This is a genomic window from Pseudomonas purpurea (genome assembly GCF_039908635.1).
GTDB lineage: Bacteria > Pseudomonadota > Gammaproteobacteria > Pseudomonadales > Pseudomonadaceae > Aquipseudomonas > Aquipseudomonas purpurea.
In genome coordinates this window covers 459,116-516,612 of the sequence record NZ_CP150918.1, presented here as the reverse complement: position 1 = coordinate 516,612, position 57,497 = coordinate 459,116, and the positions used below count along the sequence as shown (strand labels likewise).

At 60.2% G+C, this 57,497-nt stretch carries 51 protein-coding genes and 2 pseudogenes (2 of these 53 running past the window's edge); 23 read left to right on the top strand and 30 right to left on the bottom strand.

The annotated features are described in order from the left end of the window. The 9 genes in view from AABM54_RS02345 to AABM54_RS02305 are tightly spaced (each overlapping or abutting the next) and all read left to right on the top strand, a layout consistent with a single transcriptional unit that may run on beyond the window. A protein-coding gene (locus tag AABM54_RS02345; protein ID WP_347903467.1) for an MMPL family transporter crosses the window boundary here: on the top strand, positions 1-2,274 show its 3' portion. Its footprint begins 66 nt before the window's first position; the window shows 2,274 of its 2,340 coding nt (coding positions 67-2,340); the start codon falls outside the window, past its left edge; it ends in the stop codon at positions 2,272-2,274. Next, a complete protein-coding gene (locus AABM54_RS02340) occupies positions 2,271-3,431 on the top strand; it encodes a sodium:proton antiporter (RefSeq protein WP_347903465.1) in 1,161 nt (386 codons plus the stop codon). The genes AABM54_RS02345 and AABM54_RS02340 overlap by 4 nt, the downstream gene beginning before the upstream one ends. Beyond that, positions 3,418-4,665: an NAD(P)/FAD-dependent oxidoreductase gene (locus tag AABM54_RS02335; RefSeq protein WP_347903464.1), complete on the top strand. Its 1,248-nt coding sequence runs from the start codon at positions 3,418-3,420 to the stop codon at positions 4,663-4,665. The genes AABM54_RS02340 and AABM54_RS02335 overlap by 14 nt, the downstream gene beginning before the upstream one ends. Then, entirely contained in the window at positions 4,662-5,402 is a 741-nt protein-coding gene (locus tag AABM54_RS02330) for a class I SAM-dependent methyltransferase (RefSeq protein ID WP_347903463.1), read from the top strand. The genes AABM54_RS02335 and AABM54_RS02330 overlap by 4 nt, the downstream gene beginning before the upstream one ends. Continuing rightward, positions 5,402-5,887 carry a hypothetical protein gene (locus AABM54_RS02325; RefSeq protein WP_347903461.1) on the top strand — a complete coding sequence of 162 codons (486 nt, stop codon included), beginning with the start codon at positions 5,402-5,404 and terminating at the stop codon, positions 5,885-5,887. Before AABM54_RS02330 ends, AABM54_RS02325 begins: the two co-directional genes overlap by 1 nt. Further along, a complete protein-coding gene (locus AABM54_RS02320) occupies positions 5,884-7,080 on the top strand; it encodes a beta-ketoacyl-[acyl-carrier-protein] synthase family protein (RefSeq protein ID WP_347903460.1) in 1,197 nt (398 codons plus the stop codon). Before AABM54_RS02325 ends, AABM54_RS02320 begins: the two co-directional genes overlap by 4 nt. Continuing rightward, a complete protein-coding gene (locus tag AABM54_RS02315) occupies positions 7,077-7,541 on the top strand; it encodes a hotdog family protein (protein ID WP_347903458.1) in 465 nt (154 codons plus the stop codon). The genes AABM54_RS02320 and AABM54_RS02315 overlap by 4 nt, the downstream gene beginning before the upstream one ends. Next, entirely contained in the window at positions 7,534-8,262 is a 729-nt protein-coding gene (gene fabG / locus AABM54_RS02310) for a 3-oxoacyl-ACP reductase FabG (RefSeq protein ID WP_347903456.1), read from the top strand. The genes AABM54_RS02315 and fabG overlap by 8 nt, the downstream gene beginning before the upstream one ends. After that, positions 8,262-9,488: a beta-ketoacyl-ACP synthase gene (locus tag AABM54_RS02305; protein WP_347903455.1), complete on the top strand. Its 1,227-nt coding sequence runs from the start codon at positions 8,262-8,264 to the stop codon at positions 9,486-9,488. The genes fabG and AABM54_RS02305 overlap by 1 nt, the downstream gene beginning before the upstream one ends. 78 nt (positions 9,489-9,566) lie before the next feature. Here the strand turns inward: AABM54_RS02305 and AABM54_RS02300 are convergent, their stop codons facing one another. Continuing rightward, entirely contained in the window at positions 9,567-10,481 is a 915-nt protein-coding gene (locus AABM54_RS02300) for a LysR family transcriptional regulator (RefSeq protein ID WP_347903454.1), read from the bottom strand. A 132-nt stretch (positions 10,482-10,613) separates the two neighbouring features. On the opposite strand from AABM54_RS02300, the gene AABM54_RS02295 reads away from it, so the two are divergent. From AABM54_RS02295 to queC, 8 genes and pseudogenes are all read left to right on the top strand, one after another. Continuing rightward, entirely contained in the window at positions 10,614-11,384 is a 771-nt protein-coding gene (locus AABM54_RS02295) for an iron-containing redox enzyme family protein (RefSeq protein ID WP_347903452.1), read from the top strand. Next, positions 11,384-12,281, top strand: a pseudogene (locus AABM54_RS02290) (DMT family transporter). The gene AABM54_RS02295 and the pseudogene AABM54_RS02290 overlap by 1 nt, the downstream one beginning before the upstream one ends. A gap of 19 nt (positions 12,282-12,300) precedes the next feature. Then, on the top strand, positions 12,301-12,612 hold the full coding sequence (locus tag AABM54_RS02285) for a (2Fe-2S) ferredoxin domain-containing protein (protein WP_347903450.1): 312 nt from the start codon (positions 12,301-12,303) through the stop codon (positions 12,610-12,612). 29 nt (positions 12,613-12,641) lie between these two features. Beyond that, positions 12,642-12,920, top strand: a complete 279-nt coding sequence (locus AABM54_RS02280; protein ID WP_347903449.1) for a hypothetical protein — start codon at positions 12,642-12,644, stop codon at positions 12,918-12,920. Positions 12,921-12,995: 75 nt separating this feature from the next. After that, positions 12,996-13,199: pseudogene (locus AABM54_RS02275) on the top strand (beta-ketoacyl-ACP synthase); the annotation flags it as partial. A 29-nt stretch (positions 13,200-13,228) separates the two neighbouring features. Further along, positions 13,229-13,666, top strand: coding sequence for a hypothetical protein (locus AABM54_RS02270; RefSeq protein WP_347903447.1), 438 nt, complete (start codon positions 13,229-13,231; stop codon positions 13,664-13,666). A 33-nt stretch (positions 13,667-13,699) separates the two neighbouring features. Then, a complete protein-coding gene (locus tag AABM54_RS02265; protein ID WP_347903446.1) occupies positions 13,700-14,146 on the top strand; it encodes an excinuclease in 447 nt (148 codons plus the stop codon). Between the two features lie 481 nt (positions 14,147-14,627). Beyond that, complete coding sequence (gene queC / locus AABM54_RS02260) at positions 14,628-15,323, top strand: 7-cyano-7-deazaguanine synthase QueC (protein ID WP_347903444.1); 696 nt, start codon at positions 14,628-14,630, stop codon at positions 15,321-15,323. Positions 15,324-15,376: 53 nt separating this feature from the next. Here queC and AABM54_RS02255 read toward each other — a convergent pair whose 3' ends face one another. Beyond that, positions 15,377-16,255: a queuosine precursor transporter gene (locus AABM54_RS02255; protein WP_347903442.1), complete on the bottom strand. Its 879-nt coding sequence runs from the start codon at positions 16,253-16,255 to the stop codon at positions 15,377-15,379. Next, the gene (locus AABM54_RS02250; RefSeq protein ID WP_347903441.1) at positions 16,245-16,844 is read right to left on the bottom strand and encodes a helix-turn-helix transcriptional regulator; all 600 of its coding nucleotides are present in this window, start codon (positions 16,842-16,844) and stop codon (positions 16,245-16,247) included. Before AABM54_RS02250 ends, AABM54_RS02255 begins: the two co-directional genes overlap by 11 nt. 461 nt (positions 16,845-17,305) lie before the next feature. Here AABM54_RS02250 and AABM54_RS02245 point away from each other — a divergent pair, with 461 nt between their 5' ends. Both AABM54_RS02245 and AABM54_RS02240 read left to right on the top strand, forming a co-directional pair. Continuing rightward, positions 17,306-17,674 (top strand): DUF6124 family protein, encoded by a 369-nt coding sequence (locus tag AABM54_RS02245; protein ID WP_347903439.1) that lies wholly within the window; start codon positions 17,306-17,308, stop codon positions 17,672-17,674. A 34-nt stretch (positions 17,675-17,708) separates the two neighbouring features. Beyond that, positions 17,709-17,963, top strand: a complete 255-nt coding sequence (locus tag AABM54_RS02240) for a hypothetical protein (protein ID WP_347903437.1) — start codon at positions 17,709-17,711, stop codon at positions 17,961-17,963. A 47-nt stretch (positions 17,964-18,010) separates the two neighbouring features. Here the strand turns inward: AABM54_RS02240 and AABM54_RS02235 are convergent, their stop codons facing one another. Then, positions 18,011-18,913: a LysR family transcriptional regulator gene (locus AABM54_RS02235; protein ID WP_347903435.1), complete on the bottom strand. Its 903-nt coding sequence runs from the start codon at positions 18,911-18,913 to the stop codon at positions 18,011-18,013. A 119-nt stretch (positions 18,914-19,032) separates the two neighbouring features. Here AABM54_RS02235 and AABM54_RS02230 point away from each other — a divergent pair, with 119 nt between their 5' ends. Further along, positions 19,033-20,310: an MFS transporter gene (locus AABM54_RS02230; protein WP_347903433.1), complete on the top strand. Its 1,278-nt coding sequence runs from the start codon at positions 19,033-19,035 to the stop codon at positions 20,308-20,310. Here AABM54_RS02230 and gspM read toward each other — a convergent pair. The 24 genes from gspM to AABM54_RS02110 all read right to left on the bottom strand — a co-directional run bounded on the left by gspM (position 20,298) and on the right by AABM54_RS02110 (position 48,376). Beyond that, on the bottom strand, positions 20,298-20,771 hold the full coding sequence (gene gspM, locus AABM54_RS02225) for a type II secretion system protein GspM (RefSeq protein WP_347903431.1): 474 nt from the start codon (positions 20,769-20,771) through the stop codon (positions 20,298-20,300). The two genes, AABM54_RS02230 and gspM, sit on opposite strands and share 13 nt — an antisense overlap. Continuing rightward, positions 20,768-21,865: a type II secretion system protein GspL gene (gene gspL / locus AABM54_RS02220; RefSeq protein WP_347903429.1), complete on the bottom strand. Its 1,098-nt coding sequence runs from the start codon at positions 21,863-21,865 to the stop codon at positions 20,768-20,770. Before gspL ends, gspM begins: the two co-directional genes overlap by 4 nt. Next, complete coding sequence (locus tag AABM54_RS02215; RefSeq protein WP_347903428.1) at positions 21,865-22,725, bottom strand: type II secretion system protein GspK; 861 nt, start codon at positions 22,723-22,725, stop codon at positions 21,865-21,867. Before AABM54_RS02215 ends, gspL begins: the two co-directional genes overlap by 1 nt. Beyond that, positions 22,722-23,273: a type II secretion system protein GspJ gene (locus AABM54_RS02210; protein WP_347903427.1), complete on the bottom strand. Its 552-nt coding sequence runs from the start codon at positions 23,271-23,273 to the stop codon at positions 22,722-22,724. Before AABM54_RS02210 ends, AABM54_RS02215 begins: the two co-directional genes overlap by 4 nt. Then, complete coding sequence (gspI, locus tag AABM54_RS02205; protein WP_347903426.1) at positions 23,263-23,664, bottom strand: type II secretion system minor pseudopilin GspI; 402 nt, start codon at positions 23,662-23,664, stop codon at positions 23,263-23,265. Before gspI ends, AABM54_RS02210 begins: the two co-directional genes overlap by 11 nt. Beyond that, positions 23,657-24,124, bottom strand: a complete 468-nt coding sequence (gspH, locus tag AABM54_RS02200) for a type II secretion system minor pseudopilin GspH (protein ID WP_347903425.1) — start codon at positions 24,122-24,124, stop codon at positions 23,657-23,659. The genes gspI and gspH overlap by 8 nt, the downstream gene beginning before the upstream one ends. A gap of 3 nt (positions 24,125-24,127) precedes the next feature. Further along, a complete protein-coding gene (gene gspG / locus AABM54_RS02195; protein ID WP_347903424.1) occupies positions 24,128-24,583 on the bottom strand; it encodes a type II secretion system major pseudopilin GspG in 456 nt (151 codons plus the stop codon). 3 nt (positions 24,584-24,586) lie between these two features. Beyond that, complete coding sequence (gene gspF, locus AABM54_RS02190; protein WP_347903422.1) at positions 24,587-25,798, bottom strand: type II secretion system inner membrane protein GspF; 1,212 nt, start codon at positions 25,796-25,798, stop codon at positions 24,587-24,589. Between the two features lie 3 nt (positions 25,799-25,801). Continuing rightward, entirely contained in the window at positions 25,802-27,277 is a 1,476-nt protein-coding gene (gene gspE, locus AABM54_RS02185; RefSeq protein ID WP_347903421.1) for a type II secretion system ATPase GspE, read from the bottom strand. Beyond that, positions 27,274-29,115 (bottom strand): type II secretion system secretin GspD, encoded by a 1,842-nt coding sequence (gspD, locus tag AABM54_RS02180; RefSeq protein ID WP_347906119.1) that lies wholly within the window; start codon positions 29,113-29,115, stop codon positions 27,274-27,276. The genes gspE and gspD overlap by 4 nt, the downstream gene beginning before the upstream one ends. A 57-nt stretch (positions 29,116-29,172) precedes the next feature. Further along, on the bottom strand, positions 29,173-29,721 hold the full coding sequence (locus AABM54_RS02175; protein WP_347903419.1) for a type II secretion system protein N: 549 nt from the start codon (positions 29,719-29,721) through the stop codon (positions 29,173-29,175). A gap of 18 nt (positions 29,722-29,739) precedes the next feature. Then, on the bottom strand, positions 29,740-30,258 hold the full coding sequence (locus tag AABM54_RS02170) for a cytochrome b/b6 domain-containing protein (protein ID WP_347903418.1): 519 nt from the start codon (positions 30,256-30,258) through the stop codon (positions 29,740-29,742). 98 nt (positions 30,259-30,356) lie between these two features. Next, the gene (gene gbpA, locus AABM54_RS02165; protein ID WP_347903417.1) at positions 30,357-31,826 is read right to left on the bottom strand and encodes an N-acetylglucosamine-binding protein GbpA; all 1,470 of its coding nucleotides are present in this window, start codon (positions 31,824-31,826) and stop codon (positions 30,357-30,359) included. 540 nt (positions 31,827-32,366) lie between these two features. Next, positions 32,367-33,434 carry a uroporphyrinogen decarboxylase gene (gene hemE / locus AABM54_RS02160; RefSeq protein ID WP_347903416.1) on the bottom strand — a complete coding sequence of 356 codons (1,068 nt, stop codon included), beginning with the start codon at positions 33,432-33,434 and terminating at the stop codon, positions 32,367-32,369. A 252-nt stretch (positions 33,435-33,686) separates the two neighbouring features. Beyond that, positions 33,687-35,105, bottom strand: a complete 1,419-nt coding sequence (locus AABM54_RS02155; protein ID WP_347903415.1) for an FAD-dependent oxidoreductase — start codon at positions 35,103-35,105, stop codon at positions 33,687-33,689. Positions 35,106-35,137: 32 nt separating this feature from the next. Next, positions 35,138-39,583 (bottom strand): glutamate synthase large subunit, encoded by a 4,446-nt coding sequence (gene gltB, locus AABM54_RS02150; RefSeq protein ID WP_347903414.1) that lies wholly within the window; start codon positions 39,581-39,583, stop codon positions 35,138-35,140. A gap of 524 nt (positions 39,584-40,107) precedes the next feature. Continuing rightward, positions 40,108-41,715: an AAA family ATPase gene (locus AABM54_RS02145; protein WP_347903413.1), complete on the bottom strand. Its 1,608-nt coding sequence runs from the start codon at positions 41,713-41,715 to the stop codon at positions 40,108-40,110. Between the two features lie 10 nt (positions 41,716-41,725). Next, positions 41,726-42,826 carry a 3-dehydroquinate synthase gene (gene aroB / locus AABM54_RS02140; protein WP_347903412.1) on the bottom strand — a complete coding sequence of 367 codons (1,101 nt, stop codon included), beginning with the start codon at positions 42,824-42,826 and terminating at the stop codon, positions 41,726-41,728. Between the two features lie 148 nt (positions 42,827-42,974). Continuing rightward, the gene (gene aroK / locus AABM54_RS02135; protein WP_347903411.1) at positions 42,975-43,493 is read right to left on the bottom strand and encodes a shikimate kinase AroK; all 519 of its coding nucleotides are present in this window, start codon (positions 43,491-43,493) and stop codon (positions 42,975-42,977) included. Between the two features lie 4 nt (positions 43,494-43,497). Continuing rightward, positions 43,498-45,588, bottom strand: a complete 2,091-nt coding sequence (gene pilQ / locus AABM54_RS02130; protein WP_347903410.1) for a type IV pilus secretin PilQ — start codon at positions 45,586-45,588, stop codon at positions 43,498-43,500. A 13-nt stretch (positions 45,589-45,601) separates the two neighbouring features. Then, positions 45,602-46,129 carry a pilus assembly protein PilP gene (locus tag AABM54_RS02125; RefSeq protein WP_347903409.1) on the bottom strand — a complete coding sequence of 176 codons (528 nt, stop codon included), beginning with the start codon at positions 46,127-46,129 and terminating at the stop codon, positions 45,602-45,604. After that, on the bottom strand, positions 46,126-46,749 hold the full coding sequence (pilO, locus tag AABM54_RS02120; protein WP_347903407.1) for a type 4a pilus biogenesis protein PilO: 624 nt from the start codon (positions 46,747-46,749) through the stop codon (positions 46,126-46,128). The genes AABM54_RS02125 and pilO overlap by 4 nt, the downstream gene beginning before the upstream one ends. Continuing rightward, positions 46,746-47,312, bottom strand: coding sequence for a PilN domain-containing protein (locus tag AABM54_RS02115; RefSeq protein WP_347903405.1), 567 nt, complete (start codon positions 47,310-47,312; stop codon positions 46,746-46,748). Before AABM54_RS02115 ends, pilO begins: the two co-directional genes overlap by 4 nt. Beyond that, positions 47,312-48,376 carry a pilus assembly protein PilM gene (locus AABM54_RS02110; RefSeq protein WP_347903403.1) on the bottom strand — a complete coding sequence of 355 codons (1,065 nt, stop codon included), beginning with the start codon at positions 48,374-48,376 and terminating at the stop codon, positions 47,312-47,314. The genes AABM54_RS02115 and AABM54_RS02110 overlap by 1 nt, the downstream gene beginning before the upstream one ends. 214 nt (positions 48,377-48,590) lie before the next feature. On the opposite strand from AABM54_RS02110, the gene AABM54_RS02105 reads away from it, so the two are divergent. Continuing rightward, positions 48,591-51,032: a penicillin-binding protein 1A gene (locus AABM54_RS02105; protein WP_347903401.1), complete on the top strand. Its 2,442-nt coding sequence runs from the start codon at positions 48,591-48,593 to the stop codon at positions 51,030-51,032. Positions 51,033-51,244: 212 nt separating this feature from the next. Here the strand turns inward: AABM54_RS02105 and AABM54_RS02100 are convergent, their stop codons facing one another. Beyond that, a complete protein-coding gene (locus AABM54_RS02100) occupies positions 51,245-52,513 on the bottom strand; it encodes a malic enzyme-like NAD(P)-binding protein (protein ID WP_347903399.1) in 1,269 nt (422 codons plus the stop codon). Positions 52,514-53,271: 758 nt separating this feature from the next. Further along, entirely contained in the window at positions 53,272-53,487 is a 216-nt protein-coding gene (rpmE, locus tag AABM54_RS02095; RefSeq protein ID WP_054595223.1) for a 50S ribosomal protein L31, read from the bottom strand. 281 nt (positions 53,488-53,768) lie between these two features. On the opposite strand from rpmE, the gene AABM54_RS02090 reads away from it, so the two are divergent. Then, complete coding sequence (locus AABM54_RS02090; RefSeq protein WP_347903397.1) at positions 53,769-55,988, top strand: primosomal protein N'; 2,220 nt, start codon at positions 53,769-53,771, stop codon at positions 55,986-55,988. A 271-nt stretch (positions 55,989-56,259) separates the two neighbouring features. Then, on the top strand, positions 56,260-57,497 hold the 5' portion of the coding sequence (argS, locus tag AABM54_RS02085; protein ID WP_347903396.1) for an arginine--tRNA ligase. Its footprint extends 499 nt past the window's final position; 1,238 of the gene's 1,737 nt are visible here — the first part of the coding sequence; it begins with the start codon at positions 56,260-56,262; its stop codon lies off the right edge, out of view.

Below are 57,497 nucleotides of genomic sequence, written 5' to 3'. Positions count from 1 at the left end.
CTCGCTGGCTGGCAATGGCGTGACGGCGCACCGCTGTCGGCCAACCTGATGGAGCTGGTGCCCGGCACCGCGCCCGACCCGCTGGAACTGCGCGCCGAACAACGCATGCAGGAACCGCTGAACCGCGAAATGCTGGTGCTGGTCGGCCATGCCGACCGCCAGCAAGCCATCGCCATGGCCCAGGCACTGGGCGAGCAATGGCAGGCCAGCGGCTTGTTCGAGAAGGTCCAGTGGAACCTGCACGCCGACTTGCCGGCGTTGCGCACACAGTTGCTCAAGGGGCGACTGGCGATGTTGTCGGCAACCGACCGACAGCAACTGATCGAGCATCCCCAGGCGTTCATCCAGCAGCGCGTACAAGCGCTGTTCGACCCCTTCACCGGTTTCAGCCTGGTGCCAAGCCAGGACGACTGGCTTGGTCTGACCGGACGTATCCAGAACAGCCAGCCGCAACGCGGCTCGGTGCAACTGGACATCGGCAGCGGCGCATTGATCGCCGACGCCGACGGCAAGAGCTGGGTGCTGCTGCGAGCGCGCACGCAAGGCAACGCTTTCGACATGCAACTGCCGCTGCAAGTCGCCGAGTTGCTCAAGCACAACCGCGAACAAGCCGCCCACAGCGACGTGCAATTGCTCGCGGCCAGCGGCCTGCTGTACGCGGCCAACGGTCAGCAGCAAGCGACCCGGGAAATCACCTGGGTGGGCGGTGGCGCCACCGTCGGCATTCTGTTGCTGCTGTTGCTGGCGTTCCGCCGTATGCGGGTGCTGCTGGCCTTCGTTCCGGTGCTGGTCGGCATGCTGTTTGGCGCCGTGGCCTGCGTCGCGCTGTTCGGCCACATGCACGTGATGACCCTGGTACTGGGGTCGAGTCTGATTGGGGTGGCGGTCGATTACCCGCTGCATTACCTGTCCAAGAGCTGGAGCCTGAAACCCTGGCACAGCTGGCCGGCGTTGCGCCTGACCTTGCCGGGGCTGACCCTGAGCCTGGCCACCAGTTGCATCGGCTACCTGGCCCTGGCCTGGACACCGTTCCCGGCGCTGACCCAAATCGCGGTGTTCTCCGCTGCCGGACTGCTCGGCGCGTACCTGTCGGCGGTGTGCCTGCTGCCAGCGCTGCTCAAGGGCGCGAACCTGCAACCGGCGCAATGGCCGCTGCGGGTCGCAGAGTTTTTGCTGAACGTGCGCGAGGCACTGCTCAAGCACGTGCGCAGCCCGATCCTGCTGGCGCTGCTCATTGCTTTCTGCGCGGGCGGCCTGTGGCAGCTCACCACCAAAAACGACATTCGCCAGTGGGTCGGCGCACCGCCGCAACTGATGAACGAAGCCCAGACGATTGCGCGGATCACCGGCTATCAGCCCACCAGCCAATTCTTCCTGGTGCGCGCGGCCAACCAGCAACAACTGCTGGAACGTCAGATTGCCCTGAGCGAACGCCTGGACCAACTGGTCAGCCTGGACAAACTCCAGGGTTACCTGGCGCTCAATCAACTGGTCAACCTGCCCACCCAGCAACAACAGGTGCGCGATGCGCTGAGCACGCTGCCGCAGTTCTGGCAGCCGCTGCTGGACCTCGGCGTCCCGCAAGCGGCGCTGGACGCCGAGCTGGCGCACCTGCAAGCGCTGCCGACCGAAGACATCGACGCCGCGCTGGTCGGTCCGTTGGCCGAACCCTGGCGCCCGTTGTGGCTGGGCGCCACCGACGAAGGCGTGGCCGCGATGGTCAGCCTGCAAGGCTTGAACGACGCTGCCCTTCTGCGAATTCAGGCGCTGGACCTGCCGGGTGTGCAATTGGTCGACCGCCTCGGAGACCTGAACGCGGTGTTTGCCGCCACGCAAATCAGCGCCGCCGAACTGAAACTGGCGTCCTGCGTGCTGATCGTCCTGTTGCTGATTCTGCCGTTCGGTTTCGGCGGTGCACTGCGCATCGTCGCCCTGCCGTTGCTGGCCGCGCTGTGCAGCCTGGCCAGCCTCGGCTGGCTGGGTCAGCCATTGACGCTGTTCAGCCTGTTCGGCCTGCTGCTGGTGACGGCCATCAGCGTCGACTACGCCATCCTCATGCGTGAGCAGATCGGGGGCGCGGCGGTGAGCCTGCTCGGTACGTTGCTGGCGGCGCTGACCACCTGGCTGTCGTTCGGTCTGCTGGCGATTTCCAGCACCCCGGCGGTGAGTAACTTCGGCCTGTCGGTGAGCCTGGGGCTGGCCTTCAGCTTCATCCTCGCACCATGGGCCGGGCGTCAGGTGCACGCCGCACCAGTTGCGGAGCCCGCAGCATGATGATCGCGCTGTTTTGGCTGCTGGCCCTGGCGTTGTTCGCCCTGGCGACACGGGTTGGCCGTTACGTTGGCTTGATCCCGATTGTCAGCCAGTTGCTGCTGGCAACCTTCGGCCTGCCGTTGCTGATGTACTTCTGGATCGAGCCGCAGTGGCAGTTGAGCGGGGCCGAGCTGGTTTCGCCCCAGTGGCTGAAAAACCTCTACAGCCTGAGTTTTGCCCTGCTGCTGGGGCATATTCTCAGCGATGTGATCGACCTGGAACTGGACCGCCAGAGCCTGAAAATCGCCGTGCCGAGCTTCTGTATTCCGTTCGCCTGCGGGCTCGCCACGGCGGTGTGGCTGCTGCCGAGCCAGCCGTGGCTGAGTTCGCTGGCAGTGGGATTGTTGTTCGCGATCACCGCGATTCCGGTGCTCTACCTGTACCTGCGGCATATCGACTACCCACCTGCTGCAACCCGGCGACTGGTACAAACCGCGATCCTTATCGACCTGACCTGCTGGAGCCTGTTCGCCATCGCCCAGGGCAGCCTGCACCTGAGCAGCCTGCTGTTGCCGCTGGCCGGTGCCTGTCTACCGATGCTGCTGCGCCTGCTGGGGTTGCGCCAACCGTTGCTGCACAGCCTGGGCTTTTTCGGGCTGCTGGTAGTGGCCGAGCATTACAAACTCAATGCCCTGATTTTCGGTATCGGCTATCTGCTGTGCATGGCCGCCCTCAAGCTGCCGCTGGTGCTGCCGTTACAGGCAGCCTGGATGAACCGTTTGCAGACCGGCGTCGCCATCCCGCTGATCCTGACGTTCGGCATTGTGCAGATCAATGTGCACAGCGCCATGAGCAGCCTCAGTTGGGTGCAACTGGCCTCACTGTTGTTATTGCCGGTGGCCAGCAAACTGCTGGGCAACTGGCTGGGCCTGGGCTGGGCCGGTGCGTCGTTTACCGGCGCCAGCCGCTGGCGCGAAAGCCTGCTGCTGAACATTCGCGGGTTGAGCGAGATCGTCTTTCTCAACCTGCTGCTGCAACAAGGGCTGATCAGCCCCGCGCTGTACTTCGCGCTGATGCTGATGGGCCTGATCGCCACTTTGCTGCCGGCATTGGCCGGCATCCACCGAACCCCCTTACACATCGCCGCCCCGGCAAGGAGCCCCAGTGCCAACAGTTGAAGTGGAACGTCGCCAGGTTATCGTCGTCGGCGCCGGCCCATCGGGGGCCATTGCGGCCGCGTTGCTCAAGCGCAAAGGTCATGACGTGCTCATCCTCGAGCGCCAACATTTCCCACGGTTTTCCATCGGCGAAAGCCTGCTGTCCCATTGCCTGGATTTCGTTGAAGAAGCCGGCATGCTCGACGCGGTGAACGCCGCCGGGTTCCAGTTGAAAACCGGTGCTGCCTTCGCCTGGGGCGAGCGTTACAGCGCCTTCGATTTCGGTGACACGTTCAGCAATGGCAAGCCGACCACTTTCCAGGTGCAGCGCGGCGATTTCGACAAACTGCTGGCCGATCAAGCGGCGCTGCAAGGCGTGGAAATCCGCTACGGCGAAGAAATCATCGGGGCCGATTTCGATCTGCCGAAACCGCAGCTCAGCGCCCGTCGTGAAGACGGCAGCGAGTACCGCGTCGAAGCCGACTTCGTGCTCGACGCCAGCGGTTACGGGCGGGTTCTGCCGCGCCTGCTGGACCTTGAAGCGCCTTCGAATTTCCCGGTGCGCCAAGCCGTATTCACCCACGTCGAAGACCGCATCGACTGCACGCATTTCGAGCGTGAAAAGATCCTCGTCACCACTCACCCGCTGCACCGCGATATCTGGTTCTGGACCATCCCGTTCAGCAACGGGCGCTGCTCGGTGGGCGTGGTCGCGGCGGCGGAACATTTTGAAGGCCGCACCGAGAACCTCGACGAATGCCTGCGCGGCTTCATCGCTGAAACGCCGAGCCTGGCCGGTGTGCTGGAAAACGCCGTGTGGGACACCCCTGCTCGGACCATCGGCGGTTACTCGGCCAACGTCAAAACCCTGCACGGCCCGGGCTTTGCCCTGCTTGGCAATGCCGCCGAATTCCTCGACCCGGTGTTCTCCTCCGGTGTGACCATCGCCATGCGTTCGGCGAGCATGGCCGCTGGCGTTTTGCACCGTCAGTTGAGCGGCGAAAGCGTCGACTGGCAGCGCGAGTTTGCCGAGCCGCTGAAGCGTGGCGTCGACACCTTCCGTTGCTACGTCGAAGGCTGGTACGCCGGAACCTTCCAGGACGTAATCTTCCACCCGGGCAGCTCACCGGAAATCCGTCGGATGATCAGCTCGATCCTCGCCGGTTACGCCTGGGATGAGCGCAACCCGTTTGTCAGCGAACCCAAGCGGCGCCTGCGCATGCTTTCGGAAATCTGCGCGAGCGATGCCCAATGAGTCCCGGCGAGCAGCCCTACCTCAGCGACAGCTACGTCGAGGAAACCCGCTTCGGCTTCTGGTTCCTGCGCAGCCACACCTGGCAACACCACGTGTTGCGCGTGGCGATCAACGACCTGCGCAGCCTGTTCAGCGAAACGCCGCCGAGCCATCCGGTGCTGCTGGACGCCGGGTGCGGCCAGGGCAAGTCGTTCCAGTACCTGCGCCAGGTGTTCGCCCCGCAGCGCCTGATCGGCCTGGACGCCGACCCTCACAGCCTGACCCTCAGCGGTGAAGAGGCTCACCGCCAGGGCATGAGCGTGGAGTTGATCGGCAGCGACTGCGCCACCCTCGCGGTGCCCGATGCCAGCGTCGACCTGCTGTTCTGTCACCAGACATTCCACCACCTGGTGGAACAGGAGCAGGCCCTGGCCGAGTTCTTCCGGGTACTCAAGCCGGGCGGCTATTTGCTGTTCGCCGAGTCCACCGAAGCGTACATCGACACCTGGGTCATCCGCTGGCTGTTTCGCCACCCGATGCACGTGCAAAAAAGTGCCGCCGGTTACTTGCAGATGCTGCGCGAGCAGGGTTTCGAGTTCGGCCCGCAAAACGTGTCCTACCCTTATCTATGGTGGAGCCGTTCGAAGGATTTCGGGCTGCTCGAACGCTTCGGCTTGCGCCGTCCGAAACCGGTCGGTGAACGGGAAGAAACCCTGGTCAACGTCGTGGCCCGCAAACCGCTCGAAGGTCCGCGTTGATGATCCGTACCCTGCTTGTGTGTTGTGCCCTGTTGCTCAGCGCCTGCGCCAGCCGTTTGCCGCTGCCCGCAGCAAATCCGACATTGCCCCTGCCGCTGCAACTGCACATCGAGCGTGAACAGGCCGGGCAACGCCAGGACTGGCTGCTGGTGATGCAGCGCGAAGACGCCGGCATTCGCTGGTCGATGATGGACCCGCTGGGGATTCCGCTGGCCCGTCAGCGCCTGGTCGATGGCCAGTGGCAAGCCGACGGCTTGCTGCCGCCCAACCCCGAGGCTCGCGAGTTGTTCGCTGCATTGCTGTTTGCCCTGACACCCGAAGCCGAATTGCCACGCAACTATCCCCGCGCCCGTTACGCCATCGGCATACGTGGCCTTGCACCACGCTGGGTGGTGAAGTACCAGACACCCTCGGACTTCGTGATGGAGTTGCCCAAACAACTCAACTACCACGTCACGCCGCTCAGCGCCGAGACCGCGCCATGACCGCTTATCTGAACGCCCTCGGGGTGATTTGCGCCCTGGGCCGTAACAAACACGAGGTGGCCCGCAGCCTGTTTGCCGGTGACGTCTCGGGCATGCGCACCGAAGCCGGATGGGTGCCGGAACGTGTGTTGCCGGTGGCCGCCGTGCATGGCGAACTGGCACCGATTCCGGTCGAACTGCGCCAGCAAAGCAGCCGCAACAACCAGTTGCTGCTGGAAGCCGCGTTGCAGATCCAGGACGACATCGAGCAGGCGATTCACACCTACGGGCGCGGCCGCATCGGCATCGTGCTGGGCACCAGCACGTCGGGCATCGATGAAGCCAGCCGCGGTATCGCCCGTTACCTGCGCGACCACCAGTTCCCCAGCGACTACGACTATCAGCAACAAGAGCTCAGCGCCCCGGCGAACTTCCTCGCCGACTGGCTGCAACTGAGCGGCCCGGCCTACGTCATCTCCACGGCCTGCACCTCCAGCGCCCGTGCGCTGATGAGCGCCCAACGGTTGTTGGACATGGGCCTGTGCGACGCGGTGCTGTGTGGCGGCGTCGACAGCCTGTGCAAGCTCACGCTCAATGGTTTTTCGGCTCTCGACGCGGTGTCCGGCGAGCGTTGCAACCCGTTTTCGGCCAACCGTGACGGCATCAACATCGGCGAAGCCGCCGTGCTGTTCCTGATGAGCAACAGCACCCGCAGCCCTCGACCGATTGCCCTGCTGGGCAGCGGCGCGAGTTGCGATGCGCACCATATTTCAGCGCCGGAGCCAACCGGCCGCGGCGCCCGGGAAGCCATGAGCAAAGCCTTGCGCAGCGCCGGCTTGCAGCCTGGGCAGATCGACTACCTGAACCTGCACGGCACCGCGACGCAACACAACGACGCCATGGAAAGCCTGGCCGTGGCCGCCGTGTTCCCGGACGGCGTGCCGTGCTCTTCGACCAAACCCATGAGCGGCCACACCCTCGGCGCCGCCGGCGCACTGGAAGCCGCATTTTGCTGGCTGAGCCTGAGCGCCGAGAACACCGCGCAAGCCTTGCCGCCGCATCTCTGGGACGGTCAACCCGACCCCGACCTGCCGGCGCTGCACTGGGTCACGGCCGCTGATCGCCTCAAACACACTTTTGCGTGCCACCTGATGAGCAATTCCTTTGCCTTCGGCGGCAACAACGTCAGCCTGATTATCGGAGACGCCCCATGATTGACTGGCCGCTCGCCGAATTGCTGCCCCACGCCGGCGACATGATCCTCATCGATCAAGTGCTGGCGTTCGATGAAGAGCAGATCCACACTCGCCTGACCGTCAAGCCCGGTGGCCTGTTCAACCGGCCCGACGGCAGCCTGCCGGCCTGGGTCGGCGTCGAACTGATGGCCCAGAGCGTGGCCGCCTATGCCGGCTGTCGCGCACGGCTGCAAGGCGACCCCGTCGAGCTGGGTTTTCTGCTCGGCACCCGTAAATTCGAATGCAACGTGGAGCACTTCCCCGCGGGCACCGAACTGACGATCCACGCCTTGCGTTCCCTCGAAGACGAGAACGGCATGGGTGTGTTCGAGTGCCATCTCACCGCGCCAGGCATTCACGCCACCGCGCGGCTGAACGTGTTCTGCCCGCCCCAGGCGGCTCACTACCTTCAAGAATCTCAGGAGTCCAGTCATGACTGAATCCGTACTGGTCACCGGCTCCAGCCGTGGTATCGGCCGCGCCATCGCTTTACGTCTGGCCCAGGCCGGGTTTGACCTGGTGCTGCACTGCCGCAGCGGCCGCAGCGACGCCGAAGCCGTGCAGGCCGAGGTTCAGGTGCTGGGCCGCAGTGCTCGCATCCTGCAATTCGACGTGTCGGATCGCGCCAGTTGCAAGGCCATCCTTGAGGCCGACGTTGAAACCAACGGCGCCTATTACGGCGTGGTGCTCAACGCCGGCCTGACCCGCGACGGTGCTTTTCCGGCCCTGAGCGAGGATGATTGGGACGTGGTGATGCGCACTAATCTGGACGGTTTCTACAACGTGCTGCACCCGGTGATGATGCCGATGATTCGGCGTCGCGCCGCCGGGCGGATCGTGTGCATCACCTCGGTGTCCGGGCTGATCGGCAACCGTGGGCAGGTCAACTACAGCGCTTCCAAGGCCGGGCTGATCGGCGCCGCCAAGGCCCTGGCCATCGAACTGGGCAAACGCAAGATCACCGTCAACTGCGTCGCGCCAGGGTTGATCGACACAGCGATGCTCGACGAAAACGTGCCGGTGGAAGAGCTGATGAAAATGATCCCCGCACAACGCATGGGCACCCCTGAAGAGGTGGCCGGCGCCGTGAATTTCCTGATGTCCGCGGAAGCGGCCTATATCACCCGCCAGGTATTGGCCGTTAATGGAGGCCTGTGCTGATGAAGCGCGTCGTCGTCACCGGCATGGCCGGCATCACCTCGCTGGGCAGCGACTGGGAAACCATCTCGGGCAATTTCAAGGCCAATCGCAGCGGCATCCGGCGCATGGACGAGTGGGACCGCTTCACCGAGTTGAACACTCGGCTGGCCGGCCCCATCGATGACTTCAAGGTCCCCAGCCACTGGACCCGCAAGCAATTGCGCAGCATGGGCCGGGTTTCCCGTCTGGCCGTGGCGGCGGCGGAGCAAGCCCTGGCCGACGCCGGCCTGCTGGGCGACGAGTCGATCAAGGATGGCCGGATGGGCGTTGCGTGCGGCTCCTCCACCGGTAGCACCGACGAGATCAAAGCCTTCGGCAACATGCTGCTCAACTCGGTGGCCGAGGGCCTGAACGCCAACTCCTATGTGCGGATGATGCCCCACACCACCGCGGCCAACATCAGCATTTTCTTTGGCCTTACCGGGCGGCTGATCCCGACGTCCAGCGCCTGCACCAGCGGCAGTCAGGGCATCGGTTACGCCTATGAAGCGATCAAGTTCGGGCGCCTACCGTTGATGCTCGCAGGCGGCGCCGAAGAGCTGTGCCCGACCGAAGCCATGGTGTTCGACGCGCTCTACGCCACCAGCCTGAAAAACGACGCCCCGCAAACCAGCCCGCGCCCTTACGACAGTGGCCGCGATGGCCTGGTGATCGGTGAAGGCGGCGGCATGCTGGTGCTCGAAGAACTCGAACACGCCCTGGCACGCGGTGCGCACATCCACGCCGAAATCGTCGGTTTCGGCAGCAACGCCGACGGCCAGCACACCACCCGTCCGGAGCAGGTCACCATGCGCCGGGCCATGGAGCTGGCGCTCGAAGACGCCGGTATTGAAGCCTCGGCCATCGGCTACGTGAACGGTCACGGCACCGCCACCGAGCAGGGCGATATCGCTGAAACCCTGGCCACCAGCAGCCTGTTCGGCAGCCGCATGCCCATCAGTTCGCAGAAGAGTTTCCTGGGCCATACCCTCGGCGCCTGTGGTGCGCTGGAGTCCTGGTTCAGCATCGAAATGCTGAACAGCGACCTGTACGTGCACACCTTCAACCTCGACGAAGTCGACCCGCGTTGCGGTGAACTGGACTACCTGCGCGGCGAGTTCCGCCAGATGAGCAACCAGTACGTGATGAACAACAACTTTGCCTTTGGCGGCGTCAACACCTCGCTGATTTTCCGCCGCTGGCCGTAACTTAAAACTTCAAGGTCAAGGATATTGGACGATTATGGCCACGTTGCGTTGAAGGGAATCTGGTGAAAAGTGCAGTAATCAGTCTGGTTCTACCTGAGGCGCACGAGCGCCTCCTTCCAACGCCGCTGAGCCCTCGAACTCTGTCTGCAGTAGCGCCAAAAACGCTTCCCGAGCTGGGTGTCGACCTGAGTTTTCATGCCAGTAAAACAGGTTGTCGATACTCGTCAGCTCCGGGAATTCATACCCCTGCCAACCCGCACTGTGGCGGTATTGCTCATAGATACCACGGGGCACCAGCGAAACGCCGGCACCGGCACTGACACAACCAACTATGGTGCCGTAACTTGCGATGCTGACGATCGGCAGCACTTGGTCATGGCGCAATAGCCACTGCTCCAGCGCGAAGCGGTACGGACAGCCCGATGGCCACATGAAAATATCCTTACCTTGCAGATCCGCTGCCTTGCGTAAAGGCCCATGGGACGAGGACGCGATGAGAATTAAATCTTCCCGGTACACCACTGCGCTCTTGAGACCGGGGCGTTCAATGTTCACCGCCACGATCACTCCATCAAGTCGGTGACCCTGAGTATCGTCCAGCAACTGAGCCCAAGTGCCAGTGCTCAACTCCAGAGACACCTGCGGGTACAGCGCATGGTACTTGGCCAATAGCCGAGGCAGTCGCCCCGTAGCACTAGACTCGATAGCGCCAATGCGCAGAGGGCCGCCAGGCGTATCGCTGGGCGCTACCGCACGCTTGGCTTCATCAGCCAAACCCAGGATTCTCGCTGCGTAATCAAGAAATACCTCCCCAGCAGGAGTGATCCGCAACCCTCGACCGTCACGGAAAAACAGCGGTGTGCCGAGCTCCCGCTCCAGGGACTTGAGGCGTGCTGTGATATTGGACGGCACGCAGTGCAACAACTCAGCGGCGCGCGCGATGCTGCCGAAGTCGTAAACCGTCTTGAACATGCGCAGTTGAGACAATTCCATTGTTCACCCAGAGTGAATTCTCGGATCAGTTTAAGTCACTTGTAGTGAACCTGCATGTTTTTGATACTTCAACCCGCGCACATTGCAGTGACGCCGTCGCCCTTTCATATCCCTCGATGAGTAGGAGTTTTTATGGAGTTAGTTGAGCGAAAAATACATTACCTCGCCGAAAGTGTGTTCCCCCATAAAGCCTTGAATAACGAGTTCTACCGACGGTGGATGGCTGACCCACTCCCCCTAGCCGACGTTGAGGTGTTTGCTCGAAATTACCTAGCCCGTACCACGCAAACCTCTCGTATGGTTGCCCTGTCATTTGTGGGCACTGAAGACCTATACGCTCAAGTCGAAATCGTCAAAAACCTGTACTCCGAAATGGGCTACGGCAACCCGGAAAAGGCCCACCTCGCCCTTCTGGAAAGTTATCTGATCGACCTTCTCAGCCGGCTCGCTGATCGGCCATACAGCATGGACGAACTCATGGCTTTGCCTGTGTTGGAAAGTACCCACACGTTTAGTCGCGAACAATTGAGTCTTTACACCGACGGTGGCCACAACAACAATCCGCGCCATGTGCTCGGTACGTTGTTGGCTCAGGAGTGGCTGGCCTATTCGATGCTCACCCGCTTGTACGAAGGGGCCCGCAACTATAAGCACTTGTATGCCAATAACGACGACTTTCATGAACACTGCGAGTATTTCTACATCCACATCGGCGATGCGGAAAAAGAACACAAGATCCAGGCAGTGAAAGCTGCCACCCAGGAATGCACAACTGACCAGCACATAGAGGAAGTCAGCACTTCGTTCAACCGCTTCCTGGCCATCACCGAGCAGTACTGGAACGGCATAGCCCATGCCATGCCCAGCGTACAAAATCGTGCTACGTCCAGGACGACGATTTGATGAATACAAGGCCCAGCGTAAAAATCGCTTTGGCGGCGATTTTTGTAATTCTCTGCTGGGCCTATTCCCCCATTGGAATCCACATCGGGCTAAAGGCTTATGAGCCTGGTCATCTTGCGCTGATGCGATTTCTCATCGCCTCAACGTTCATGGCCGGGATTGCATTGGTGATGCGAATTTCCTTGCCTCGCCTGGAAGACCTGCCGCTGCTGGTGGTGCTGGGACTCTTTGCCGTCAGCCTGCATCACATAGCCCTCAACTACGGTCAACGAGGTGTTAGCGCTGGGGCCGCCAGCGTACTGGCACAATCCACGCCGCTGTTCAGCACGTTATTGGCACATTTCGCGTTCAAGGATCGGGTCAACGGCTGGCAATGGATCTGTGTGCTATGCGGCCCTACTCGGCGCCGCTGTGGTAGTCACCGGGGACCGTGGGTTGGGTGAGCTGGACGCGCACGGGCTGCTGATCCTGCTGGCTGCATTTTCATGGAGTCTGTATTTCGCCTTGCAAAAACACCATGCCCATCGTTACGACGGGCTGACGATGGTGTGTTACACCATTTGGTCGGGCACGTTACTGCTGCTTGTATATGCCCCGGGCCTTTGGAGCGAAGTGCAAAATGCCTCAACTTCGGTCAACCTTGCGGTGCTCATTCTGGGCATTTTTCCCAGCGCCCTTGCGTATCTCGCTTGGGCATACGTGCTGGCGCAGAGCAACGTGAGTCGCGCGTCCATTTCGCTTTACCTGATCCCCCCCACAGCAATGTTGATGGCCTCGTTGGTTCTGAGTGAACGCCCTTCTGCCATGGTCATCGTAGGAACAGGCATCGTGCTGACAAGCGTACTCGCGCTCAATCTGGAACCATCGAAAGCCGCAGTTCCTGCCGACAAAGTTTGAACAGAGGTCGTGACCACCTATGAATGACGTAGAAAATCCGACCCTGGCCTACGAACTCCATGTGCTGATTTGCACAAACCTGCGCCCCGATGGTCGCCGTAGTTGCTCGGGCTCAGGCGCTCACGAACTGCTCAGCGCCGCAAAACGCAAGATCGCCAAATTGGGGGAACCGGGAACATCGCGCGCCAACGCATCGGACTGCCTAGGTCGCTGCGACCACGGCCCGGTCATGGTGATTTACCCAGCTAACCTGTGGTTCTCGTGCGAGACGCCACAACAGGTTGAACACATTATCGATCAACACCTCTTCCACCCCGACCAGCAATTGTGAACCAAGGGGCTTCAGCAGGAATCCACGCCATGACTTGGACAGATGAAGACATGTGCATCGCCCAATGGATGGTGGCCGAATACCGCAAACAAGACTATTTGCCGCAAGCTCTCGCCGCACGGGAGATCCGTCTGATGTTCGGCGAAGCTCATGTGTACCAAAATCGCCATGGAAACTGGGCCGTAAAGAAGCCAATACTCGAAGCCTTTAAAGCACTGACTGCTGAGTCAGTGGTATGGAGCCGAAGCTTTCAACTATGGAGGCCAAGAACCGCACAAGATCCGGCGGGCATGCGCGTGAGCCGCTAAAAAGATATCCTGACGGATGCCACGCTGCGGGATTCATTACCTCGTAAAATCTGAGTGCAGCTCTCGGCACCAGAAGCGCTGGAGTCCTGGTTCAGCATCGAAATGCTGAACAGCGACCTGTACGTGCACACCTTCAACCTCGACGAAGTCGACCCGCGTTGCGGTGAACTGGACTACCTGCGCGGCGAGTTCCGCCAGATGAGCAACCAGTACGTGATGAACAACAACTTTGCCTTTGGCGGCGTCAACACCTCGCTGATTTTCCGCCGCTGGCCGTAAGCGCTTTCAACCCCTCTGGAGAAAAAGGAATGTCTTCCCTGCTTCGCGCAACACTGATTGTCCTGGCTCTGCTGACCACCGTTTCATGCACCAGCAAACGCATGTACTCCCCGACCCGCATCGTTCCGGCGACCGTGCAGGTCGATCAGGAGCACATGAAACAGGCAATCCTCAAGACCCTGGTCGCACGCAAGTGGACCGTGCAGCGGGTCAGCCCGGACGTGATCCAGGCCGAGATTACCGTGCGCAACAAGTACCACGCCGAGATCGACATCGAGTACGCCCCGACGCACTACAAGATCGTCTACCGCGACAGCCGTGAGCTTGATTACAAGGACGGCAAGATCCACAAGAACTACATCCGCTGGGTGCGCCTGCTGGACCGCGGGATCCTGAGCCGGTTGAAAAACACTCAAATTGAGCAGACTGCCCAACAGTTATCCACAGCCCCAGCGGCGGCCCAATAATTTTCGCTGTTTATCGTCGTCAAGGAGACCCGCATGCCCTTCAAGAAACTCGCTGCTGCCGCCACCCTGTTGCTTTGCACCCTGCCAAGCGTCAGCCAGGCCCGTGATACCCAACTGTTTCTGCCGTTCGACAAAGTCGTGGCTGAAGCCATCAGCACCGGCAAAATCGACGGTAGCGTGAAGTTCTACCTGGCCGGCACCAAACCGGCCGGCAACATGACCGTGATCAGCCCGAACGCGGTGACCAACAAGAAAACCAACGCCTTCAACAAATCCGATGAAGTGGCCTGCGAATGGGCCTTGCAGTCGGCCCTGATCACCCTGCATCAAGCCGCGAAAAAAGTCGGTGCCAACGCGGTGACCGACATCGCCAGCTTCTACAAAAGCAACGAGCGCAAGGATGCCAAGACCTATGAATGCCACGCAGGTGCGGTGATGGCCGGTGTTGCGTTGCGCGGGAACCTGTCGAAGGTTCAGTAACGGCGGCATCGTCTGACCTGACGGGCATCAAGGCCCGCACGCGAAGACGTCTGTGACGCGACCACACTCCCGTGGAAGAAAAACGACGCTCCCCATATCGCTTTTCGTAAGAGCCCGGCTTGCCGGCGATGGCGTTCTTAACAACGCTATCGCCAGCAAGCCGGGCTTCTGCGCGTTCAAGCTTTCCTTAACGGACTGACATTCCTCCCACTCGCCATCTTTACGAACCGGTGCGCCTTGCTGTGAGCTTCGTCGGGAGCCGGAAAGCGTCCGCAGGCTGCACTCCCCAAGTAAAGACAGGGAGCATAGGGAAAACGGACCATGGCATTTCGGAAACGTCCCACAGCCAGAGTTTTAGCGACCCGGTAGGGTCAATGCAGCCCTGCTTCATGCGGGATTCCCCAAGAGGTGGAAGCGATGGCCGGGTCTCGGTCTTTTGCTTCAAGCGCTGTGTTGACTCTATTAATGCCGGAGCAGAAAAATGCATAACAAAGCCGTGATCGTTTTCAGTGGCGGACAAGACTCGACCACCTGTTTGATCCATGCATTACCGCTCTACGATGAAATCCACTGCATTACGTTTGACTATGGTCAGCGCCATCGCGCGGAAATTGAAGTGGCACAACAGCTTTCCAAACAACTGGGCGTGAACGTGCACAAGGTACTGGACACTTCATTGCTAAACGAGTTGGCCATCAGCAGCTTGACCCGCGACAACATTCCAGTCCCCAGCACGAATAGTTCCGGTGAAGGTGTGCCAAACACTTTCGTCCCCGGCAGAAACATTCTGTTTTTGACCTTGGCTTCTATTTATGCCTATCAAGTGCGCGCTAAAACTATCATCACCGGCATTTCTGAAACAGAGTGCTCTGGCTATCCTGATTGCGGCGATGAGTTCACTAAAGTACTGAATAACGCTGTCGAATTGGGCATGGACTATAAGTTGCGCATTGAAACGCCGCTTATGCGGCTGGATAAGGCAGAGACCTGGGCCTTGGCCGACTACCACAAACAACTGGACTTGATTCGCTACCAAACACTGACTTGCTACAACGGCATAAAGGGCAGTGGGTGCGCTGAGTGCGATGCTTGTCATCTTCGTGCAAAAGGATTGGCTGAGTTCTTGGAGAACAAAATAGAGGTTATGAACAGGCTACAATTCAAACTCGAATTATAAAATACACTCTACCAGCGGGGGAATTGGCGATTAACAGCAAGCCACCCCTAGCCCTATGCAGCTTGTGCTCCAACTATATATTTTTTAAATAATGACCTTGCTCCGTAGGCAGGAAAAATATTAAAAACTGCGAAACACATTTTTATAGCTATCTGAAGATAAACCATATTAAGGATATCGCTGCTTTGCATAATGCCATAAAAAGCAATATAGCAAAAAAGAAAGCTATCTATGATCACCGCAAAACAAGTGCTGAAAAATACCCGCAAAAACAGAAATCTAGAACTTGTAAGCTCCCTTATCTTGCACAACAAATAAGAATTAACATATTCAGAAAAAAGAAAAGAGACAGATGAGGCTACCAATACAGACGATACATGACCAATAATCTCATTATAGGGCGCATCAAGTTTCCAGCCAGGCAACCCTGGAAGATAGGTCGAGATGCCGAGCAAAACAGTAATGAGAACATTACCCAAAAAAACAAATAATATGGCTCTCCTTGCAAGCCTGAGACCATAAAACTCATTCAACAAATCAACAATTAAAAACGTCAACGAATAAAGAAAAACACCAGAAGTAACAACAACATCAAAATATTCTATATAAATAGGTTTTGTCGCAGCAACATTTGCAAAAATGTACAGCACAAACAACAGCAAATTGAGTACAACATAAATCATCCATGGCCGCTCATGACGATCATTTATTTCGTACGCGGTCACCGCAGTTCCACGAGAATAAAACTTCCTGTACACATCCTTTATTTCTGCCTTATTTAAATCATCTAATATCTCGCTTCTCAACAGCTCACTTAGCTTTACTTTAATAATTTTTCCTGTGGAAATGACCATGATTACGGCAAGGCTTTTACTATTCTCAAACCCCAATAGCTTGTACTTACTATTTTCAACCTCGCCACTATTGACCATTAAATCTTTCCTCTATTATTTCCCCCACAACACAAACAACATCAGAATCAAATAAAGACTCATTGGTTACAAATAGTTTTTTTGTTGTTTTGTCGTACGCCAGCTTTTCTTTATCGCTAAGCGACAAACCTTTTTTCACTATCAATAGGTCTCCTGGCTCATTCACCCCACTCATTTCATTTTCTAGCAGCACCGCTATTAAATTGCAGGCCAGGCCAAAATAATAGGTCAGAGGATAGATCGTGGATAACTCGCCAATTCTTTTATCCAGGCTCTGAATCAGCAAACTCTCTTTAATAATAGGGACCGCAGCTGGATTCATATTCCCCTGCAGGGAAACACTACTCTCTATTATTTCTTTCTCTTCAAAATCAACCGTCTCTATTTCTTTATAGGACACACCAAAAAAATCGGATATTTTGCGGATGGTGGATTGTTGTACATTGATGACCCTTCCTTCCAGGATGTTGTAGATAGTCGTTCTGGTCAAACCACTAGAGTTACACAAGGACAGTTGCGTCTCTCCACGACTTTTTATTAAATACTTAATGTTATTTTTCAGATTTTCTGCTTTCTCTTTTTTATGCATTACACATTTACCATTTGCTGACAGCTTCAACAAACTGCACACCAGAGCTGAATACCTATGATGGCGCGTCCTTGCGAGGTAAGCATCCTACACCTGTAGATTTTGCACAAAAATAATACTGCAGCCATCCCGAGCAACCGTTAGATGATGTTTCACAGCCCTGAAAATTGTTTATTTAATGAAACTTCCTACAGAAACAAGGAAGCCCGGATGGTTTATGGACGTGCAGTCTGCTGATGACCAGCACCGCATGTTTTTATATGCTATGGATCGATCCAGGCAGCCCACAGACATTCATATATTAATCAATTAATTATGCAATTGTTCACTTACCTGATTAAACAAGACAAATTTTTATTAATCACTTTACCACTCCAGCAACCCGCGTACAGTGGTCGACCAAGTTCCCAACTGAGCGCAGGGAACTTGCACTTTAATTAAACCGCGCAAGGAGTTCCATCATGAAAAAGATCACTCCCAATTCCTCGAATTCACCCGTCGACACCGTCGATTTATCCAAACTCTCCGCCGCCGAACGCACCGTCAGCGCTCGCCTGCGCAATCCGGGCCGCCCCGACCCGGTCAGCCACGTTTTCACGATCATCCCGAATGTCGACACCGAATCCCTGCTCTGTCACGCCTGTGAAACACTGGCCTCGCTCAATGTCATGACCACCGACTTCGCCTGCGAACTTGAAGGCTCGCGCCGCAATGTAGCGCTGGCCATTCAACAGTTGGCCATGCTGGCCGAGTTGTTGGTAAACCGGGCGCTGGACAACCTGGACCCGCCCGACGGGTTGCCTGAGGTTCAGCCCAACTGCAATCACTGAGGGTCGCGCTCTTTTACCGAATGGAGGTTTTGTCATGGAACGGTACATGCCTATCACCGGTATCGACTGCACCATCGCATCATTGTTGATCGACACCGAGGCGCCCTTGGACGTGTTGCACGAAACGGCGGCCTACCGCATCCGCACCGCGACCCAATTGCTGGAGAATTTCGCGTCGAGCGAGGGCATTTACAGTGAGCTGGCGCGGGTGCTAGTGACTTCATTGCGCGACGGCTGCGATTTGATGGATGTCGTCGGGCGACGATTGCAGGCACAGATTTCGGCGTAGAAAAAACCGGCGACCTCTGTGAGGTCGCCCGCGTTCAGGCAACGTAGTTACGCCTTTACCGGTTCAACCTTGCGCGTCAGCAACTCGACAAACGCCTTGGCCATCGGCGAGGCCTGGTCTTTTCGCTGTACCAGCCACACGGCGGACACGGCTTCAGGGTCCAGCAACGGGCGGTAGACCACGCCGTCGATGCGCATGCGCTGGTAGGAGGCCGGCAGCACCGAAACCCCCAGCCCGGCCGCCACCAGGCCGATGATGGTCATGGCCTCCCCGGCTTCCTGGCTGAAGTGCGGACTGAACCCGGCGTCACGCGCCAGGCTCAACAGTTGCGCGTACAGACCACTGCCGTAGCTGCGCGGAAAAAACACGAACGGCTCAAGGGCCAGCGCCGATAGAAACAGCCCCTCCTCGCTGCCCACCACCAGCGGGTCCTTGGAGCTGAGCACCGCCACCAGCGGCTCACGGGTCAGCTCGACCACGGCCAGCGAATCCGGCAGCGGCAACGGCCGCATGATCCCGACCTGAATCGACTCATCCACCAGCGCCTCGGCGACCTGGGTGCTGCTCATCTCCCGCAGGTTCAAATGCACCGCCGGGAAACGCTGGCGAAAGGCAAAAATGGCTTGCGGGATGGTCGAGTTGAACGGCGCCGACGAAGTGAAGCCGATCTTCAATTCACCCAGCTCGCCCAATTGCGCACGGCGGGCGACATCGGCGGCTTTGTCGACCTGCGCCAGCACCAGCCGCGCTTCCTCCAGAAACAGTCGACCGGCCTCGCTGAGCTCGACCCGACGATTGGTGCGCTCGAACAACCGTGCGCCGACTTCCTGCTCCAGCGCCTGAATCTGCTGGCTCAGCGGCGGTTGAGAGATGCCCAGCACCTGTGCGGCGCGACCAAAGTGCAGTTCTTCGGCCACCGCAATGAAGTAGCGCAGATGACGCAATTCCATGAAAACCCCATTAGGTCGTTAAACCTATCAAACAGGTCGAACAATATATTGGATAGAAACATTAGCCAGCTATATGATTTTTTCATTGCCTGCCTGGCCGTGCTCTCCCGAGGTCCGAAGTGAAAACCGCCGTCGCCCCACTCGCCCATGAAATACCGCCCGCTGCGCTGGACGAGGTGGTCGCTCAACTGAACGACATCTACATCGAAAAAGGCACGCCGATGTTCATGCGCACCGTACTGGCACTGTTCAGCGGCGGCTTCGCGACGTTCGCCCTGCTCTACTGCGTGCAGCCGATGATGCCGCTGCTGTCCCGCGAGTTTTCGATCAACGCGGCGCAGAGCAGCCTGATTCTCTCGGTGGCCACCGGGATGCTCGCCATTGGCTTGTTGATCACCGGGCCGATCTCCGACCGCATCGGTCGCAAACCGGTGATGGTTGCCGCGCTGTTCGCCGCGGCCATGTGCACCCTGGCCAGCGCAATGATGCCAACCTGGCAAGGCGTGCTGGTGATGCGTGCGCTGGTGGGGTTGTCGCTGAGCGGGCTGGCGGCGGTGGCCATGACGTATTTGAGTGAAGAGATTCACCCGCAGCACATCGGCCTGGCGATGGGTCTGTACATCGGCGGCAACGCCATTGGCGGGATGTGCGGGCGCTTGATTACCGGCGTGCTGATCGACTTCGTGAGCTGGCACACGGCGATGCTGGTGATCGGTGGCCTGGCGCTGATCGCCGCTGCGGTGTTCTGGAGAATCCTCCCCGAATCACGCAACTTCCGCGCCCGCTCGCTGCACCCGCGCAGCCTGCTCGACGGCTTCACCCTGCACTTTCGCGATGCGGGCCTGCCGTTGCTGTTTCTGGAAGCGTTCCTGGTCATGGGCGCCTTCGTCACCCTGTTCAACTACATCGGCTATCGCTTGCTCGCCGCGCCGTACCACATGGATCAAGCGCTCGTCGGCATGCTTTCGGTGGTGTACCTGTCAGGCATCTACAGCTCGGCGAAAATCGGCTCGCTGGCCGACAAACTGGGGCGCCGCAAAATGCTCTGGGCCACCATTGTGTTGATGCTCGCCGGCATCGGCATGACCTTGTTCACGCCGTTGCCGGTGGTGATTATCGGCATGCTGGTGTTCACCTTCGGCTTCTTCGGCGCGCACTCGGTGGCCAGCAGTTGGATCGGCCGCCGCGCCACCAAGGCCAAGGGCCAGGCTTCTTCGTTGTACCTGTTCAGCTATTACGCCGGCTCCAGCATCGCCGGCACGGCGGGCGGGGTGTTCTGGCACTACGGCGGCTGGAACGGCATCGGCGCATTCATCATCGGCTTGCTGCTGATTGCGTTGCTGGTGGCGTTGAAGCTCGCCCGGTTGCCGTTATTGCCGGGTAATCAGCCGGTGTGACCCTGGACCACCAGTTGTGCCTCCAACCGCTCCCCCCGTTTGTTCAGGGTCAGCGATTGCAGCACGGCGCCGTCCAGTTCGGTCTGGTGCAACCAGACCAGCAGTGCCCGCGCATCGCCACTCAGGGTCAGGCGCAAGACCTCGCCTTGCACCTCCAGTTGTTGCAGGTCGAGGCCGTCGGCCAATGCGCGCTCACTGAGCCGGGTCGACAGCGGTTGTGCATCGACGGCCCCGGCACTCGGTGCCTGGGCGCGGCTGACCTCGGCGGCCAGAACCTGACGCTGCTGATACACACGCTCAGCCACTGCAAGACGCTGTTGGGCCGGTTGCCATAACCCGACAAAAGCCAGCACCGCAACCAGTAAGCCTCCCAGAACACTCAGCGCCTGTCGGTCGCGCAGCGTCAGTCGATTCCAGGTCTGTGTCACGATGGCTGGCGGCTTCGGTGAGCGCAGTGTCATGGTTGGTTCTCCAGTGTCAGCAGTGCCTGAACACGGTCCTGCACTTTGCTCGCGCTGCCCAGCCGGATCGGCAAGCCGCTGCTCTGACCGCGTTCGCGCAGTTGTTCCAGTTCCGCAAAACTGCCAGCGGTGAGTTGCAGCTTCCACCCGTCGCCAACACGATACTCGATGCGCTGCACTTCGACGCTGCTCGCGCCGATCACCTGTTCGGTCAGTTTCAGCAACCGTGCGACCTGCGTGTCCTGTGCACTGACGCGAGTCTGTTTTTGCAACGCCTTGAGTTGTGCCGACAGATCGACGATGCGGGTCTGCTGTGGATACAAAGCCCTGAACTGCTGTTCGCTCTGTGCATACAAACGTTGCGCCTGACCCTCGAAAAAATCGCTGCGTGCGTGCATGAATCCCCACCCCAGGGTGAACAGCAACGTGGCCGAGACCAGCGCCGTCGACCACGGGAAACGTCGGCGGCCCCGACGAAACTCACCCTGCAGCACGTTGATCGGCGGCCTCGCAGCGGCGTGACCATGGAGCGTTGCATACCCGTCTTCCCGCCAGCAGAGGGTCTCAGGCAGGCCAGGCTTGAGGGCGGCCAATCCATCCGCCGACACGGCAAGGCGCGCCTCCAGTGTGCCGCCCAGCAGCCAGCGCCCCAACCACCACACGCCATAGGCCTGATCGCCCGGCAAGCGGTCAGCATCCACCTGCACGGTGCCAGGCGTGATCCCCAACCCGGTGGCCAACGCCAGCAGCGCTGCAAAACGCTGCCGGTTGATCACCCACAGCGGATAGCGCCCCTGCGGGTCTCGCGGGCCGACAGTCAGGTGCAATGCGTCCAGGTCTTCGCTCAATTGGTCTTCGATGGCAAAGGCTATGGCCTGCACGGTGGGCCGACGTCGCGAGGGCCATTTTTCGGTCTGGAGCCAGCCGCACATCTCCATCGGCAACACCAGGTGAACGGCCTGCCCTTGCAACCGTCGGCCTGCATCGGCGAGCGTGAGGACGGTCCGTTCGCCCGCTGCTGACACCAGGCAACAGGACCACTGCGCCGAGGGTTCGGCGAGCCCCTCGGCGCTGAGGTAAAGCCAATGGTTCATCACAAGGCCTCGCTTGTCGGTGAGCTCAGGAACCGTCGTTGCAAGACGCTCACCTGCCGGGTTTTGGCGTCGAGCGCCACGTCGCTGACCAGTTGCACACGGCTTTGCCCGAAGGCCACGTCCACCGTGATCCGAAACCAGCGGCTGCTCAGCCCCAGGCCATGACTGCCCAGTTCAAGCCCGGCGAGTAAAGGGTCCTCGACGAACGCCTGAACCGAGCGATAACCGGTGTGCGGGCGCTGTTGCACCAGCGCCCGGGCCATCGCGTCGGTCATGCCGTCGAGTGTCATCAGTTGCGGCAACGATGCGGTGTTGATGTTCAGGCTCGCGTCCTTGGGCAACAGCGCCACCATCGGCCGCAACCGTCGCAACACCTCGGCGTCGACACCCGGCACTGCGCGCAATTGGCTAAGATCGGTCAACCCGCCCGGATGGGAAGCAGAGAGGTTCTCAAGGTCGGCACTGTGGATTGGCAACAGGGCCAGCAATCGCACCCAACGCTGTTGTGTCAGTGCGTCGACTTGGCCGCCGGTCAACAGCGCAGAAAGGTTGAAGCGCGCAGCCAGGTCTTCCACACGAATGTCCAGCGTCCCGCCGTCGACCTCGAATGGCGGCGTTGCCCGCGCCCACGCTTGTGCCAGGTTGACGCTTCTGGACGCTTGCATCTCGGGGCTGCGCAACAGGTGCAAGGCCCAGCGCTCGCCGGCAAAACCCAACTGCCGCAGTTGCACTTGATGCAACTGTTGCGCGGTGCTTTTGACCACCAGCCGATGGTTGCGCAACATCGCGCCCGTGAGCAGCAACGCCAGGCTCATGACCAACAGCACGCTGATCAGCGCCACACCCTGTTGCCGACTCATGAGCCGCTCCCCGGTAACAGCAAGACCCGACGAATCGGTTCGAAGCGCTGTGTCGAAAACGTGATTTCCAGGGCCTTCGGCCCATACACCGGATGGCCACGGCTCACTGGCCATTCGCTGCGCCAGCCTTGCTTGTCGTCGTACAACCGCCACTGCAACTCGCGGACGTCGCTCAACAGTTTTTGCCGCTGCCGCCCAAGCAGCTCCGCGCTCAGGCTCTCACGCCAGAGCGTGCCCTTGTCCAGACGATAGGTGACGTTCAGCACCTCGCTGCGCGCCTCATCCAGCGGGTTGCGCCAGTTACCGCGCTGCAACTGCAAGACACCTTCGCTGAGCACCATCGGCTGTGTCGTCACCTGCAAGACATCGCGCTCGATCACCGCGATGGCTCGCTGCAAGGTGCGCATGTCGCGCTCATGGGATGAGCTAATACGCTCGGCCCTGATCACCCCATCGAACAGCCGCCAGCAGGCCAGGCCCAGCACCGCGAAAATCGCCATGGCGATCACCAGTTCAAGCAAGGTGAAACCGTGCTGTCTATTGCTCACGGGCATCAATCCAACCGGTGGTGTGATGCACAACCCGGTCACTGCCCGAACGGCTGACACTGAGTTCGACCTTGAGCAGGCGCGGGTCGGCTGCCGGGCTGATCGTCTGGCTCAGGCTCCAGTCACGCCGATCGAAATGTCGGTTCAGGTGTTCCACCCCCTGAGCCGGAGCGGCCCCCAACTGCAATTCGCTCAAGTGATTGTCGGCAATCCAGGCACCGCACATTTGCTCTTCCAGGCGTGCGTTCTGCTTGAGGGCGTATTGCCCCGCCGCCATCACGGCGGCCGCCAGCGCGGCAAACACCACCAGTGCAATCATGATTTCCAGCAAGGTAAAACCCCGATGCCGACGGCGTGACGGACGCGACTTCCCGGGCTTGCGCTTACTCATCGAGGGCCGCCTCACTCAGGCCATCGCTGGAGAGGCTGATCAGCACGTGTTGATCGGTTTGCAGGTGCAAGGTGAACGCGGTGTTTTCGTCGCTGCTGAGTATCAACAGGTGTGGCTGACCGGGGCGCTCCCCGAGCGCCGAAGCCTGACCGGTTTGCGCCAGACGCAGTTGAAGGCCCTGCGGCAATCGATAAGCGCTGCCGGCCGGCCGCCACGCCTGACCCTCGAGCCTCAGCACCTGATAACCCTCGGGCTCCAGCCGCAGACCGTACTCGCGACCTTCAAGCACGGCGTGCTCGCGCAGCGTCTGCAACAGCTGGATCAACCCGTTGGCCTCCTGGCGAGCCAGGCTGGCGGAATGGTTGCCGGTGGCCAGCCCCACCATGCCCAGCAGCACGCCGATCAGCACCATGACGACCATCAGCTCCAGCAAGGTAAAACCCCGGCATGCCTGGCGCACCCTTCAATCTCCCCAGTTGCCGATGTCGGCAGCATGACCTTCGCCGCCGGACACGCCGTCGGCGCCGAGGGAATACAGGTCATAACTGCCATCGGCCGAATTCACCCCGGGATTGAGGTACTGATACGGCGTTCCCCAAGGGTCCACCGGCAAGCCTTTGAGATACCCCTGAGGGCTCCAGTTGCGTGGCACCGGTGTGCCCGACGGGCGTTTGACCAAGGCTTCCAACCCTTGCTGGGTGGAGGGGTAGTTGAAGTTGTCGAGGCGGTACATTTCCAGGCTCGTGGAGATCGCCAGAATGTCGGTGCGCGCCGCCGTGACCTTGGCCTGGTCGGGGCGGCTCATGAACTGCGGCACGACGATCGCACCGAGCACGCCAATGATGACCACCACCACCATGATTTCGATCAGGGTAAAGCCACGTTGGCCGCGCAGGGTTGTGTTACGGGCAGGATTCATCGTTCAACTCACCAGTTGGTTCAGGCTAAGAATGGGTAGAAGAATGGCCATGACGATCAGCAGCACGACGCCGCCCATCAGCACCAGCATGACCGGTTCAAACAGGCTCACGACAAGCGCGATCCGCGCCGCGAGGGTCTTTTCCTGCTGCTCGGCGGCCCGCGCCAGCAGGCGGTCGAGCTCGCCCGCCCGTTCGCCGCTGGCAATCATGTGCAGCATCATGGGCGGGATATCCCCCCCCTGTTCCAGGCCTTGCGTCAGGGTGCCGCCCTCGCGCACCGACCGTGCAACGTCGTGCATGCGGTGGCGAATCGTCAGGTTGCCGATCACCGCCGCCGCGATTTCCAGCGCATCGACCAAAGGCACCGCACTCTTGCCAAGAATCGCCAGGGTGCTGGCAAACCGCGCCGCCTCCATGGCGCGCAGCACCCCGCCCAACAGCGGCAACCGCAACACCAGCGCATGCCAGCGCAGGCGCAATCGAGGCTGAACCAGAGCCCAACGCCCCAGCAGCACCAGGACCGACAACACCCCCAGCATAATCACGCCATGGCTACGCACGCCGTCACTGATCAGGATCATGCCGCGGGTCAGCGGCGGTAACGGCTGACCGCTGTCGACGAAAATCTTCACCACATCCGGCACCACATAGCCGAGCAGGAAACCGACGATAGCCAGCGACGCACACATCAGGATCATCGGATACACCAGCGCCAGTTGAATCCGTTGGCGCGATGCCTGGCGGGCCTCGGTATAGACCGCCAGTTGCTCAAGCACATGCCCCAGATGCCCAGAGCGCTCACCTGCCGCGATGGTGGCGCGAAACAACTCGGGAAACGCCCGAGGAAATCCGCCTAACGCCGTGGCCAAGGCATGACCTTCCATCACCCGCGCCCGCACTGCCGCCAGCAACGCGCTGACCCGGTTCTTTTCGCTCTGCGCCGCGACGGCCCGCAAGGACTCCTCCAAGGGCAGACCGGCCTGAATCAGCGTCGACAACTGCAAGGTCAACAGCGCCAGTTCGCCGGGCGCCAGCTTCGTCCCGAGGGCAAACACCGCCCCTTTGACACGCAGGTGTTTTGCCGCCCCCACGTGGCTCGGCAACAAGCCCTTCTCGCGCAGCAATTGCCGGGCGTGCCGTGGGCTGTCGGCTTCCTGCACGCCTTTGCACGGGCGACCTTTACGGTCCTGGGCGCGGTACTCGAATCCCGGCATGGGCTAGTCCTCCTGACTGACGCGCAGCAGTTCATCGAGACTGGTGAGGCCCTCGAGCACCAGCCGCTGGCCATCCTGGAACAAGCTGCGCGAATGCGCGCGCGCGGCCTCTGCCAAGGCTTGCTCACTGGCACCCTGATGAATCAACGTCGAAAAGGCCGGCGTGATGCTCACCAGCTCATAGATACCCATCCGCCCGCGATAGCCTTGCTGGCACTGCGCGCATCCTCGGGCCTTGAACAGCCTTGCCGCGCCCTCGACGCCCAGTCGCCGACACGCCACCGGGTCCGCCTCGCAGGCTTCCTTGCAATGCGGGCAAAGGGTGCGCAACAAGCGTTGCGCGAGCACGCCGACCAGCGACGACGCCAGCAAGTACGCGTCGACGCCCATGTCCAGCAACCGGGTGACCGCGCCGACCGCGCTGTTGGTGTGCAAGGTCGACAACACCAGATGCCCGGTCAACGACGCCTGCACGGCGATTTCGGCGGTTTCCCGATCACGGATCTCACCGACCATCACCACGTCCGGGTCCTGTCGCAGAATGGCCCGCAAGCCACGGGCAAACGTCATCTCGACCTTAGGGTTGACCGGCGTCTGGCCAATCCCCGGCAAGTGGTATTCGATCGGGTCTTCCACCGTGAGGATGTTGCGGGTCTGGTCATTCAGGCTGGCCAGCGCCGCGTACAGGCTGGTGGTCTTGCCGGAGCCGGTGGGGCCCGTCACCAGGAAAATCCCGTGGGGCCTGCCGAGAATCCGCTCAAAGCACGCCAGGGTGTCGGGCGGCATGCCCAGGCGCTGCAAGTCGAGGCGCCCGGCCTGTTTGTCGAGCAGGCGCAACACCACGCGCTCGCCATGGGCCGACGGCAGGGTCGAAACCCGCACATCCACTTCGTGCCCGGCCAGGCGCAACGCAATGCGGCCGTCCTGCGGCACGCGCTTTTCAGCTATATCGAGGCGGGCCATGACCTTGATCCGCGACACCAACAGGTTGGCCAACTCACGCCGGGGCCGGAGCACTTCGCGCAGTTGCCCATCCACCCGCATGCGCACCGACAGGTACTGCTCGAAGGTTTCCAGGTGAACATCCGAGGCTTTTTCGCGCACCGCTTCACTGAGCAACGCGTTGATCAGGCGGATGATCGGCGCGTCGCCTTCCTGTTCCAGCAGGTCGGCGGTCTGCGGGAGCTGGTCGGCCAGGCTCAACAGGTCGAGCTCTTCATCCAGCCCTTGAGCGACCTGTTCGGCGGCGCTCTGACCTTCGCGGTAAGCGCTCGCCAGGCGTGTTGCAAACAACGCAGGCTCAAGGACCTGAACCGGCAGCTCACGCCCCGTCACCCGTCGGACTTCCGCCAATGCCGTCAGCGGCGTATCGCTGCGGATCGACAAACTCAACGCCTCGCCCGAGCCTTCAAGCAACACGCCCAGGCGTCGGGCGAAACCAAACGGCAGTTGCTCGCAGCCCCACGCCTGATTCGTCATGGGGCGCGACGCTCGCGGTTGTCATCGAACAGTTCATGGGGGTCCACTGGCAGCCGCAACGAATTGCTCTGTCGCCCGGTGGGTTGACTCAGCTCACGCAGGGCCTTGTAGCGGTCCTCGCTGATATCGGCAACGTCCTGACGGGAGCGCACAATGGTCGGGCGCAGAAACACCATCAGGTTGCTTTTGGTCTGGGTGTCCTTGGTCCAGCGAAACAGCGCGCCGAGGTACGGAATGCTGCGTAACAACGGCACGCCGCTTTCCTGAGTCCGGACGCTGTCCTTGATCAGGCCGCCGATCACGATGATTTCGCCATCGTTGGCGAGGATCGTGCTTTTGAGGGCACGCTTGTTGGTAATCAGGTCGGAGGAATCCACGCCCGACACCGACGGTGCGATGTCGGAGATTTCCTGCTCGACCTCCAGGCGCAGAATCGAGCCTTCGTTGATGTGCGGGCGGATCTTCAGGCTGATCCCGACATCCTTGCGCTCCACGGTAGTGAACGGATTGTCCGCACCGCTGCTGTTGGTGGCGTAGGAGCCGGTCTTGAAGGGCACGTTCTGGCCAACGATGATTTCCGCTTCCTGGTTGTCCAGGGTCAGCAGGCTGGGAGTCGACAACAGGTTGCTGCGACTGTTGCTCGCCAGTGCTGAAATCAGGGCACCAAAATTGCCGCCACCCAGGCGCAACAACGAACCCTCCGGGGCCGGATTCTTGTCATCGAAATTCAATCCGCCAAGGACCGGCACGCCGGTACCGGGGAAGTTGATGAGCCCTTTCGCGTTGCCACTGTCCAGCCCCCACTGCACACCCAGTGCTTCGACGATGTCGCCGGAGATCTCCACGATGGCGGCGTGAATCAATACCTGGGCGCGCGGTTGATCGAGCTCGCGGACGATGTTTTCCAGGGTCCGCAGTTGCGCCGGATCGGCAAACACCACCAACGCATTCTGCCGCTCGTCAGCCTTGACCATCACCGGTGTCGCCGGCATCGCGTCTTTTGAGCCGCTGCCGCCCGACTGCACGTTGAAGCCCTGCCCCAGCGCATCCAGCACCTCGGCCAATTGCTTGGCATCACTGTGGTGCAAACGGATGACCCGCGCGTTATCGAGTTTGCTCGTCGCCGGAACATCCAGGGAACCGGCCAGTTGAACCAGACGTTGGCGCGCTGCCGCGGGGCCGACCACCACCAGGCGGTTAGCCCGCGGGTCGGCAATCACCAGGCTTCCGGCTTCGGCACCCGACTTGCCCAAAGAGGCCTCCAGCACCTTGGCGATGTCCGCCGCCAGGCCATGGCGCAACGTAACGAGGGTGTGGGCATTTTTCGTCCCGGAATCGAGTTGACGCACCACCTGCCCGATCCGCCGAACGTTGCTCGCGGTATCGGTGACTACCAGCGCATTGGCCGAGACGGACGGGCCGACATAACCGTTGGTCGACACCAGCGGCCGCACCAACCCCGCCAGATCGGAGGCGCTGCTGGCGCCGAGCGCGATGACTTCGGTCACGAACTGCCCATCCCGGGACGTGCGCGGATCGCCCTGGCTGGCACGGGTCTTGGCTTCCGCCACGGGGGTGATGAGGATCCGGTCACCTTGATCGATCACCGTGAAGTTGTGGGCATCGAGCACCGAATAGAACAGCCGTCGCACACCCTCGCGATCCAGCGCCTGCCTGGACATCACGGTGATGCGCCCTTGAACCCTGGGATCGAGGATCACGGTCGTGCCCAGGATCGATGACATCTCATCAATGATGTCCCGCAGCTCGGCGTTGTTCATCGCCAGTTGCCAGCGCTGCTGCTCGGCAGTCGCCCACCCCGGGATCAACAGGACCATGAAGAACAGTGAACGCAGCAATGCGCCAGAGGTGCCGAAGCGATGTGAGCGGTTCATTCAAAGACTCGGTGGCAGATCAGCGGTTGGCCGAAGGTGAAGAAGAACAGGCGCGGGAGCAGGCCCACGGTCTGTTGGCGGGATCGTCAGCACGCTGCGTTCGGCCTGGGGTTGAAGCGCCAGCAACTCCTCGCGGCCTTTGCGCCACAGCACTATCCGGGACACTTCCACCCGCCGTAGCACGCTGCCGCCCGGCAGGCTGTCGCCGACCTGATACAGGCGCTCACCGTCAGCCCCCGCGAGCAGCGCCCGCGAAAGCCCGGTGTTTGAGACAAAACTGGCACGTAGCGTCAGCGGCTCGGCACTGCTCACCGCTGCCGTTTGCGCAACCAGCCCCATCACCGTCGCGATGGCGTCGGGATTGAATTCAGGTAACGGTTGAGCCACGGGGGCGGGTAGCGTCGGTCGTTCGTCTCGCATCACCCGTCCCTCGCGCAGCTGCCCTTCGTTGGCGAACAGATAAGCGCCATAGCCCAGCGGTAACACCCAGAGGACGACCCCGAGCAGCGTTGGCCAGCGCGCGATGACCGTCGTTAATGAAGAAGTCATTGATCAATCGCCTGCCCGTTAGCGGTGAAACCCCATGCTTGCAAGCACACGACGTCCCGACACCTCATGTTTGATGACCGCACTCACATGCAAGGCAATCAACGCTGCCAGTACGAGACACGTCCACACATGAATCGTCAGAAACAGTTGAATCCAGTAAGGGTCATGCAGGGGCTGTGGAATAAAAAAAACATCAAAGACATTGATCGCTCGGTCCATCATCAAAATGCCCGTCACCAATACCCCACTGACAACCAGATAGATAAGCCCGTGGGCGAATGACGCCAGACGTTCGGTCTTTGAGCGATCTGTCTTTTCAGCACTACGACCTCGACGTAGCGCGATATAAAGCCTCACCACAAAGAAGGGGATAAATACTGTCGTCAGCGACACATTGATAAATGCCACCCACTCCTTGACCGGTAACGCCACATCAAACAACGACACATAAAACCCACTGGCGAGTGCCCAGACAATAATAATGGCCGAAAGCCAATGCAGAAAAACTTGTACTCCTGTATACGAGGAAGTCTTCATTTAGTTATAACTACTCATTACCAACGCCAGCCAACAAGAACACTGATCACTCCGGGCAATCAAACAACCCTGATTGCCCGGAGGTTTTTCAGATCAACTTATTTCTGGTCCCAAGCCATTGCCCAGTCACTGCCGACACCCGGTTCGAAACCTGTTGCCGTCTGGCTGTATTGCTTGCAATAACCCGAGAAAGGGAATGGCTTGCACTCATAAACCAGGCCGTCCTTGGGTTGCAGCACCTTGGTGCCTGCGGTGTATTCGCCGAGATTGTTCGGGAACTCGAAATCGTACTCTTGCGCACCGCCTTCACCGGTCAGTTCGGTTTGCTCGAAGGCCTGACGAGTAGTCCGACCGTCTTCAGTGGTACCGACCAGTTTCACGCCGTGTGTGCCCGGAGCAGAACGAACATCGACATTCAGCACGGTGTTGCTTTGCGCCGCGACCGCTTGCCGGTTGGACCCGACGGGTTTGTTGTTCGCATCGAAGATCGTCGCTTCAACCGTCATTGCACGATTGCTGAACACGGGAACTGCAACCTTGCCGACGCCTTTCACCAACTCATGCTCTGGCGCCAGGCCACCGAACTCCATGCGGGCGTCAGTGTCCTCTTGCATCTGCAGCGCCACTTCATAACGCGTGACACCACTTTCCTTCTGGGCGTAGAGCTTGTTCACGCCTTTGACCGGTTCGATGTTGTCGTGCTCGTCGCGAATACCAGCGCGGACCAACGTCTGGGTCTTGTTGATCTGCTCCGCCAAGGCGAACGACCAGCTCTCAGGCTTGCCTTCTTCTGCGTTTTTGATCGAGATTTCGACGCTATATTGCGCACTTTCACCGCTGGCGGTGAAGGCACGCGCCTTGACCTTGTCGCCGGGCAGCAACGTTGCCGCCGGGGTGATCGCACCCACGGAGTTCCAGCCGCCAGGCAATGCCGCCTCGGCCAGAATGTTGACGTCGACGACATTGTGGAAGGCCGCATCAGTGTCACCGACGGTCCACAGACCCAGAATCACATGATGACCGGTCTTGTCTTCAGGAATCACGCACGCGTGTTTGTCCCCCGAGACCGGCAAGACGTTACCGCCGTCCACAAAGCAAAATGGCGTGGTATCGAACGAGGCGCGCTTGAGCGGCTCATTCGGATTCCAGCCATTCTTGGTAATGAAGTATTCATGCTTGGTCGCGGGGTGAGCGGCGGTGTACTTCCAATCGAAATCGAGGGAGCGGTCCTTGATTTCAGTCAGATGCCAGCGAGTGGCGGACTGAGCATCAACCGCGGAAAACATAGCAATGCCGCCACTGGCAATCTTGCCGTCTACGGGACCTTGTAGCGGCGCGCCACCCACACCGTTCGGGAAGCCCTTGAAGGTTTCACCCACGCTTTGCGGTTCGTACTGCGCACCACCACAGTCTTTGTTCAAACCTTTCTGGCACTGGAAGGCTCGGGATGGCGGCTCATTCAAGTAACCGTGCGCCACGGCATTCTGTGAAGCCAGCAGGGTTGCCAGCAGCGTTAACGAGAACGTACATCCTGTAAATGCACCTCCTGTGGAAATAGTGTTTTTCATATTATTAGTTCCAGACTGATTATTAAGAATTATTCGCAAGCCGACTTCTATCTGGCAGAGACTTGCACCCCCTTACTACACGCTCAACACATCCAACACTTACCTGATATTTAAGAAAGCATCTTTTAATCACAACATTACTGAACGCCAGCAACCAGCACTTACACAACAACAATGCCGTGATTATTATTTATGACATGCTCGCCACACACAGGGTGTTGGCAGAATTGAGGAGGGCACTTTACCGCCAGAGATTTTAATTCTATGTAGGATAAATCTTGTACTCAGGCAGGGAATGTCAGCAATCCAACTAATCAGACAAGAAAGGTAATATCGCCTTACATAGTGTTGAGATATTTCTTAAAGATTCAGCGCGTAAAGGCTGCACAAAAGTAAACAACTCGCACGTTCGCCGCCAAAGAAAAACATCACGATGACAGGCAAGCGAACGCCAATGGCCAGGACGGCCTGAGGAAATGAGCGTGGGTTATCGAAGGTGTGAAACCTGCCTGGCACCGAGGCCAGGCAGGCTGCTACGAATTACTGATGGTATTGCGCAGAAAGCTCGTGCACGGCGCGCAGGAAGGCACCGGCGTGTTCCGGGTCGACTTCCGGGGTGATGCCGTGGCCGAGGTTGAATACGTGACCGCTGCCTTTGCCGTAGCTGGCGAGAATGCGCCCGACTTCGGTGCGGATGGCTTCTGGTTTGGCGTAGAGCACGGTCGGGTCCATGTTGCCTTGCAGGGCGACTTTGCTGCCGACGCGGTCACGGGCACTGCCGATGTCGCAGGTCCAGTCCAGGCCCAAGGCATCCGCGCCAGCGTCGGCGATGCTTTCCAGCCAGAGGCCGCCGTTTTTGGTGAAGAGGATGACCGGCACTTTGCGGCCTTCGTGTTCGCGGATCAGGCCGCTGACGATTTTGCGCATGTAGGCCAGGGAGAATTCCTGGTACGCCGCCGCCGAGAGGCTGCCGCCCCAGCTGTCGAAGATCTGCACCGCTTGCGCGCCGGCCATGATCTGGCCGTTGAGGTAGCTGGTGACCGTCTGCGCGAGCTTGTCCAGCAGCAGGTGCAAGGCTTGCGGGTTATCGTAGAGCATGGTTTTGGTCTTGCGGTAGTCTTTCGACGAGCCGCCTTCGACCATGTAGGTGGCCAGTGTCCATGGGCTGCCAGCAAAGCCGATCAGCGGCACGCGGCCGTTCAGCTCGCGGCGAATGGTGCTGACCGCGTCCATCACATAGCCGAGGTCCTTTTGTGGATCAGGAATCGGCAGGGCTTCGATATCGGCCATCGTGCTGACGACTTTCTTGAAGCGCGGGCCTTCACCGGTTTCGAAGTACAGGCCTTGGCCCATGGCATCGGGAATGGTCAGGATGTCGGAGAATAGGATCGCCGCATCCAGTTGTGGATAACGGTCGAGCGGCTGCATCGTGACTTCGCAAGCGAACTCCGGGTTCATGCACAGGCTCATGAAATCACCGGCCTTGGCACGGCTGGCGCGGTATTCAGGCAAGTAGCGACCGGCCTGACGCATCATCCACACAGGCGTGACGTCTACGGGTTGCTTGAGCAGGGCGCGAAGGAAACGGTCGTTCTTCAGGGCAGTCATGTCGGCATCCGGAAAAAAAGTGCGGGCATTTTCTCAGAGCGCGACGTAAAAGGCACGGTTGCAGGTCAGCCTTTTGTCTATCGGGTCAATTTGTCGCGGTGGAATGCGCCTTCTACAACACCGCGAAACAACTGTGGGAGCGAGCTTGCTCGCGATGGCGGCGTCACATTCAACATTTCTGTCGACTGATCCACCGCTATCGCGAGCAAGCTCGCTCCCACATTTGGACCGCATTCCATTTCTGGAAAGTGGTTACACGCCCAGGTAATCCAGGATCCCTTCCGCCGCATTACGGCCTTCGAAGATCGCCGTCACCACCAGGTCGGAACCGCGCACCATGTCGCCACCGGCGAAGATTTTCGGGTTGCTGGTCTGGTGCTTGAACTGACCAAGTTCTGGGGCCACAACGCGGCCCTGGCTGTCGGTCTGGATGCTGAATTGCTCGAACCAGGTTGCCGGGCTCGGGCGGAAACCGAACGCGATGACCACGGCATCGGCCGGGATGATCTCTTCGGAGCCCGGGATCGGCTCGGGACTGCGACGGCCACGGGCGTCCGGTTCGCCGAGACGGGTCTCGACCACCTTCACGCCTTCGACGCGGTCTTCACCAACAATGGCAATCGGCTGGCGGTTGTAGAGGAATTTCACGCCTTCTTCCTTGGCGTTTTTCACCTCTTTGCGCGAGCCCGGCATGTTCGCTTCGTCACGACGATACGCACAGGTCACCGACTTGGCGCCCTGGCGGATCGACGTCCGGTTGCAGTCCATCGCCGTGTCGCCGCCGCCCAGCACCACCACCTTCTTGCCTTTCATGTCGACGAAATCTTCCGGCGACTTTTCAAAGCCCAGGTTGCGGTTGACGTTGGCGATCAGGAAGTCCAAGGCGTCGTGCACGCCCGGCAGGTCCTCACCGGCAAAGCCGCCCTTCATGTAGGTGTAGGTGCCCATGCCCATGAACACCGCATCGTATTCTTCGAGCAATTGCTCGATGGTCACGTCCTTGCCTACCTCGGTGTTCAGGCGGAACTCGATGCCCATGCCGGTGAAGACTTCGCGACGATTGCTCAACACGGTCTTTTCCAGCTTGAACTCGGGGATGCCGAAGGTCAGCAGACCGCCGATTTCCGGGTTCTTGTCGAACACCACCGGCGTCACGCCGCCGCGTACCAGTACGTCGGCACACCCCAGGCCCGCAGGCCCGGCGCCGATCACCGCGACACGCTTGCCGGTCGGTTTGACCTTGGACATGTCTGGACGCCAGCCCATGGCGAACGCGGTGTCGGTGATGTATTTTTCGACCGAACCGATGGTCACCGCGCCGAAGCCGTCGTTCAGGGTGCAAGCACCCTCGCACAGACGGTCCTGCGGGCACACGCGGCCGCAGACTTCCGGCAGGGTGTTGGTCTGGTGCGACAGCTCGGCGGCGGCGAGGATGTTGCCCTCGGCCACCAGTTTCAGCCAGTTGGGAATGAAGTTGTGCACCGGGCACTTCCATTCGCAATACGGGTTACCGCAACCCAGGCAGCGGTGGGCCTGGTCGGCCGAGTGCTGGGGTTTGAACGGTTCGTAGATTTCCACGAACTCTTTCTTACGTTGACGCAACAGTTTCTTCTTCGGATCCTTGCGCCCGACATCGATGAACTGGAAGTCGTTATTCAGACGTTCAGCCATGTTAAAACCTCATCAAACTCTTCAGGCGCATATCACTGCGGGTTGGCACGGGTGCTGGAAAGCAACGATTTCAGGTTGGCAGCCTTGGGCTTGACCAGCCAGAAACGACGCAAGTAATCATCGAGGTTTTCAGCGAGGTTACGACCCCATTCGCTGTCGGTTTCCTCGACGTATTCGTTCAGCACGCGTTGCAGGTGGCTGCGATAGGCTTCCATCGCCTCACCGCTGATCCGCTGGATTTCCACCAGTTCGTGGTTGACCCGGTCAACGAAGGTGTTGTCCTGGTCGAGCACGTAGGCGAAACCGCCGGTCATGCCTGAACCGAAGTTGTAACCGGTCTTGCCCAGTACGCAGACGAAACCACCGGTCATGTACTCGCAGCAGTGATCGCCGGTGCCTTCCACCACGGTGTGAGCACCGGAGTTACGCACCGCAAAACGCTCGCCCGCGGTACCCGCGGCGAACAGCTTGCCGCCCGTGGCGCCGTAGAGGCAGGTGTTGCCGATAATCGCGCTGTCTTGAGTCTTGTAGAGGCTGCCTTTTGGCGGAACGATGACCAGTTTGCCGCCAGTCATGCCTTTGCCCACGTAGTCGTTGGCGTCGCCTTCGAGGTACATGTTCAGGCCGCCGGCGTTCCACACACCAAAGCTCTGACCGGCAGTGCCCTTGAAGCGGAAGGTGATCGGCGCCTTGGCCATGCCCTGATTGCCGTGCTTGCGCGCGATTTCACCGGAGATCCGTGCGCCGATGGAGCGGTCGCAGTTGCAGATATCCAGGGCGAAATCAGCACCGCACAGGTCGTTGATCGCCGAAGTGGCCATGTCGACCATTTTCTCGGCCAGCAGGCCTTTGTCGAACGGCGGGTTGCGGTCTACCTGGCAGAACTGTGGCTTGTCCGCCGGGATATGATCGCTGCCCAGCAACGGGGTCAGGTCCAGGTGGTTCTGCTTGGCGGTCTGCCCTTCGAGAATTTCCAGCAGGTCGGTACGACCGATCAGCTCTTCGAGGGAACGCACGCCCAGTTTCGCCAGCCATTCACGGGTTTCTTCGGCGACGTAGGTGAAGAAGTTCACCACCATGTCGACCGTACCGATGTAGTGATCCTTGCGCAGTTTTTCGTTCTGCGTCGCCACGCCAGTGGCGCAGTTGTTCAGGTGACAGATACGCAGGTATTTGCAGCCCAGGGCGATCATCGGCGCGGTGCCGAAGCCGAAGCTTTCAGCGCCAAGAATCGCCGCCTTGATCACGTCGAGGCCGGTTTTCAGGCCGCCGTCGGTCTGCACCCGCACCTTGCCGCGCAGGTCGTTACCGCGCAGGGTCTGGTGGGTTTCGGCCAGGCCGAGTTCCCACGGTGCGCCCGCGTACTTGATGGAGGTCAGCGGCGACGCGCCGGTGCCGCCGTCGTAGCCGGAGATGGTGATCAGGTCGGCGTAAGCCTTGGCCACGCCAGCGGCGATGGTGCCAACGCCCGCTTCTGCCACCAGTTTCACCGAGACCAACGCTTTCGGGTTGACTTGCTTCAGGTCGAAAATCAGCTGCGACAAGTCTTCAATCGAGTAGATGTCGTGGTGCGGCGGTGGCGAAATCAGGGTCACGCCCGGCACTGCATAACGCAGTTTGGCAATCAGACCGTTGACCTTGCCCCCTGGTAACTGACCGCCTTCGCCGGGCTTGGCGCCCTGCGCGACCTTGATCTGCAGCACTTCAGCGTTGACCAGGTATTCCGGGGTCACCCCGAAACGGCCCGTCGCGACTTGCTTGATTTTCGAGCTCTTGATGGTGCCGTAACGCGCCGGGTCTTCGCCGCCTTCGCCGGAGTTGGAACGCGCACCGAGGCGGTTCATGGCTTCGGCCAGGGCTTCGTGAGCTTCCGGCGACAACGCGCCGAGGGAGATGCCGGCGGAGTCGAAGCGCTTGAGCACCGATTCCAGCGGTTCGATCTCGCTGATGTCCAGCGCCTGCTCAAGGGTTTTGACCTTGAACAGATCGCGGATCATCGACACCGGACGGTTGTCCACCAGCGCCGTGTACTCCTTGAACTTGCTGTAGTCGCCCTGCTGCACTGCGGCTTGCAGGGTGCTGACCACGTCCGGGTTGTACGCGTGATATTCGCCACCGTGGACGAACTTCAGCAAACCACCCTGCTGGATCGGCTTGCGCGGGCTCCAGGCTTCGGCGGCCAACGCTTTCTGTTCGGCTTCGATGTCGACAAAACGCGCACCCTTGATGCGGCTCGGCACGCCACGGAAGCTCAGTTCGCAGACTTCTTCGGACAGGCCGATGGCTTCGAACAACTGCGCACCGCGGTACGAAGTAACGGTCGAGATACCCATCTTCGAGAGGATCTTGAGCAGGCCCTTGGTGATGCCTTTGCGGTAGTTCTTGAACACCTCGTAGAGGTCGCCCAGCACTTCACCGGTACGAATCAGGTCACCCAGCACTTCGTAGGCCAGGAACGGATAAACGGCAGAAGCGCCGAAGCCGATCAGCACGGCGAAGTGGTGCGGATCACGCGCAGTGGCGGTCTCGACCAGGATGTTGGAGTCGCAACGCAGGCCCTTTTCGGTCAGGCGGTGGTGCACCGCACCGGTGGCCAGGGAAGCGTGGACCGGCAGCTTGCCCGGTGCGATGTGACGGTCGCTCAGTACGATCTGGGTACGACCGGAACGCACGGCTTCTTCAGCCTGATCGGCGATGTTGCGCACCGCGGCTTCCAGGCCCAGCGCCTCGTCGTAGTTGAGGTCGATGACCTGACGCTCGAAACCCGGGCGGTCGAGGTTCATCAGCGAGCGCCACTTGGCCGGGGAAATGACCGGTGAGCTGAGGATCACGCGCGAGGCGTGTTCCGGCGACTCCTGAAAGATATTGCGCTCGGCGCCGAGGCAGACTTCCAGCGACATGACGATGGCTTCGCGCAGCGGGTCGATCGGCGGGTTGGTGACCTGCGCGAACTGCTGGCGGAAATAGTCGTACGGCGTGCGTACACGCTGGGACAGCACGGCCATCGGCGTGTCATCGCCCATGGAGCCGACCGCTTCATAGCCCTGCTCGCCCAACGGGCGCAGCACCTGGTCACGCTCCTCAAACGTGACCTGATACATCTTCATGTATTGCTTGAGCTGATCGACATCGTAAAACGCCGAACCGTGGTCGTTGTCTTCCATGGTCGCCTGGATGCGCAGGGCATTCTTGCGCAGCCATTGCTTGTACGGATGACGGGACTTCAAACGGTTGTCGATGGCGTCGGTGTCGAGGATCTGACCGGTTTCGGTGTCCACGGCGAAGATCTGACCCGGCCCGACGCGGCCCTTGGCAATCACGTCTTCAGGCTGGTAGTTCCAGACACCGATTTCCGAGGCCAGGGTGATGAAGCCGTTCTTGGTGGTGACCCAACGCGCCGGGCGCAGGCCGTTACGGTCGAGCAGGCACACCGCGTAACGACCGTCGGTCATGACTACGCCAGCCGGGCCGTCCCACGGTTCCATGTGCATCGAGTTGTATTCGTAGAACGCCCGCAGGTCCGGGTCCATGGTCTCGACGTTCTGCCACGCAGGCGGAATGATCATCCGCACGCCACGGAACAGGTCGATGCCGCCGGTGACCATCAGCTCCAGCATGTTGTCCATGCTCGAAGAGTCGGAGCCCACGCGGTTGACCAATGGGCCGAGTTCTTCCAGGTCCATCAAGTCGTTGGTGAACTTGGTGCGACGGGCCTGGGCCCAGTTGCGGTTGCCGGTGATGGTGTTGATCTCGCCGTTGTGCGCCAGGAAGCGGAACGGTTGAGCCAGCGGCCATTTCGGCAGGGTGTTGGTGGAAAAGCGCTGGTGGAACACGCAGATCGCGGTTTGCAGGCGCTGGTCACTCAGGTCCGGATAGAAGGCGGTGAGGTCCGCCGGCATCATCAGGCCTTTGTAAATAATGGTTTTGTGGGAAAAGCTGCAGATGTAGTGGTCGGTGTCGGCGGCGTTGGCCACGGACGAGCGACGACGCGACGTGAACAGCTTGATGGCCATGTCCTGATCGCTCAGGCCATCGCCTGCGATGAACACTTGCTCGATCTGCGGCAGGCGTTCAAGGGCCAGTTGGCCGAGAACGCTGGTGTCGATGGGCACTTTGCGCCAGCCGACCAACTGCAAGCCAGCGGCCAGGATCTCGCGGTTCATGTTCTCGCGAGCCGCCTCGGCTTTTACCGGGTCCTGATTGAAGAACACCATGCCCACGGCATATTGCCTGGGCAATTCAATACCGAACGTTTCCTGGGCGATGGCGCGAAGGAACACGTCGGGCTTTTGCATCAGCAGACCGCAACCGTCACCGGTTTTGCCGTCTGCGTTGATCCCACCGCGGTGGGTCATGCAGGTCAGGGCCTCAATGGCCGTTTGCAACAGGGTATGACTGGGTTCGCCCTGCATATGGGCTATCAGGCCGAAACCACAGTTATCCTTGAACTCATCGGGTTGGTACAGACCTGCTTTCATAGACACTTTCTCACCAGGCTGCCTCTTTTTAGAGGCAAATTTCTTTTCAATTCAACCTCTTACCTTCCGCGCCGAACGTACGCCGGCTTAGCGGGGGCAAATGGGAGGTCATTGTACACAGCGACACAGAGGCTCACAAATTCGACGACGAAATGTCGCAAATCTATGTCGCATTTGTGAAAGGTTTAAAGCGATATGCTGTGCTAGTCAAAACTTTTTTAATTCTGACCGCAACGACTCAAAGACTACTGGAATGCAGACACCACAAGGCACGCGGCCCAGGGTCTGTTGATGCTTGCTGACGAGCCGCGTTGCGATGCCAGCGTGTGCGAGGCAAGGCGCGGGATGCCGCCAATGGTTGTTCCCTTGGCAAATCCCGCAACGCAGCCTCGCACACGTTGGCGCGCAACCCAAATGGGTCTGCGTCGCGTTCGTCAGCAAGCGTCAACAGCCCCTGAGGCAGCATGCACTTGCAGAAATTTTGAGGCGCCGGGAGAGGCGGCCTGGGTAAGGCCGCCGAATCTTCAGCGGGTTGTAGCCAGTTCCTGTTGGACGCTGGCGACAGAGCGAGGCCAAGGTTTACCAGCCTGAACCTTCGCTGGCAAGGCCTTGATGGCGGAAGCGGCAGCATCGCGATTGGCGAAGTTACCGTAGGTGATGACATAAAGCGGCTTGCCGTTGAGGACTTTCTTGAAATAGCGGTACTCGCCGCCCTGCTCTTTGACGAAGTTCTGCGCCGTCGCTTCAGAGCTGGTGCCGAGGATTTGCAGCACGTAGTTACCCGGCGCCTGACCGGCGTACCAGCTACCGCCAGTAGCGGCCTTGGCCAGGGTGACCGGTTTTTCGGCAGCCTTGGCGACCGGTGCCGGCTTGGCCGCTGGAGCCGGGGCAGGTTTGGCAACCGGCGCTACCGGAACTGGCGCAGGCTTGGCTGCAGCGACCTGAGTCGGCGCAGGGACGGGTTTGGCCGCTGGCGTTGGTGTTGGCGCAGGACCGGCCGGAATGCCCGCAGGCGGCGCCGTGGTGGTGACGGTCGGCGGTGTGGCGCTGGAGCCTTCGACTGGCACGCCGTCGTCGCCCTCGGTAATGCCACCCGCCGCTTCGGCCAGCGGTCCGCGCATCACCGGTTGCGACTGTCCGACCAATGGCAATGGCATCGGCTGGGTATTACCGGCGAATTCCACTGCCGGAGAACCGCTGCCGTTCGGCGTCGGCGAACCTTGACCCAACGGCAGTTGCGCTTGCTCACTGGCGGGCGCGCCGGTGGTCGGTGCCTTGCTGCGACCCGGCATCAACCAGGCGGCGGCTACCGCGACCACGACTACGGCGGATATCGCCAATACGTGTTTCTTCGGCATATTGAACCCCATACTTGGACGCTTGACCGCTGAGCGGCTAGCTATCATGGCTTCGATCATCGCATCGCGGGCAGCCTGGTTGATGTTGCCAGGCCAGCCTTCGGAGCTTTCGTGAATCTCAGAGATCTGATCTGCGGAGAAAAGTTCGATTCCCTGGCCCGCGCCTTCAAGTCGCAGGGCCAGGTATTCACGGGTTTCTTCTTCGGCGTAAGGCGCCAGTTCGATGACGTGGAAGCGTTCTTCCTCGGCATGCAATTGCTCCAGCGAAGCAATCAGCAATGGCTCACCGAACAGGAACACGTGAGGCCGGCCTTCCGGCGCCCCGGCAGCCAGTTCGAGCAGGACCTCAAGCGCGGACTCGTCGAGCTGCTCGGCGTCGTCCACCAGCAAATAGACTTCCTGGCCGGTCAATGCAAGTTGCACCACCTGCTTGAGAATCGCGTCGACTTCAGCCTGGGCGACATTCAGTGCCTGCGCCACCTGGCGCAGCACGCCAGTCGCATCACCGGCGCCACGGGCGGAAACCACCACGCTTTGCACCGATTGCTTGTTGGTACTGGCCACCAGCGCCTGACGCAGCAGGGTCTTGCCGCTGCCTTGTGGCCCAGTGACCACAAGCAGCAACTGGCTGTAACGGGCCAGGTGGTGCAACTGCCCCAGGACCGGCTTGCGCTGGGCGGGGAAAAACTTGAAGCCAGGTACCCGTGGTGCGAAAGGGTCATGACTCAACTGGTAATGGCCGAGGAAAGCCTCGTCGGCATGCAAACTAGTCATCGGGATCTTATTAACCTTTAAGCTGAGCCAGGGCGCGGTAATCCGCTCCCAGCGTGGCCTGTAAAACCTCTTTCGGATAATCGTCGGTCACGACTGCTTCGCCCATTCGGCGCAACAGCACCAGACGCAAACGACCGTCGATCACTTTCTTGTCTATTGCCATGTGTTCGAGAAAATCGGCTTCGGTCATCTCTTCAGGCGGGATGACCGGCAAACCGGCGCGCTGGAACAGGCGAATACCGCGATCGCGCTCCTGGGCGCTGATCCAGCCCAGTTGCGCGGACATCTCCAGAGCCATTACGGTGCCAGCAGCCACCGCTTCACCATGTAACCAGACACCATAGCCCATGTGGGTCTCGATGGCGTGGCCGAAGGTGTGCCCCAGGTTAAGCGTGGCCCGGACACCCGACTCGCGCTCGTCGGCACCGACCACGGCAGCCTTGGCCGCGCAGGAGCGCTGAATCGCGTAGGTCAGGGCCGTCTGGTCCAGCGCCCGCAGGCGATCGACGTTTTCTTCGAGCCAGGTGAGGAACGGCTCGTCGCAGATCAAACCGTACTTGATGACTTCCGCCAGGCCCGCAGACAACTCACGGGCCGGCAAGGTGTTGAGTGTCGCGGTGTCGATCAGCACAACGTTCGGCTGATAGAACGCGCCGACCATGTTCTTGCCCAGCGGATGGTTGATTCCGGTCTTGCCGCCTACCGAGGAGTCGACTTGCGACAGCAAGGTGGTCGGGACCTGGATGAAATCCACGCCGCGCTGGTAGCAGGCAGCCGCAAAACCGGCCATGTCGCCAATCACGCCGCCGCCGAGAGCGATCACCGTGGTACGCCGATCATGCCGTGCCGTCAGCAGGCCATCGAAGATGGTTTGCAGGGTTTCCCAGTTCTTGAAGGCTTCGCCATCGGGCAAAACCACGGAGATAACCGAGAACTGCGCAAGACTGCGGGTCAGACGCTCGAGATACAGCGGCGCGACAGTCTCGTTGGAGATGATTGCCACTTGCCGCCCGGCGATATGCGGCGCCAGCAGTTCGGGCTGGTCCAACAAACCTTCGCCAATATGGATCGGGTAGCTGCGCTCGCCTAAATCGACCTTAAGTGTCTGCATGTGTCCCCACAGTGAAGATGAAATCAGGCGTCCTGCCTTACATTAACGACTGGCAACATCTGCGTGTATGACGTTGCCCACCAGCCATACGCCACACCCTCAAGCGGTCGTGACGCGACGCCGAGGATAGCGCATTTCGCTGCGTGGATTAACGGGGAGGCAGTTGCTGCAAGCGTTCCAGGATGTCCAGAACCACCATTCGTGGCGGCCGCTCATCGGTTTCCACCACCAGGTCGGCAATTTCCCGATAAAGCGGGTCACGCAGCGTCAACAAGTCCCGCAGGGTTTTGGCAGGATCAGCGGTGCGCAACAACGGACGATTGCGGTCGCGCGAGGTGCGGCCGACCTGCTGTTCGACCGAAGCGTGCAGATAGACCACTCGCCCGCCCGCATGCAAGGCCCGCCGATTGGCTTCGCGCATGACCGCGCCGCCGCCGGTCGCCAGCACCACGCCATCGAGCCTGCACAACTCGGCGATCATCGCCTGTTCGCGGTCACGAAAGCCCGGTTCGCCTTCCTTATCGAAGATCCACGGAATATTGGCGCCCGTGCGCAATTCAATTTCCTTATCGGAATCTTTGAACGGCAGGCGCAGCTCTTTGGCCAGCAAGCGACCGATGGTGCTTTTTCCAGCACCCATCGGCCCAACAAGAATCAAATTTCGCACAGAATCAACGACTCACAGCAATCGCCTGGTTGTTCATGATACGCGGAGTGAGAAACACCAACAGCTCGGATTTTTTCTCCGAAACCACGTCACGCCGGAAAAGGCGGCCAAGATACGGCACATCGCCGAGAAATGGCACCTTATCTACAACCTTGCTCTGAGTATTTGAGAAAACCCCGCCGATGACGATCGTCTCGCCATCATTGACCAACACCTTGGCGTTGACCTCGTTCTTCTTGATTGGCGGTACGTCCTGCACCTTGTTCAGGTAGTCCGGCTCATCCTTGGTGACCTTCACCTCCATGATGATGCGGTTGTCGGGGGTGATCTGCGGGGTCACTTCCAACGACAGCGAAGCCTCCTTGAAGGACACCGAAGTGGCGCCGCTGGAGCTGGCTTCCTGGTAGGGAATCTCTGTGCCCTTGAGGATCTTGGCGGTTTCCTTGTCCGAGGTGACCACCTTGGGCTGGGAGACCACTTCGCCGTTGCCGGTTTTCTCCATCGCCGTCAGTTCGAGGTCCAGCAACACGTTGTCCGTGATAAAGGCGATGCCGATGCCCGAGGTATTGCCCGCCGCGCCCATGTCGACGAACGGCGAGTTGGTACTCGTGCTGCCCGGCGTACCGATGGTCGAGGAAGTGTTCGCCCCGTTATTGCTGACGCCGGAGGTGTTCCAGTTGCCCTTGTTGCGCACCGAACCACCCCAACGGACCCCCAGGCTCTTGTCGTAATCGACGTTGGCTTCGACGATCCGTGCCTCGATCATCACCTGGCGCACCGGAATATCCAGTTGCGCCACAATTCGGCGCAGCTCATCGAGGCGATCCTGGGTCTGGTAGGCAATGATGTTGTTGGTCCGGTCATCGACGGTGATCGAACCGCGTTCGTCGATTTTTGCTTCGGCGCTGGTGACCGACTGGAACAGCTTGGCGATGTCCGCAGCCTTGGCGTAGTTGACCTGCAACAGCTCCCGGCGTAGCGGAGCGAGTTCGGCGATCTGCTTCTGCGACTCCAGTTCCTGACGCTCACGGGCGGCAATTTCATCCGCCGGCGCCACCAGCAACACGTTGCCGATCTTGCGCTTGTCCAGGCCCTTGGTTTTCAGCACCAGGTCCAGCGCCTGATCCCAGGGTACGTTTTGCAGACGCAAGGTAATGCCGCCCTGCACCGTATCGCTGGCCACCAGATTGAGATTGGTGAAGTCGGCAATCAGCTGCAGCACCGAGCGCACGTCGATGTCCTGGAAATTCAACGACAGCTTCTCGCCGGTGTAGGCATGACGATCGGCATTGCGCTTTTGCAGATCGTCGACGGTCATTGGGCGGACGCTGACCGTCAGCTTGTTATCGGTCTGGAAGGTCGAGTAATCGAACGTACCGCTGGGTTCGATGCTGATGCTGGCCTTGCCCGGGGAGGCACTGGCGTTGACATATTGCACCGGCGTGGCGAAATCCTTCACGTCCAGGCGCACCCGCAACGGCTCCGGCAATTGGGTGTTGGCAAAGCTGAGGATGATTTTGCCGTCACGCTCCTGGATATCCGGGCTGATGCCGGGGTCCGACAGGTCGATCACAACGTTACCTTCGCCTTGCTCGCCACGCTGGAAGTCCACGCCACGAATGGCCTTGCTCACCGGGACATAAGCCTTGGCTGGAGCGGGTGTGGCACTGGCCACTCGCGGCGCGGCCGCGACGCGAGGTTTCGGCGCAGCAGCAACCCCCTGCCCGACCACCACGAACAGATTGTTGCCTTCGACCCGCGTGTTGTACGGCGCCGATTGCGCCAGGTTAATGATCAACCGGGTACGGTCCTTGGCTTCGACCACTGTCGCACTGCGGGCGTTGCCGCTGCCCAATTCGCGATTCTTGCTGGCCAATTGATTGGTCACGCCCGGCAGATCGAGGGCAATCCGCGCGGGTTGCTCGGTGGTGTAGCCGTGAGCCGCAGGCGGCGGTCCGTCGAACGTGAGCTTCAACTCGACGCGATCGCCCGGCAGCGCCGCGACGTCCAGCGCTTTGAGACTGGTCGCGTGGACCATCGGTGACAACAGCGCTATCCATAGCGAAAAACCGAGGGATGAAAGGGTCCTGTTCATTGTTCGAATTCCACTATGAATGCTCTTTCAAAGGAATGGTCCGTGGTCGCTCCAGCCAGGCGCCCTCGCCATCGGGAACGATTTCGACCACTTCGACCTGCGAATCACTGATCGCAACGATCCGGCCATCGTTGCGGCCCAGGTAATCACCGACTTTCAACCGATGCACCCCGCCCGCCCCGCGCAATAAGGCAAATGCGCCCGAAGCGTTGGAGAGCGTGCCGACCATCTCGAACTGCTCGATGTTGAAACCCTCGAGAAACTGTTTCACCCGACTCGGGTCCGGCTTGACGTTGCGCGAGCCGCGCTGATGCCCCGCCAAGTCGACCCTGATTTGTGGTGAAAAGGGGCTGCGCAAGGTCGACGCGTGATAGGTAAACGTCTCGTAGGACCTGAATGTCGGCGTGGGCTCGATCTTGCCGGGCGGGCGCAGGCGGACCTCATTCATGTAGGCATCCAGATCGCTGAAGTCATTGCTGGCGCCGCAACCGGCCAGCCCCGTCAGCAGCACAAGCGTTAACCAGGTACGGGCCGCGCTCATTTATCCAGCCCCTTGTCGTTGTAGCGGTAAGTCTTGGCGAGAATGCTCATGCGCAGCTTCGACCCGCTGCCGGGTGTCACGGGGACAACCTCGAAGTCATGCAGCGTGACGATCCGTGGCAGCCCTGCCACGCCGCTGACGAAAGTCGCCAGGTCGTGATAGGCACCCGTGACGGTGATCTGGATCGGCAGTTCGATGTAGAACGGCTGAGTGACTTCCGGCAGCAGTTTGATTTCTTCAAACTCCAGGCCGCTGCCCAGCCCTGTGCGGGTGATGTCCTCCAGCAGTCCGGGCACCTCGGTGACGCTGGGCAGTTGCCGCAGGAGCGCGCCAAAGGAGTTCTCCATCTCCTTCATTTGCGCGCTGTAGAGTTCCAGGTTAGCGGCCATGTGCGCCTTGTCGGCGAACTGCTCCTTGAGGGTGATTTCCTTCCCCCGCGCCTGCTCAAGCTGCGCTTCAAGGTCCTGAAGGTAGAAGTTGTAGCCCAACACCAGAACCAGGACCGCGAGCAGACTCCCGGCCAGGCCTTTGACCGCCGTGGGCCAGGAGCCAATGTTGTTCAGGTCCAGGTCGCTGAAATCGATCCTGCGCAGGCTGTCGAACCATTCAGGCGTCTTCATTTCGCGCCCTCCGGGTCTGCCGGCTGGGTCTGGCGCACAGTCAGTTGAAAGACGTTGGCCTGGTCCACGGCGCCGGCGGTCGTCGCCTTGACCTCGGTCAGGCTTGGTGCATCGAACCAGTCCGAAGCATCAAGGTTACGCATCAGGTCCGAGACGCGATTGTTCGACTCCGCCGCGCCACTGATGGACAGGGTCTTGTCGAACATCTTCACATCGGTGAAATACACCCCGTCCGGCAGTGTGCGGGCCAACTGATCGAAAATCCGCCCGCTGATCGGCCGATTGCCTTGCAGGTCCTGGATGATTCGCATCCGCTCCACCAACTCCTGACGCCGGGCCTTCAAATCGCTGATTTGCTTGATTCGCTCATCAAGTACGGCAATTTGTTTGCTGACGTAGTCATTACGCGCCGTCTGTCGGTCAATCGCGCCGCTGATGTACTGGTCGGCGAACAGGACCACGCCGACGGTCACCACCAGTACAGCGACCATCGCGGTCAGGAAGCGCTTGCGCCGTTCCTCACGAAGTTCTTCGCGCCAGGGGAGAAGATTGATCCGTGCCATCAGTCAAAACTCCTGAGGGCCAGGCCGCAGGCAATCATCAGCGCTGGTGCATCACTGGCCAGGGCGCCGGCATTGACCTTGGCGCTCAGGGCCATGTCCGAGAAAGGGTTGGCTACCTGGGTCGGCGTGCCGAGGCGCTGCTCGATCAGCCGGTCCAGCCCGGCAATCGAGGCCGTCCCCCCCGCCAACAGGATGTGGTCGACCGTGTTGTACTGGCCGGAAGCGAAAAAGAACTGAAGGGATCGGGACACCTGCTGCACCAGCGCTTCCCTGAAAGGTTGCAGGACTTCGCTGACGTAATCGTCGGGCAGGCCGCCCTGTTTTTTTGCCAGCCCGGCCTGTTCGACGGTCAGGCCATAACGACGCTGGATCTCTTCGGTGAGCTGGCGACCGCCAAAGAGCTGCTCGCGGGTGTAGATGATCTTGCCGTTGAGCAGCACGCTCAGGGTGGTCATGGTGGCACCGATGTCGACCACCGCTACCGTCAGGCGCTCCTGGGAACTGGCCAGTTGAGTCGCCAGCAACCCGAAAGAGCGCTCCAGTGCGTAGGCCTCGACATCGACCACCCGTGCGGTCAGCCCGGCCAGCGCCAGCGCCGCTTCACGCACCTCGACGTTTTCCTTGCGACATGCGGCCAGCAGCACGTCGATGCGTTCGGGGTTACGCAGGGACGGGCCCTGGACTTCGAAATCGATGGCGACTTCTTCCAGTGGATAGGGAATGTACTGATCGGCTTCGATCTTCAGCTGGTTTTCGAGTTCGTCGGCAGAGAGCCCTGCATCCATCTCAAGGGTCTTGGTGATCACCGCAGACCCGGCCACCGCGACGGCAACCGTGCGCACGCTGCTCCTGGCCTTGAGCAGGACACGCGTGAGCGCCTGGCCTACCCCTTCGAGTTCAGCGATGTTTTTTTCCACGACCGCGTTGGCCGGCAACGGCTCTACGGCGTAGGCCTCGACCCGGTAACGGGTGCCTGAGCGGCTCAGCTCCAGGAGCTTCACCGACGTCGAGCTGATGTCGATCCCCAGAAGTGTCCGGTTTTTTTTATTGAAGAGTCCCAGCACTAGCAATTCCCTATGACTATCCGTGAGTTACGGACTCTTTATTGTTCATTGCGTTCACTGACCGAGCCTTGACAGCAGCGCCAATGACGCTTGCCCCGGAAAAATGCTTATAATGCCCAGCGTTTTTTTTCCGCTTTCCCCAAGCGCGGGTGATCGCCGTTTACCGTGAAGCCCTGACGCCAAACTCATTCTTTGCTGTGGATATCCAAAAGCCTTGATTCGTCTGCTGAAATTTTTCGGGTGGTCCATCGTCGCCGTTTTCTGCGGACTGCTTCTGGGTCTGAGTGGCGCTTTTCTTTACCTTAGTCCGGGTTTGCCATCCGTGGAGGCCCTGAGAAGTATTCAGTTGCAGATTCCTTTGCGGGTCTACAGCAGCGACGGAAAACTGATCGCAGAATTTGGCGAAATGCGCCGTACTCCGATCCGTTTCGCCGACATTCCACCCAATTTCATCAATGCGCTACTCAGTGCTGAAGACGATAATTTCGCCAATCACTACGGCGTCGACCCCAGCAGCCTGATGCGTGCCGCGACACAATTGGTCAAAAGCGGACACATTCAGTCCGGCGGCAGCACCATCACCATGCAGGTGGCGAAGAACTTCTTCCTGAGCAGCGAACGCAGCTTTTCGCGCAAGACCACCGAGATTCTCCTGGCCTTGCAGATCGAACGTCAGCTGACCAAGGACGAGATCCTTGAGCTGTACGTCAACAAGATCTACCTGGGCAACCGCGCCTACGGCATCGAAGCCGCCGCGCAGGTTTACTACGGCAAGTCGATTCGCGATGTCAGCCTGGCGCAGATGGCGATGATTGCCGGCCTGCCCAAGGCACCGTCGCGCTTCAACCCGCTGGCCAACCCGGCGCGCAGCAAAGAGCGCCGCGACTGGATCCTGGGGCGGATGTACAAGCTTGGGAAAATCGACGAAGCGTCTTACCAGACTGCGATCAACGAGCCGCTGAACGCCAGCTACCATGTGCCGACGCCGGAAGTGAACGCGCCGTACATCGCTGAGATGGCCCGTGCCGAAATGGTCGGCCGCTATGGCAGCGATGCTTACACCGAAGGTTTCCGCGTCACCACCACAGTGCCGAGCAACCTGCAGGAAATCGCCAACACCGCCGTGCATGAAGGCCTGATGACCTACGATCAGCGCCACGGCTATCGCGGCCCCGAGTCCCGTCTGCCAGGCAAGACCCGCGAAGCCTGGGCGGCGGAGCTGACCAAGCAACGCACGATCAGCGGCCTTGAACCGGCCATCGTCACCCAGGTCGAGAAGAATGGCGTGCAGGTCCTGACCCGCAACGGCGAAGAACATGTCGGCTGGGACAGCATGAAGTGGGCCCGCCCGTTCCTGAACACCAACAGCATGGGGGCTAACCCCAAGCAGCCGTCCGACGTGGCACAGGTCGGTGACCTGATCCGCGTTCAGCGCCAGGCTGACAACTCGCTGAAGTTCAACCAGATCCCGGTCGCCCAGGGCGCACTGGTGTCGCTGGACCCGGACAACGGCGCCATCCGGGCGCTGGTCGGCGGTTTTGCCTTCGAGCAGAGCAACTACAACCGCGCGATGCAGGCCAAGCGTCAACCGGGCTCAAGCTTCAAGCCATTCGTCTACAGCGCTGCGCTGGACAATGGCTATACCCCGGCGAGCCTGGTCAACGATGCGCCGATCGTGTTCGTCGACGAGTACCTGGACAAGGTCTGGCGTCCGAAGAACGACACCAACACCTTCCTCGGCCCGATCCGCATGCGTGAAGCGCTCTACAAGTCGCGCAACCTGGTGTCGATCCGCCTGCTGCAAGCGATGGGCGTCGATCACACCATCGACTACATCAGCAAGTTCGGCTTCAACAAGCAGGACCTGCCGCGCAACCTGTCGCTGGCCCTGGGCACCGCCACGCTGACGCCGATGGAAATTGCCACCGGCTGGAGCACCTTCGCCAACGGCGGTTACAAGATCACCCCGTACATCATCGACAAGATCGAAAGCCGCAACGGTGACACGCTGTTTACCGCCAACCCGGCCAGCGTGCCCAAGGGCGACGCTGCCAGCAGCGGAATCGCCGCGCCTGCCGCCGACACCTTCACGGTCAACGCGACGCCAGGCGAAGCGCCAGGCACGCAGGCGGCGGTACAAACTCCGGCCGTGGCCGAGCGGATCATCGATGGTCGTACCTCATACATCCTGACCAGCATGTTGCAGGACGTGATCAAACTGGGCACCGGGCGCCGCGCCCTGGCACTGGGTCGCACTGACCTGGCGGGCAAGACCGGCACCACCAACGAATCGAAGGACGCCTGGTTCTCCGGCTACAACGCCGATTACGTGACCACGGTCTGGACCGGTTTCGACCAGCCTGAAAGCCTCGGTCGCCGCGAGTACGGTGGCACGGTCGCGCTGCCGATCTGGATGAGCTACATGGGCGCCGCCCTCAAGGACAAACCGGCTCACACCCAGTCCGAGCCTGAAGGCATTCTCAGCCTGCGGGTCGACCCGATCAGCGGCCGTGCCGCGACGCCGGGCACGCCGAACGCATACTTCGAGCTGTTCAAAAGCGAAGACACGCCGCCATCGGTCAACGAACTGGGCAACGGCAACGCACCGGGCAGCCCGCTGCCAGCGGATGAAGCGGCGCCGATCGATTTGTTCTGATCGCATGGCCAATTCAAAAAGCCCCGCCTTCGAGAGAAGTGCGGGGCTTTTTTGTGCCTTCACCCCCTACACAAGCTGAAAAAACATTCGCCAGTGATGGCCTCATCGCGAGCTTGCTCGCGATGAGGCCATCACCGTCACCCACAAACCAGCAGACATAAAAAAGCCCCGACTCAACGAGCCGGGGCTTTCGGTTGAAGCGCTACAACGGCTTAGCCGTTGAACACGTCATCCACGCTTTTGAGCGGGTAGTTCTTCGGATACGGCAGGGTCGCCACGCCGGTCTCGATTGCAGCTTTAGCCACAGCATCGGAGATCACGGTGATCAGGCGCGCATCCATTGGTTTCGGGATGATGTACTCACGACCGAATTCCAGCTTGATGCCGCCGTAGGCATCGCACACTTCCTGTGGCACTGGCAGCTTGGCCAGTTCACGCAGGGCGTTGGCAGCAGCCACTTTCATTTCTTCGTTGATGCGCTTGGCGCGAACGTCCAGGGCACCACGGAAGATGAACGGGAAGCCCAGTACGTTGTTGACCTGGTTCGGGTAGTCCGAACGACCGGTGGCCATGATCACGTCGTTACGGGTGGCGTGAGCCAGTTCCGGAGCGATTTCCGGATCAGGGTTCGAGCACGCGAACACGATCGGGTTGGCCGCCATCAGCAGCAGGTTTTCAGCGCTCAGCAGGTTCGGACCGGACAGGCCGACGAACACGTCTGCGCCTTTCAGGGCGTCGCTCAGGGTGCGCTTGTCGGTCGCGTGAGCGAAGACAGCCTTGTACTGGTTCAAGTCGTCACGGCCGGAGTGGATCACGCCGGTACGGTCAACCATAAAGATGTTTTCGATGTTGGCGCCCATGCTCACCAGCAACTTCATGCAGGAGATGGCGGCTGCACCGGCACCCAGGCAGACGATCTTGGCGTCCGGCAGGGTTTTGCCAGCGATTTCCAGGGCGTTGATCATGCCGGCAGCGGTCACGATGGCGGTGCCGTGCTGGTCATCGTGGAACACCGGGATGTCGCACTGTTCGATCAGCGCACGTTCGATCTCAAAGCACTCAGGTGCCTTGATGTCTTCCAGGTTGATGCCACCGAAGGTGATGGAGATACGCTTGACGGTGTCGATGAAGGCTTGCGGGCTTTCGGAATCGACTTCGATGTCGAAAACGTCGATACCGGCGAAGCGCTTGAACAGCACGCCTTTGCCTTCCATCACAGGCTTGGAAGCCAATGGGCCGAGGTTACCCAGGCCGAGAATCGCGGTGCCATCGGAAATGACTGCAACCAGGTTGCCTTTGCCGGTGTATTTGTAGGCCAGTTCAGGATCGCGGGCAATTTCGCGTACTGGTTCGGCTACGCCGGGGCTGTAGGCCAGCGACAGATCGCGGGCGGTAGCGGTGGCCTTGGTGAGCTCGACACTCAGCTTCCCTGGACGAGGATGGGCGTGATATTCGAGAGCGGCAGTTTTCAAATCAGACATGTGGGCATTCCGCTTTTACTGTTGGACAGACGGATCGCCGAGGATACGCGTGTCGCAAAGTCCCTACAAGACTGACCGGCCACCCCTGTCAAGGGCCCTGTCCTACGACTTTGGGCCAAGAGCCACGGAACACAAGGGCTCAACTGTTCACAATCAATAATAAAAATGTCTACAATTTTTTATTGTCACTGGATTTTCAGCCTCTACCGATCACCCCATGGCGACGATCAACTCATTCAAGCCAAGACCCGGGTCGTCACTCACGACCAGCGAGCCGCTCAGCCAAGCACTCAAATCTGCGGGCCTTTGAGCGGATCACGCCAGGACCGCTCGCACCCACCGGCCATTTTGGGTGCAACACTCAATACAAACGTGCCGGGCGATACCGTCAAAACCCTCACCCGAATTGCATTGAACCTTGCTCACACGGCTGCCGGGCACGGCAAAACCCGTGGAGCCGATCTGCACTGTTTTCAGTACAGGAAAAGGGTCACAAAACCCCAGCCAGGCTGGCCCCACACAAAGTCAGGAAACAATTGGCCAATGATCAAGTCGACGCTCGGCGCATCACCTGATCGGGTGATCGCGTGCCTCGGCACCCGCTGCCTGCGATGGCGCCAATGAAATCACTATCGCCGGCAAGCCGCGCTCCCGTGCACGCTGCAAAGCCAAATCGCAGGCATAAAAAAGGCGTCCACCAGGGACGCCTTTTTTTATCAATCTTGAGAAGCCGAAACGGCTTCTCAAAATGATCAGCCTTAGGCCTTTTTGCCAAAAGCACCGAAACGATCGGCGAACTTCTGTACACGACCGCCAGTATCCAGAGTCTTCTGCTTACCGGTGTAGAACGGGTGGCACTCGTTGCATACGTCGATCGCCAGAGGCTTGGCCAGGTTCGAACGAGTTTCGAACTTGTTGCCACAGCTGCAGGTAACTGCGGTGATTTCGTATGTTGGATGGATATCGGCTTTCATGGTGTCTTCCTCGGGCTAGCGTGCCGCCACTCAACACTATTGTTGAATACCGCACGTAATTAGGCCGCGGATTCTACCAGACCTTTGCGATCACGCAAGCTGTCGCTCGTTCCGGCTGTCTGCTAGGCTCCCGGCACTCAGTACCATCCCTGTGGGAGCGCGAAAGCGTTGTGTCAGACAACATAAATGCTGATTGAGAGGCCCTCTTCGCGAGCAAGCCCGCTCCCACAGGTCAGGCGCACAGCCTTTCATTTATTGCCCGTTCAATGAGATCCCCCCGCGTGCCCGACGCCATTTTGCGCCTTGCCTTGCCTTCGCCCCTGCGCCGCCTCTTCGATTACCGCGCCCCTGCCGGTGTCCTGCGCGCCCAGCTGCATCCTGGCATGCGACTGCGGGTACCGTTCGGCCGACGCGAGATGATCGGAATTCTGGTGGAAGTCACCGACCACAGCGAAGTCCCGGCCGACAAGCTCAAACCGGCGCTGGCCCTGCTCGACGCCACGCCGCCACTGCCGCCCGCATTGTTCAAGCTGTGCCTGTGGACCTCCCAGTATTACCAGCACAGTCTCGGCGACACGCTGAGCTGGGCGCTGCCGGTGTTGTTGCGTCAGGGCGAACTGGCCGAAGCACGCCAGGAACGCTTCTGGTCCGTCACGCCGGGCGCCAGGCTCGACGACCCGCGCATCGCCCGCGCACCTCGTCAACGTGAGGCGCTCGCGACCCTGGCTCAGCACCCCCATGGTGTCGCCCATCAGTTGCTGAGCAAGCTGATGCTGAGCAAAGACAGCCTCGACCTGCTGCTGGCCAAAGACCTCGTGCAGGTGGACATCCGCAAACACGCCCCCGGCGAGCGTCATGAACACTGGCTGGCGCAGCCGGAGCTGCCGCTGAACCCGGAACAACGCAGCGCATTTGAAGCGATCCGCGCCGATCTCGACAGCTTCCATGCATTTCTGCTGGCCGGTGTTACCGGCAGCGGCAAGACCGAAGTCTATTTGCAACTGATCCGCGAAACCCTCGAAGCCGGCAAGCAAGCGCTGGTGCTGATCCCCGAAATCAACCTGGGGCCGCAAACCCTGGCGCGCTTCGAGCAACGCTTCAATGCACGCATTGCCCTGGTGCATTCGGCGGTCAACGACCGCGAACGCCTGGAATCCTGGCTCGCCGCGCGCGATGGTGACGCCGACATTATTATCGGCACCCGCTCGGCGCTGTTCACGCCCATGAAGAACCCCGGGCTGATCATCATCGACGAAGAGCACGACGGCTCTTATAAACAGCAGGAAGGTTTGCGTTATCACGCCCGCGACCTGGCGTTGGTACGCGCACGGCAGGAAAACATCCCGATTGTGCTCGGCTCGGCCACGCCCTCCCTGGAAAGCCTGCACAACGCCTACACCGGGCGTTACGGCCTGCTGCACCTGAATGAACGGGCCGGCGGGGCGAAACAACCGCGCTTCCTGCGCCTGGACGTGAAAAGCCGTCCGCTGGACAGCGGCATCTCCGGGCCGATGCAACAAGCCATCGGCCAGACACTCGCCGCTGGCCAGCAAGTCCTGGTGTTCCTCAACCGTCGCGGTTTTGCGCCGACCCTGCTCTGCCACGATTGCGGCTGGATGTCCGAGTGCCAGCGTTGCGACGCGCGGATGACCGTGCACCAGCGCTCCGGCGAGCTGCGCTGCCACCATTGCGGTTATGTCGAACGCGTGCCGCGGCATTGCCCGAGCTGCGGCAAAGTCGATCTACGACCGGTGGGCGCCGGCACCGAACGCGCCGAGGAACGGCTGGGGATTCTGTTCCCGGGCTACCCGGTGCTGCGCGTCGACCGCGACAGCACTTCGCGAAAAGACGCGATGAATCAGTTGTTCGCGACCATACAGAAAGGGCAGCCGTGCATTCTGGTGGGCACTCAGATGCTCGCCAAGGGCCATCACTTTCCCCGGGTGACTCTGGTGTCGATCCTCGATGCAGACGGTGGATTGTTCTCCGGCGACTTCCGCGCCAGCGAGCGCATGGCGCAGTTGATCGTGCAGGTTGCCGGGCGTGCCGGCCGCGCCGAAGAGCCCGGCAAAGTGATCATTCAGACCCACTTGGCCGACCATCCGCTATTGATACAACTGACCGAGCAAGGCTATTTCGCCTTCGCCGAGCAAGCCTTGAGCGAGCGTCGCGCCGCCGGGCTGCCACCCTTTGCGCATTTGGCGCTGCTGCGGGCCGAAGCCCACAAGCCGGGGCAAGCCGAAGGTTTCCTCGATGAGGCGTGCAGTGAGGCCGAGCGTTTATTGGCGGAGCAGAATCTGACCGGGATCGAGTTGCTCGGCCCGGTGCCGGCACCGATGGAGCGTCGGGCCGGGCGTTATCGTGCGCAGTTGTTGCTGCAAGCCACGGCCCGGGCGCCGCTGCATCGGCTGTTGAGCGCGTGGTTGCTGGTGCTGGAACAGATGCCGAGCGGGCGGGCGGTGCGTTGGTCTTTGGATGTCGACCCGGTCGATTTGTATTGAATCAACTATGTGGCGAGGGAGCTTGCTCCCGCTCGGGTGCGCAGCAGCCGCAAACAAGGCGAACCCTGTCTCGGCAGAAAGAACGCGGCTGCTGATTTCAGGGCCGCTTCGCGCCCCAGCGGGAGCAAGCTCCCTCGCCACAAGGTAATCAATCACCATAAGTCCGCAATGAACCTACAATGGTTGGCAAGCCAGACCTGGCAACGGATAATGCCCAGTTTTTCCACCTGCGCATCCATGCGCCGCCGCTCTGCGGTTGAAAGAGAAGACCATGAAAGACACCATTCGCCAGTTGATCCAGCAAGCCCTCACCCAACTCGTTACCGACGGTGTGTTGCCTGAAGGCCTGACGCCGGCGATTCAGGTGGAGAACTCCCGCGACAAGACGCACGGTGACTTCGCCAGCAACATTGCCATGATGCTGGCCAAACCTGCCGGCCTGAAACCCCGCGACCTGGCGGAAAAAATCATCGCCGCGCTGCCTGCCGACGAAAACGTCACCAAGACCGAAATCGCCGGGCCGGGCTTTCTCAATTTCTTCCAGAACACCCAGGCCCTGGCCTCGCGCCTGGACGCCGCCCTGGCCGACTCCCGCATCGGCGTGCGCAAGGCCGGCCCGGTGCAGCGCACCGTGATCGACCTGTCGGCCCCGAACCTGGCCAAAGAGATGCACGTCGGCCACCTGCGTTCGACCATCATCGGTGACGGCGTGGCGCGGGTGCTGGAGTTCCTCGGCGACACCGTGATCCGTCAGAACCACGTGGGCGACTGGGGCACCCAGTTCGGCATGCTGATGGCCTACCTGCAAGAAAACCCGATTACCAGCGACGAGCTGTCGGACCTGGAAAACTTCTACCGCGCCGCCAAGCAGCGCTTCGACGAATCCGCAGAATTCGCCGACCGCGCCCGTGGCCTGGTGGTCAAGCTGCAAGCCGGCGACCCGGATTGCCTGGCGCTGTGGACGAAGTTCAAGGACATCTCCCTGTCCCACTGCCAGAAAATCTACGAACTGCTGAACGTCAAACTGACCATGGCCGACGTCATGGGCGAAAGTGCCTACAACGACGACCTGATCAACGTGGTCAACGACCTCAAGGCCAAGGGCATGCTGGTCGAGAGCAAGGGCGCACAGTGTGTGTTCCTCGATGAGTTCAAGACCGCCGACGGCGAGCCGCTGCCCGTGATCATCGTCAAGGCCGATGGCGGCTACCTCTACGCCACCACCGACCTCGCGGCCGTGCGCTACCGCAGCGGCGTGCTGAAGGCTGATCGTGCGCTGTACTTCGTCGACCAGCGTCAGGCCCTGCACTTCCAGCAAGTATTCCAGGTAGCACGCCTGGCTGGTTTCGTGACCCATCCGATGGAAATGGAACACATGGGCTTCGGCACCATGAACGGCCCCGATGGCCGTCCGTTCAAGACCCGTGACGGCGGCACCGTGAAGCTGATCGACTTGCTGACCGAAGCCGAAGAGCGTGCCTACACACTGGTGAAGGAAAAGAACCCTAC

What these genes read in the sequence shown, in the direction of transcription:
- AABM54_RS02170 (WP_347903418.1), bottom strand. Translation starts at nt 30,258, where the DNA reads ATGAAGACTTCCTCGTATACAGGAGTACAAGTTTTTCTGCATTGGCTT.
- gspG (WP_347903424.1), bottom strand. Translation starts at nt 24,583, where the DNA reads ATGAATCCTGCCCGTAACACAACCCTGCGCGGCCAACGTGGCTTTACC.
- AABM54_RS02100 (WP_347903399.1), bottom strand. Translation starts at nt 52,513, where the DNA reads ATGTCTGATTTGAAAACTGCCGCTCTCGAATATCACGCCCATCCTCGT.
- AABM54_RS02245 (WP_347903439.1), top strand. Translation starts at nt 17,306, where the DNA reads ATGAAAAAGATCACTCCCAATTCCTCGAATTCACCCGTCGACACCGTC.
- hemE (WP_347903416.1), bottom strand. Translation starts at nt 33,434, where the DNA reads ATGACTGCCCTGAAGAACGACCGTTTCCTTCGCGCCCTGCTCAAGCAA.
- AABM54_RS02270 (WP_347903447.1), top strand. Translation starts at nt 13,229, where the DNA reads ATGTCTTCCCTGCTTCGCGCAACACTGATTGTCCTGGCTCTGCTGACC.
- AABM54_RS02280 (WP_347903449.1), top strand. Translation starts at nt 12,642, where the DNA reads ATGACTTGGACAGATGAAGACATGTGCATCGCCCAATGGATGGTGGCC.
- AABM54_RS02175 (WP_347903419.1), bottom strand. Translation starts at nt 29,721, where the DNA reads ATGACTTCTTCATTAACGACGGTCATCGCGCGCTGGCCAACGCTGCTC.
- gspE (WP_347903421.1), bottom strand. Translation starts at nt 27,277, where the DNA reads ATGACGAATCAGGCGTGGGGCTGCGAGCAACTGCCGTTTGGTTTCGCC.
- gspI (WP_347903426.1), bottom strand. Translation starts at nt 23,664, where the DNA reads ATGAGTAAGCGCAAGCCCGGGAAGTCGCGTCCGTCACGCCGTCGGCAT.
- gspD (WP_347906119.1), bottom strand. Translation starts at nt 29,115, where the DNA reads ATGGTCCTGTTGATCCCGGGGTGGGCGACTGCCGAGCAGCAGCGCTGG.
- gltB (WP_347903414.1), bottom strand. Translation starts at nt 39,583, where the DNA reads ATGAAAGCAGGTCTGTACCAACCCGATGAGTTCAAGGATAACTGTGGT.
- AABM54_RS02115 (WP_347903405.1), bottom strand. Translation starts at nt 47,312, where the DNA reads ATGGCACGGATCAATCTTCTCCCCTGGCGCGAAGAACTTCGTGAGGAA.
- AABM54_RS02145 (WP_347903413.1), bottom strand. Translation starts at nt 41,715, where the DNA reads ATGACTAGTTTGCATGCCGACGAGGCTTTCCTCGGCCATTACCAGTTG.
- AABM54_RS02125 (WP_347903409.1), bottom strand. Translation starts at nt 46,129, where the DNA reads ATGAGCGCGGCCCGTACCTGGTTAACGCTTGTGCTGCTGACGGGGCTG.
- AABM54_RS02320 (WP_347903460.1), top strand. Translation starts at nt 5,884, where the DNA reads ATGACCGCTTATCTGAACGCCCTCGGGGTGATTTGCGCCCTGGGCCGT.
- AABM54_RS02285 (WP_347903450.1), top strand. Translation starts at nt 12,301, where the DNA reads ATGAATGACGTAGAAAATCCGACCCTGGCCTACGAACTCCATGTGCTG.
- gspM (WP_347903431.1), bottom strand. Translation starts at nt 20,771, where the DNA reads ATGACACTGCGCTCACCGAAGCCGCCAGCCATCGTGACACAGACCTGG.
- AABM54_RS02235 (WP_347903435.1), bottom strand. Translation starts at nt 18,913, where the DNA reads ATGGAATTGCGTCATCTGCGCTACTTCATTGCGGTGGCCGAAGAACTG.
- rpmE (WP_054595223.1), bottom strand. Translation starts at nt 53,487, where the DNA reads ATGAAAGCCGATATCCATCCAACATACGAAATCACCGCAGTTACCTGC.
- pilO (WP_347903407.1), bottom strand. Translation starts at nt 46,749, where the DNA reads ATGAAGACGCCTGAATGGTTCGACAGCCTGCGCAGGATCGATTTCAGC.
- AABM54_RS02255 (WP_347903442.1), bottom strand. Translation starts at nt 16,255, where the DNA reads ATGGTCAATAGTGGCGAGGTTGAAAATAGTAAGTACAAGCTATTGGGG.
- aroB (WP_347903412.1), bottom strand. Translation starts at nt 42,826, where the DNA reads ATGCAGACACTTAAGGTCGATTTAGGCGAGCGCAGCTACCCGATCCAT.
- gspL (WP_347903429.1), bottom strand. Translation starts at nt 21,865, where the DNA reads ATGAACCATTGGCTTTACCTCAGCGCCGAGGGGCTCGCCGAACCCTCG.
- pilQ (WP_347903410.1), bottom strand. Translation starts at nt 45,588, where the DNA reads ATGAACAGGACCCTTTCATCCCTCGGTTTTTCGCTATGGATAGCGCTG.
- AABM54_RS02295 (WP_347903452.1), top strand. Translation starts at nt 10,614, where the DNA reads ATGGAGTTAGTTGAGCGAAAAATACATTACCTCGCCGAAAGTGTGTTC.
- AABM54_RS02300 (WP_347903454.1), bottom strand. Translation starts at nt 10,481, where the DNA reads ATGGAATTGTCTCAACTGCGCATGTTCAAGACGGTTTACGACTTCGGC.
- gbpA (WP_347903417.1), bottom strand. Translation starts at nt 31,826, where the DNA reads ATGAAAAACACTATTTCCACAGGAGGTGCATTTACAGGATGTACGTTC.
- queC (WP_347903444.1), top strand. Translation starts at nt 14,628, where the DNA reads ATGCATAACAAAGCCGTGATCGTTTTCAGTGGCGGACAAGACTCGACC.
- AABM54_RS02340 (WP_347903465.1), top strand. Translation starts at nt 2,271, where the DNA reads ATGATGATCGCGCTGTTTTGGCTGCTGGCCCTGGCGTTGTTCGCCCTG.
- gspF (WP_347903422.1), bottom strand. Translation starts at nt 25,798, where the DNA reads ATGCCGGGATTCGAGTACCGCGCCCAGGACCGTAAAGGTCGCCCGTGC.
- AABM54_RS02325 (WP_347903461.1), top strand. Translation starts at nt 5,402, where the DNA reads ATGATCCGTACCCTGCTTGTGTGTTGTGCCCTGTTGCTCAGCGCCTGC.
- AABM54_RS02305 (WP_347903455.1), top strand. Translation starts at nt 8,262, where the DNA reads ATGAAGCGCGTCGTCGTCACCGGCATGGCCGGCATCACCTCGCTGGGC.
- fabG (WP_347903456.1), top strand. Translation starts at nt 7,534, where the DNA reads ATGACTGAATCCGTACTGGTCACCGGCTCCAGCCGTGGTATCGGCCGC.
- AABM54_RS02240 (WP_347903437.1), top strand. Translation starts at nt 17,709, where the DNA reads ATGGAACGGTACATGCCTATCACCGGTATCGACTGCACCATCGCATCA.
- AABM54_RS02265 (WP_347903446.1), top strand. Translation starts at nt 13,700, where the DNA reads ATGCCCTTCAAGAAACTCGCTGCTGCCGCCACCCTGTTGCTTTGCACC.
- AABM54_RS02315 (WP_347903458.1), top strand. Translation starts at nt 7,077, where the DNA reads ATGATTGACTGGCCGCTCGCCGAATTGCTGCCCCACGCCGGCGACATG.
- AABM54_RS02250 (WP_347903441.1), bottom strand. Translation starts at nt 16,844, where the DNA reads ATGCATAAAAAAGAGAAAGCAGAAAATCTGAAAAATAACATTAAGTAT.
- AABM54_RS02330 (WP_347903463.1), top strand. Translation starts at nt 4,662, where the DNA reads ATGAGTCCCGGCGAGCAGCCCTACCTCAGCGACAGCTACGTCGAGGAA.
- AABM54_RS02155 (WP_347903415.1), bottom strand. Translation starts at nt 35,105, where the DNA reads ATGGCTGAACGTCTGAATAACGACTTCCAGTTCATCGATGTCGGGCGC.
- AABM54_RS02215 (WP_347903428.1), bottom strand. Translation starts at nt 22,725, where the DNA reads ATGAGTCGGCAACAGGGTGTGGCGCTGATCAGCGTGCTGTTGGTCATG.